We start from the raw sequence: 57,671 nt of genomic DNA, 5'->3' as shown, positions 1-57,671 counted from the left end.
GGCGTCCTCGAAGACGAGCACGTAGGGATACCCTCGGCTGTCTCCGGTGAAGGTCCAGGCCTCGTACAGCCGGCCGTGGGGGGCGAGAGACTGGGGCAGATCCTCCAGCGGGAGGATGCGGCGGGCGGTCCCCTGGAGGCGAATGGGCAGGCCGCGGTATCGGTCGGGGCGGGCGAGCAGGTCGGAGAAGACGACCTCGGTGCGGGCCTGCTCCCGGAGCCGCTCGGGGGGAGTCCGGCGGACCCGGTCGAGCAGCTCGGCGTAGGCGGCCGTCTCGGCGAATCGGACGGGGGTCTCGTCCCGGATGGCCCGAAAGGCGGGCGAGTCGTCTGGAGGGGGCAGGGGGGGCAGAGCCCCGACTCCCTCGGCGGGGGCCGGGGCGGGAGGGTGATCCTCGTGCCGACGGCCCTGCGCGGCGATCGCGACAACCAGCACCAGCAGGGTCGCCAGCGCGATCCGCCGTCCCCAGGCGACGAAGCGACGCCTCGGCCCGGGGCCCAGGTCTTCGCGACGGCCATCGAGGTCGAACGGGTCGGCGTGGCTCATTGTGAGGCCCCGGCGGTCGGCGGTCGGATCATCGGGTCTCGGTGAAGTTGACCTTGGTCAGGCCGAGCTCCGAGAAGACGTTCAACACCTCGACGAGGTGCTCCCAGTGCAGGTCCGGCTGCGACCGGATCAGGGCCTGGTCGAAGGCGTAATCCGGGTTCTGGAGCAGGTCTTCGAGTTTCGTGCGCAGGGCGGAGACGCTGTCGAACCGGAGCTCTTCCAGCTCGATGCCGGCGAGATTCCCACCCGGATCCGAGAGGAGCGTAACCTGGAACGACCGGATCGCCGGCGGTTCATCGGAGGGGCTCTCCTCGGGAGGGGGCTCGGGCTCGGGCTGCGTCTGGGGCTCGGAGGGGAGCAGGTTCAAGTCGAACTGCAACTCCAGGGGAGCCGGCTTGAACGTGAGGATGAAGAAGGTGAGCAACTGGAAGGCCACGTCGAGCATCGGCGTCAGGGGGACTTCGATGTCGCTGGGCTGGCGGCGTCGGGGCATCGGGGGCCGCTCCGGAGGGGGGGGCCGAGGGCTGTCCCGGTCGGCCGGGGTCGATCGTCGATGGCTTGCGATGGAAGGGGAAGGCGGTCGGGCGGGCGCTGTCGGCGGCCGGCCAATCAGAGGGCGGGGCCGCTGAGGGCGCGGAGGTCGAAGCGGGTGAATCCGACGTCCTGACAGGCGCGGACCAGGGCGAAGACCTCGGTGAAGGGGGTCTCGCGGTCGGCCCGGAGGATGATGGTTGTCGGCAGCGGCTCGCCGGCGGAGATCGGCACGCCGGCGGCGTCGGCATTGAGCCGGGCGAGATCGGCCTGGTAGCGGATCTCCTTGATCGCTTGCTCGGTGCCGAGTGCCTGGTTGTTGAACAGAAGCCGGCCCTCGGGGTCGATGTTCAGGACGAGTTTGTCCTCGGTCGCGTCCACGATCGGCCGGGCCGAGCCGGCCACCGGCAGCCGGACGCGCTGGTCGTACACTTCCTGGTTGAAGTTGGAAACCATGATGAAGAAGGTCATCAGCTGGAAGACGACGTCGAGCAGGGGCGTCAGGTCCGGCTGATACTTCACGTCGTGCAGGACGGGTCGGGCCATGATCGTGCGATCCTCCTCGGGCGTCGCCTGGGCCTCGCTCGGGGTGGTCGGAGATCAGGTGGCCGTTCGGGTCACGCCTTGCTGCTGCTTGGCGGCCTGCCAGAAGGCGGAGATCGTCCGGTCGGCGATCTTGGTCGTCTCGGTGGCGATGAAGATGATCCGGTTGCGGAAGAAGGCGAAGAAGAAGATGGCCGGCACGGAGACGATCAGCCCCTCGAACGTCGTCACCAGTGCCAGCGAGATGTTGCCGGCCAGCTTGGTCGGATCCACCTGCACGCCCTCGACCGTCGCCAGATCCTGGAAGGCCAGGATCATGCCGAGCACCGTGCCCAGTAGGCCGAGCATCGGGGCGATGGTGCCGATGGTCCCGAGGTAGCTGTTCTTCGACTCCATGTCGACGACGATCTCCTCGGCCGTCGCGTTCATCGCCTCCTTGGCCTCGGCCCGGCCGTTGGGCATGTTCGCCACGCCGGTCCGGACGAGCCGGGCGAGGAAGGACGTGTCGTCCCGGCAGGCGTCGTAGGCTTCCTGGAACTTCTTCTCCCGGATCGCGTTGTCCAGCAGATCGACCAGGTTCGGCGGCACCGCCTCTTTGAGCCGGAACTCCAGGAACAGGCGGATGATCATGGCCACCATCGTGATCGACAGGATGATGATCAGCCCGCCGATGATGCCCGATGACTCGATGAACCACTGCAGGCCGGACTTGGACCGCGTTGGGCCGGAAGACGTCGTCCCGGCCGGCGCCGGCTCGGCCGTCGGCTCCGGCTCGGGGGCGGGGACGGCCTCGGGGGCCGGAGCGTCCTCGGGCTCGGGGGGAGGGGGAGCGGCCTCCCCGTCCTGGGCGAGAGCCGGGGCCGGATCCAGGATACCGAGACCCAGCGCCACGACCGGCGCGGCCAGGAACGCCGCCATCAGGAATCGGGCCAGGAGACGCCCCTTGGGGATCGGGTTCGGACCGGGGATCGGGATCGGCATCGGTGGCGGTCTCCGTCGAGCGGTCGGGTCGGAGTCGACGTCGCGTTCAGGATGGGCGGGGCGGGCCGCGTCGGGGTCGGTTCGGGTCGAGTCGGCCCGCTTGAGCCGGTTGCCATGCGCCCATGAAGGGACCCTACCGGGGATTCTCGGACGCCCACCCCCTCGTGTCAACCGACCGATCGTCTCGACGCGCGCCCGCCCCGGTCGGGGGTGCCTGCGCTTCGGTCAGATCGAGTTCCCGGCCTGTTGGTCCCCCGGCCCGAGGGAAACCAACCGGCAAGGGAGGGCCGTCCCAAAGCGGTTGCCCTCCCGAGCCGGATGCTCCCGGATCGATCGCCGACGCCTACGGGGAGGCAGGCCCTTCCGTCGGAGGAGGGTTCCGAGGGGCCTCGGCTGGTCCCGACGCGCCGAGCAGGCTCAGGTCGAGCGGCTCGTCGGGTTCGAGGACGATCGTCCGACCGACCCGGGGCAGGGAAGACGTCAGCGCCTCCTGATACAGTCGGAGCACGGTCAACGACCGGGAATCGCCCAGTTCGGCCGCGAGCGACCGGAAGCGATCGGCCCGGGCTCGGGCAAGGGCGACCGAGCGATCGGCGGCGGCGTGGGCGCGGTCGAGGACCGCGGCCGACTCGGAGGAGACGGTCCCCAGGACTCGGTCGGCATGCCCCTGGGCCTCCCGGATCCGGGCCTCGGCCTCGCTCCGGGCGGCCTGGGTCGCGGCGAAGTCCGGGCGGACCTCCTCCGGCGGCTGGGCGCCGGTGAGGCTGACCCCGAGGATCGCCACGCCGAGGCCGAGCCGATCGACCGATTCCGACAGCTCCCGCTGGACCTCGTCGGCCACCGCCGACCGACCGTCGAGCATCGCCTCGTCGATCCCCCGCCGGGCCAGGGCGCTCGCCAGCGCCGATTCCCCCAGCCCGGCCAGCAGGGGCTCAACGCGATCCCCCGCCAGGGAGAAGGCGACCGGGTCGCTCGCTCGGTACTGGACCACCGCCTCGGCCCGGATCAGGTTCAGGTCCCCCGAGAGGAATTCGCCCTCCCCAGGGGCGTCCTCGGGCCCCGGCACCCCGGAGAGGCCGACGACCAGCCGGCGGACCTCGTCCGTCCGCACCCGGTCGACGCGGTCGATCCCCACTGGGAGCACCCAGTGGAGCCCCGGACCTCTCGGCCGGCCCTCGAACCGGCCCAGGCGGCGAACCACGGCCACCTCTCCCGGCTTGACGGCCACCAGGCCCGCCGACGAGAGGACGGCCCACCCCGAGACGAGCAGGACGACGACGAGGACGAAGCGTCGCATCAGTCGCCTCCCCCCGATCCAGTCGGCGATGGGCGCTCGGGGGGTTCGGCCGAGGCCGAGGCGGGAGGCGAGGCGGGCGCGAGCAACTCGGTGCTCGGTCCCTCGTGCAGGAGTCTCAGCAGCGGGCTGTCGGAGGAGAGGACGACCGTCGCCCGGCCGTCGAGCAGCGCCCGGTATGTCTCCAGGGTGCGAAGGAACTCGGCGAAGCTCGGGTCGACGGCATGCGCCTCGTTCAGGAGGCGGGTCGCCTCGGCCTCGCCGGAGGCCCGGATCCGCTCGGCCTCGGCGTCCGCCTCGGCGAGGATCGCCTCTCGCTCGCGGTCGGCCTTGCTTCGGATCGCCCGGGCCTGGGCCTCGCCGTCGGCCCGGAGCTGGGCCGCCACCTGCCGGCGCTCGCTCCGGATCACGTCGAAGACCGCCGGGCGGACCTCCAGCGGGTGGTTGAACCGGCGGAGGCGGACCACGACCACCTCGATCCCCAGCTCCTCCCGGGCGGGCTGGGCGACCGCTCCTCGGATCTCCTCCGTCACCTCGTCGAGCGCCCAGACCGAGTCGTCCGTTGAGGCCAGGCTCGCTAGCTCTCGGCGGCCGAGGGCGTCGCTCAACGCCGAGGCGATCCGTTCCTCCAGCCGTGCCTCGGCCGCCTCGGCCGAGCCGGCGGCGCGGAGGAAGGCGACCGGATCGGCCACCTTCCAGGCGACGAAGCCGGCGACCTCCAAGTTCTTCTTGTCCGCGGTGATGACCTCCCTCGGTGTCGCGTCGAAGGAGCGGAGTCGACGGTCGATCACCCAGGTTCCCTGCCAGGGCCATTTGACATGAGGGCCCGACTCGCCGGGGTCGTCGCCGTAGAGCGCGACCGGGCGGCCGAAACTGGTGACGAGCACGTAGCTGGCCTCGTCGGCCACGACGACCGATCGCGCCGCGGCCAGCAGGCCGGCCAGCGCGATCAGGACGGCGACGGCGAGGACGGTGGTTCGGCGCATCGGACGGTTCCCGAGGGCACTCGACGGGGAGGTGGTCATGGGTTGGGCACGGCGGGAGGATCGGTCGAGGGCGAGCCGGGCCCGGAGATCCTCGCGGGGGGCGGGTCGGCCAGGGGCCAATCGGGCAGGGGGGAGGCGGCGTCGGAAAGGATGAGGTGACGGCGCTGGCCGGTCCGGGGGCGGTCGAGGATGATCTTGGGCCGATCGACCACGGCGGCCTCGACGGCGTCCGCGAAGAGCCGATGGTCGGTGATCCCCGGCGAGGAGGACCGGGCGGAATGCAGGGCGAGGAAGGCCTCGGCCCGAGCCGAGGCGAGGGCGACGGCGGCTCGGCGGTCGGCCGAGGCGGCGGCGAGAGTGGCGGCGGCCGTCCCCCGGGCCTCGGCCAGCCGCTCGGCCCGGTCGGATCGGGCGGCGTTGGCGAGGGCCTCGGCGTCCCGGCCGGCCCGGGAGACGTCTCGGTAGGCGTCGACCACCGGCAGCGGGGGGTGGGCGTCTCGGAAAAAGACGCGGATGATCTCGACCCCCAGGCCGATCGCGTCGGCCCGTCGTCGCAGGGCGTCGGTCGTGGCCCGCTCGGCCTCTCCTCGGGAGGCGGTCAGCAGCTCGTCCAGCGGCCGACGGCCGACGACCTCGCGGAGGCTGGCCTCCGCCAGGGATCGGAGCGCCGGCTCCGCTTCCTCGACCCCGAAGGCGAATGCCTTGAGGTCGTCGATCGAGCGGCCAAGGCGATACTGGACCGTCGCCATCAGCTCGACGAGTCGGCCGTCGCCGGTCATCAGGAGGGCCTCCTCTCCCGAGATGGCGTCGAGCCGGTCATGACCGCTCTCCCAGCGGAAGCCGGCGGAGGGGGATCGCTCTCCCACCGGCCGGTAGCCGACCGTCACCCCCCGCACCCGATCCGGTTCCAGCAGGTCGACTCGCTCGATCGGTCGGGGCCATCGCAGGTGCAGGCCCGGCCCGAGGGCCGCCTCGAACCGGCCGAGCCGACGTACCAGGCCGACCTCCTCGGGGCCCACCGCCGTCAGCCCCGATCCCGCATATGAGATCACCCCGACCGCTGAGGCCGCCGCGATCCAGGCTCGGCGATGCGTCCAGGCCCGATCGATCGCGGCTCCCAGGTCGATCCGGTCGTCCCAGGCGTCGATCGCCCGAGCCGCCGCCCGGATCTGCCGGAACGGCGGGCCTTCGTGCCAGTCCCCGAAGGCGAGCAGCCGCATCGCGTTGAGCAGGACCAGCAGGGAGCCCGCCTGGTGCAGGATCGCCGCCGCCACCGGGCCGAGCACGCCCAGCATCGCCAGCGCGATCGCCGTCGCGTTCAGGCCGAACGCGAAGACGAGGATGTTCTGGCGAATCACCCGCACCGTGGCTCGAGAGAGCTTCACGAAGTCGGGGAGCGCGGCCAGGGGCTCTCCCATCAGCAGCACGTCGCCCGCCTCGGCCGCCAGGTCGGCCCCCGGCCCGGCGAGGGCGATTCCGACGTCGGCGGCGGCCAGGGCGGGGGCGTCGTTGATGCCGTCGCCGACCATCGCCACCCGGCGCCCCTCGGCCTGTCGCTCCCGGATCCAGGAGGCCTTGTCGGCGGGCAGCAACTCGGCCTCGACCGCCTTGATGTGCACGAGCTTGGCGACCGCCTCGGCCGCCGGCCGCCGGTCCCCGGTGAGCAGGGCGACGGCGGAAAACCCCAGGTGCTTCAGGTCGTGGACGACGTCGTGCGCCTCCCGACGAACCGAGTCGCGGGCCCCCAGCATTCCGACGACTCGGCCCTCCTCGGCCACCAGCAAGGGCGTCTCGCCGCTGGCGTCGAGCCGGGCGAGGAGCGCGTCGACCTCCTCGTCGATCGGCACGCCGCGCTCGATCATCAGGCGGCGGTTGCCGACCAGCACGGATCGGCCGTCGCCGGCCAGCCTCGCCTCGACCCCGGCCCCGGGGAGGGCGGCGGCCTCCTCAACCTCGGGGATGGTCAGGCCCCTGGCCTCGGCGGCCGTCACCACCGCCTCGGCGAGCGGGTGACGGCCGCCGCGCTCGGCGGCCGCGGCAAGGGTCAACACCTCCTCGGCGGGTCGGCCGTCGACCGCCTCGATGGTGGTCAGCTCCGGGCGGCCGAGGGTGAGCGTGCCGGTCTTGTCGAAGGCGATCGTGTCGCACCGGGACAGACGCTCCAGGGCCGCCCCTCCCTTGATGACGATTCCATGCCGGGCCAGCCAGGCCATGCTCGCCATCACGGCGGCGGGGGTCGCCAGGATCAGGGCGCACGGGCAGGCGACCACCAGCACCGCCACCGCCCGCTGCCCGGTGTCCGGCCATCCGAGCAGCAGCCCGGCCGCGACCGTTAGCCCCGCCGCGGCGAAAACGACCGGCAGGAAGGAGCGGGCCAGCCGGTCGGCCGTCCGGTGCAGCGGGGCCTTGCGCCGCTGAGCGTCGGCCACGAGTTTGAGGACCTGCCCAAACGTCGATTCGTGCCCGACCCGATCGGCCCGGACCTCGATCTGGCCGAACTGGTTGATCGTCCCGGTGAAGACGCGTTCTCCCGGGCCGCGGTCGACCGGGATCGACTCGCCGGTCAGAGCCGACTGGTCGATCGAGGTTCTCCCGGAGACGATCGCGCCGTCGACCGGGATGCGCTCCCCGGCCGAGACGACCACGACCTCCCCCCGTTGCACCTCGTGCGGCGGCACCTCGACCAACTGCCCCCCCCGCCGGACCCGGGCGACCCGAGGGGCCTGGTCGAACAGCCGACGGATCGACCGCAGGGCCCGGTCGGCCGTGACCGCTTCCAGCACCTCTCCCACCAGGGCGATGAAGACGACCTCGGCCGCCACGAACGGCTCTCGCAGCGCCAGGGCCGCCAAGGCCGCCACCGCCAGGGCGACGTCGGCGCCGACGGATCCCTTGACCATCGCCTCCAACGCCTGGTAGACGATCCGGGCCGAGCCGATCAGCGCCGCCACCCAGATCGGGCTTACCCCGAACGGCGTCCTCCAGGAGGGAGCCGAGTACCGGAGCAGCAGGTCCAGGCCGATCAGCGCGCCGAGCACCGCCGTGATCGCGTAGAGCCGGCGGTGCTCGGCGCGGTGGTGGTGGTCGTGGTCGTCGAGCGCCCCGGCCGCCTCGAAGGCGTGGGCGCGCAGGTGCTGCATGTCGTCCGGGTGGTACTCACGGTGCATGGGTCGGCCTCGCCGTTCCGCAAGTCCTTTTCCTGTAATGCGTTTGACTCATTCGTTTCTGTACCATTTTTGTACCAGTTGCCCTGTACCAGAGGGTGTACCAGATTGGTCGGCTAGATGGTCGGCTCGGCTCTCATAATCGCCCATTGGGAGGGGTGAGGGAAGGGGGTCGAGACCCTGCCCGACTAGGCGAAGATCGTCACGACCAACTTTGCCACCCTGCCGAGCACGCTGACAGGGAGAGGATCGCCGTCCGGTTGCGAAATCGGCAATCCAGTAATTCCAGGCGATCTAGGGAGTCTGGGCAGAGGGAGGGCAAAGAGTCCCGTTCCTCTCGTCCTGGATTGTTTTTGTGTAAATTCCACCTATCAGACCCTACTATACGGAGGAGGTGTTGCATGGACATGTCTAGGGACAGGTACGTGAGTATGGCAGAGGCGAGGGAGAGGCTCGGTGTCCATCGCCAGACGGTGTATGAGTGGGCGTGGCGTGGCGAATTGCCCTCGGTGAAGATCGGCGGCCGTCGGCTCGTGCCGATGGCGTGGGTGGAGAGTCAGGTGGGCCGGACTGTACGTGTTGGACGGCCACGGAAGAGTTGAAAAGAAAGCCCCTGTGAGGTCTCCACTCCTCACAGGGGCCTGATGTGATCGATGCCGCCAAGCATCAAGAGGAGCACCACAACAGCAAAGGAAAAAGTCATGGTGTCAAAACTGTCCAAGTATAATATCGTTGATGGGTCTAGAAAACTCAAGAGGTCGGCTGAAAAAGAGGTGCTGACCTGGATTCGCAAGCGGACGTACCCCTACCAGTACGGATGGTCGTGGGCGGACAAGACGGTTTTCCGCCAGATCACCAACAAGCAGGTCATCAACGCCTTCCGTGCCTGTCGTACCCGAGATCGGCGGATCGACTTCCCGAGGATTGACGACCGCATGTACGCCGAGCACATGGCAGGAGAGAGGATCTTCTACTTCTACGGCGATGGCCGGATCAAGACGCCCGAGACGCTGCTGAAGATCGATGTCGATTGTCACAAGTCGGGGTCGTTCGCCGGGGCGGTGTCCTGCGTCGAGTGGCTGACCGAGAACGGGTTCCCCGGATTGTTCTGGAGTCGATCGACCAATGGCAGGGGCGCCCACGCCTACATCGTCGTGGACAAGTTCGATGTTGGAGTACAGGCCGTCCTGGACGGTGCGAACGGGCTGGAGAAGTGGCTGAAGTACCAGCACTCGGTACACGGTTGGGACATCGAGATGATCGAGGTGAAGGGCAAGCCTCGGACCTTCCATTGGGGAGAGGCGAAGTACGACCTGCTCGACATCACGGGCGGCTCCCTGGCGAAGATCCCGGTCGAGGCGTTCGACCGTCCGCACGACCTGATGAACACCACACGCCTGAAGGTCAAAGACCTGCGTCGGCTCGGCTCCCAAGTACCGAGGGATTGGGAGTCGTCCACTCCAACTCCAACTCCAACTCCAACGTCTGCCGAATTCGGGTCGATCGACATGGAAGAGATGGGGGCGTCCTGGCGTCCGTCCCATCGGCATCGGGAATGGCCGCTTTGGGTGGAGCACGTGGCCCGTCATGGGCTCCAAGAGGGTGACGACCTGGGCGTCATCGTCGGGGAGTTGGCGGCGTGGCTCTGGTGGGTGGAGTTGTACTCGGATCGTGATGAGAAGATCATCGCCGATCTGCTCTTCGCCTGGGTGCAGGAGAGGCACAACGGCCACGTGGAACGGCTCAATGAGGGCAAGGTGGCCGATGTCGAGTCGCAGGTGAAGAGGGCGGTCAAGTCGGCGAAGAAGAAGTGTGCCGAGTCGTTGGAGGTCTTCGCCAAGATCAGGCAGAAGCGATCCAGCGGCAAGTATCGGCGTCTGATCGAGGTGGCCCAGATCATGGGGGCGGAGGTCGAAAGCACAGAGACAGAGAGAGATACTCTGTCTTCTTTATGTTTGGTACTAAGGGATGACCCTCTCCCCTCGGAGATCGAGAATCGGCTTGCCCAGATCATCGCCGACCTCGCCAGCAGGAAGGCGGAGACTCCCTCGGAGATCGCCGAGTCCATCGCCGAGTTCGTCCCCAAGACCGAGAGGAAGCCGATCAGGATGAGGAAGCGTGACGGCGAATACCCGTTCGTCCGCTTCGCCCGACGCTTCCTCAACTGCCTCTGGGATCACCACGGCCATTGTCGCATCAACACCGACGATCTGAACCTCATGGCCGGCAGCAAGGACGCTCACCAGCAGATCGAGTATAAGAAGTATCTGAGGGACGCCGGGATCATCGAGCCGTACAAGGGGAAGTACCGCAGCGGGACCGCCTCGTCCCTGTACGCCATGACGCCCGAGACGTTGGCCGAGTTCAGGAGCCACCACAGACAAGCATCCCAGACGGCTTGACGCTAAAGCCCGAGTCATCATCGGGGCCATCCAAAAGGCGCACACTAAAAGAAGACAGAGTGTTCCTTCTGTCCCCCGCACTTAACACCAAACATAAAGAGGACAGGTATCTCCTCCTTGTCTGTGCTGTGGCCGTCCTTCCCTCAGTTCAACTGAGGATGCCCCTACCGCCTCCCCAGAGCCCCAGGAGCCCGCCAGAGCCATCGGGATCGAGGGGCCGACAAAGAGAGCCAAGCGGCCCCACGACGCAACCTTGAGCGTCCTGGAGCGTCAGGAAGTGCAGACATCGAGTTACAAGCACACGACAACACAAACGCAATGATTGCATGGATGGGCCGACGCCATCAAGGGTGTGAGTTTAACTCACACCCTATCGTCAGTGCCGATGGTGGCGATCACGTCCTAGATGTTGCTTGTAACTCCACATTCGATTGAGTGGAAGTGAGAGGGGGATAAGGGTCCGAGGATGGAGTCCTGCCCTACTAGAAGGACGGGACTGCCTTTACCAATTTTATAGACGTTCCAAAACACCTAATTTACTACATACATCATGAACAAACGTGGTCCAAAGCCGAAGATCAGATCCAGAGCCAAGTCATCGCCGATCCCCGATCCGCCCGGCCATCTGAGCGACACGGAGCGTACCGAGTTCGTGCGAGTCGCCAACGTCTTGCATGACGCCGGTCTGCTGTCGGCTGCGGACGTGGACATCATCGCCTTGTATGCGAGGTGGCACGGGTCGTGGACGCAGGCGAACGAGCACGTTGCCGAGCACGGCCAGGTGATTACGACAAAGACCGGGGCGATCAAGCCGAATCCGAGCGTCAACATCAGCAATACTGCATCTAGGGAGATGCTCAAGTGTCTCAATGCGCTTGGCATGACGCCGGCCTCACGCAAGGCGGTGGAGCGTGTGGAGCGTCACGAGGATGATCCGATTGCGAAGTTGATGGCGTGGTAAAACGAAGACGCCCCAGGTACCACTAAATACTGTCGAGTGGTCTGCCGAGTGTCCATACCGATGGCGGATCGTTGGCCGGAGTCCCTTGCGTCTACACCTTGGAAGGCTGGCCCATGCTCAATGCAGACAACGGTTTTACCAAAGTGGTGAAACGATGGATGACATGAATACGCTGAGGCATCGCCTCAACGGCAAGATGGTGGAGTTGCGTCAGTATCGGGCTCGGCTTGAGACACGGGAGTTCACTCCTCAAGAGCGTGCCGAGGTCGATCGGATCAAGGCGGAGATCGAGGAGTTGAAGGCAAAGATCGTCGAGGTCGAGGGACACTTGCCCCCGGCGATGGAAGAGGAGATGCGTCAACTGGAGTTGCGGCCTCGCAAGGCCCCGGTCTTCGATGACAAGTATGCCAATCGCTTCGGTGGAGAGTTCTCGCTATTCAAGGCGGTGCGGTCGCTCGCCGAGCAGGGTCGATTGGACGACGCCTCGGAGCAGGTGACTCGGGATCTGGCCCGTAGGGACGGGCGCCAACTGAGGGGGCCGAATTCGTTCCTGCTTCCCTTGCAGACCCGTGCGGTGAATCGCACGAATGGTGCTGGGATGTTGACGGAGCAGTATGAGGACATCTTGTCCTACCTGCGGAAGTCGAGCGTCATCGGCAAGTTGGGCGTGAAGATCATGCCCGACATCGAAGGCAAACTCGTTTTGCCGAAGGTGACGGCTGGCTCCAGTGGCCAATGGGTCGCTGAGGGCGATCAGGTGACTGGTAGCAACGTGACGATCGGCTCTGTGACGCTGGCCCCGAGGGCTCTCTGTGCCTCGGTGACGTTTTCTCGGCAGTTGCTCAAGCAGAGCAGCTACGATGTCGAGGCGACGTTGATGGACGACCTGAAGGCGGCTTTGGCCGAGTCGTTGGACGCTGCGGTGATCGCCGGAAGTGGGAGTGGAGAGGAGCCGACGGGCTTCCTGCATGACTCCTCGGTGGCCGTCGTGAGCAAGGCTGGAGCGTCGATCGCCTACACCGATCTTTTGGAGTTGGAGCGTCTGGTCAAAGAGTCCAAAGCCCCTGGCGAGATGAAGTATCTGACTTCGCCGAAGGGTGGGAAGACTCTGAAGATGACTCCGAGGCTCGGGACGGAGGTTCCGTCGTTCGTGATGGAGGACGGATTCGTCAACGGTTACGAGGCGGTTGAGAGCAACTTCGTCCCGACGGACATTTCGTCGGGGTCGTCCACCAATCTGACAGCAATCTTCTTCGGCGACTTCGCCGATGCTGGGGTCGTGGCCCTTTGGGGTAGTGGCGCCGAGGTCGTTGTCGATCCCTACACAAGGGCGAGTTACAACGAGATCGTCCTGCATGCCTACCTGGACTGCGATTTCAAGGTGCGGCGTGGGTCGAGCCTGAGAAAGATGGTGTTCTGATGTGAATGTCAGATGATCTGACATTTTAGCCCTCGGCGAGTCATGCTTGCCGAGGGCCTTCTTCATTGGTGGAGTCCACTACGCCAACCATCACTTTCATCGTGATGGTAGTAGAGATTGGGGTGGAGTGGTTGTCGGAATTCCGACGATCGGGGATCATTCGGTGACGCCGTACTTCCTGCCTAGCCATGCGAGGGCTTCATCGAAGGCGATTTGGTGAGGTCGGCTATAGTGCTTGTCTTTGATGGATCGTGGGGAGTGTCCGAGGAAGAGGGTGCCGATCTTGCCCGAGGGGTCGAATTCTTCGAGCAAGGTGGACGAGGTGGCACGGAGGACGGAGAACGACCCGGACACGCCACATCGTCCGGCCAAACGCTTGTAGGCGGTCGCCACGGAGTCCTTTGCTCTGAGCCGACCATCGACGATCCGCTTGTCAACCAGGGGGCGACCGCTGGACGTGACAAGGGCTCGATTGCCCTCGGCCTTGAAGGTGGAGAGCAGGGCCAATGTCGCCGGCCAGAGTTGGTACGTGACGGTGGGCACGTCCTTCTCTTTGTGGGTCTTCGATCGTTTCCGGGTGATCGTCCCGGCCTTCAAGTCCACTTCGCTTGATTGGAGGTCGGACAAGTCCTTCTGCGTCATGCCGGTGTTCATCGCCAGCAGGAGATACAGCCGAACCCGGTCGGTTGCCATGTCGAGGAGTCGGCGGACATCCTCGGTCGTCATCACCTCGATCTCTCGGGTGGTGCGACCGATCCTGTAGGCGTCCAGGTTGCGGGGGAGGTGATCGAGCAGACGAGTCTGGTAGAGGTGTTTGACGAACGCCTTGCCGACCTTGAAGACGATGGCGGAGTAGTCTCGACTCCATCCGGCTTTGGGGTCGTTCTCCCGTTCGCCGATCTTGGAGAGCACGTAGCCGTACCATGCCGTCCACTTCGTCTCGTCGATCGAGCCGACGGGCGACTCGGTGCCGAGGAAGTCCCGGAAGTGGTGGAGGGCGATCCGGTCATTAGCGTGTCGGGCCGGGGAGATTTCGCCGGCCTTGACCTTCGTCTGCTGCAACGTCGTCCAGGTGGCGACTTGGCCACCGATGGTGAGGTCGTCTGGCAGGGGGGTGGTGGCGTCCCGTTGGAGTCGATCTCGCCAAATCGAGCCCTCGCCGAAGATCATGCGAGCAATCGAGGGGTCGAGGTCGTCAGGGATGATGATGCCGGAGGATCGGGCGATGGCGATCACCTCGCCCGGCCATTCGGGGTCGGGGTCGTCATCGGCCCGGAGTCGCCGGGTCGTCTCGATCTTCTCCGTCAGGGAGGCTGCGGTGTCCGGCTGGCCGTGTCGTCTGGCCCAATCCCTCTTGGCTTCCAGCAACGCAATCGTGTCTGCGTGGGGGTGTGGCCCTCGGTGGCCGTCGATCTCGGCCCGTTTCTCGTCCCACCATGCGTTAGCGACTCGGTAGGAGCCCTCTTTGGTGGAGGGGACGGGCTGGCCTGCCCACTTGGAGAGTTGGCGACAGGAGATGACGTAGCGTCGTCCTGCGTGCTGGACACGCCATCGATGGTTGGAGGCGTCCCAAGTCAACTCGTACTTGGCTGGCATCGGAGGTCTCTGCTGGGTGGAGATGGATCAGCCGAGACCATTTTGTACCAGATTTTGTACCATTTTGGGAGGTCAATCGGTCGGGATGGTACAGAAAACACTGGAAAAACCGGCATTATTGGCATGGTGCTGCATGTCGTCCGGGTGGTATTCGCGATGCACCGTGAGCCGCCCCCTTCGCCGATCTCGACCGGCCGCCCCGGAGGACGGCCCGCGTCCCAACGTGCCGCGATCCGGCGGCAGCGTCAAGCGAGCCGCGGACCGAGTGGGGAATCAGCGGAGCCGGTCCTCCCCTCCCCTTCCTCTTCCAGGGCCGGATCCCGTAGCATGATCGGCCTGATCCCGACCGCCTCCTCGACACGAGCATGAGCACGACCGAACCCCCCGCTCCCCGGATCCGGGCCGTCGCGTTCGACATGGACGGCCTGATCTTCGATACCGAAGCCCTCTTCCACCGCGTCGCGGTCGACCTGCTGGCGGCCCGGGGGAAGCAATTCACCCCGGAGATGATGGCGGCGATGATCGGCCGGCCGGCGGCGGTGGCGGGCCCGGCCCTGGTCAGGCTGGCCGGGCTGGAGGAGTCTCCCGAGGCGTTGCTGGCCGAGGCGAGGGAACGATTCGACGCCCTGATCGACACGGCCGTCCATCCGATGCCGGGGCTGTTCACGATCCTCGGCCTGCTGGAACGCCGGGGGATCCCCCGGGCCGTGGCGACCTCGACCCGCCGGCAGCAGGCCCTCCGGCTGCTGGGCCACCACGGGTTGCTCGCGCATTTCGCCTTTGTGCTCGGGGGAGACGAGGTGAGCCGAGGGAAGCCGGACCCGGAGATCTACCGGACGGCGGCCGGTCGGCTCGGGGTCGAGCCTGGGGCGATGCTCGTGCTGGAGGACAGCCCGGCGGGCGTCTCGGCGGCGAGAGCGGCCGGCGCCTTCGTGGTGGCGATTCCGCACGACCACAGCCCCGCCGGGGGCCTGCGCGAGGCCCATCGTCTGGCCGACCGGCTCGACGATCCGGGCCTGCTCGCCCTGCTCGGCGGGTGATCGCGGCGCGGGGGTCTTGCGGGTCGGGGAGCGTCTCGTCATAATCGCGGGATGCGCGGCCCTCGCGGGCGGCGTTTTTTCGTTTGGCGCCGGGGATCGGCGCCTCCGACGCCGGGCCTGCCCCGACGCCTCGATTCCGAACTTCGTTGGACCCAGCCAGCTCCCGATCCGGTCGCCCCCGCTTGCCCCGCCCTCAAGGCGAGGGGACAGGGCCCGGCGACGGAGGGACGGACACCCACCCATGGCCGAAGCGGTAACCATCCAGGTCGAGCCGCGCGACCCGACCAAGAACAAAGGGACCGGCAGCCGGGTCGCCCGGAAGCTGCGGGCCCAGGGGCGCGTGCCGGCGATCATCTACGGGCACAAGTTGCCTCCCGTGCCCATCTCCCTGGCGCAAGACGACGTGGCGATGATGCTCAAGAAGTCGGTCCACCTGGCCCAGCTCTCCTGGGACGGAGCGACCGAGCTGGCCGTCGTCCGAGACGTGCAGTGGGACCACCTGGGCAAGGAGATCATCCACCTCGACTTCCTCCGCGTCAGCAGCGGGGAGACCGTCGAGGCGGAGGTCGCCCTGGAGACCCACGGCGAGCCGGTCGGCCTGAGCCTCGGCGGCCGCCTGGAGCAACTGGTGCGCAGCCTGAAGATCAAGGCCAAGCCCACCGCCATTCCGAAGTCAATCACGATCGAGGTCGGCGGCCTGAACGTCGGCGACGCGATCCTGGTGCGGGATCTCAAGGGCATGCTGCCCGAAGGGGTCTCGACCGATGCCGACGAGAGCATCATGCTCGTCCACGTCGTCGAGAAGAAGGCCGGCTCCGCCGCCGCCTCGGCGGCCGAGGGCGAGGCCGCCGCCGAGGGCCAGGCCGAGGGCGAAACCTCCGCGTGACCGGACCGGGTGAAGGACTGAGGAGCGGGGCCCTCGGGGCCGACCCGGGGCCCGGGGCATCGGCCCATGAGCGAGCGAAAGCTGATCGTCGGGCTGGGCAATCCCGGCCCCAAGTACGAGGGGACGCGGCACAACGTCGGCTTCGACGTCGTCGACCGTCTCGCTCAGGGTGGCCGGCCCTCCTCCTTCTCCAAGAAGTTTGACGGCTTGCTGGCCGAGGCTGAGCTCGACTTCCACCGCGTCCTGCTGCTGAAGCCCCAGACCTTCATGAACCTCAGCGGGAGGAGCGTCCGCCAGGCCGTCCAGTTCTACAAGCTCACCCCGGCCGACGACCTGCTCGTGATCTGCGACGACATCAGCCTGCCGCTGGGCAAGCTCCGCATTCGCCCGAAGGGCTCCGACGGGGGCCAGAAGGGGTTGCGCGACATCATCGCCCAGCTCGGCACCCCGGAATTCCCCCGGCTCCGTATCGGCGTCGGCGACCCCGGCCCGGCCGACGCCGCCGACTACGTCCTCGGCCGATGGCGGAACACCGAACGCCCGGTCATCGACGACGCCCTGATCGCCGCCACCCAGGCCGTCGCCGTCTGGGTCTCCCAGGGCCTCGAAGCGGCCATGAACCGCTTCAACGCCCCCGGCGGCTGATCCCTCCCTTGCGATTGATTTCACCGTAAGTTTGTCTCAGAACAAATGTTCCGGAGGATCCGATCACCGTCTCCCCGTCGGGAGGGGAGACGGGCCGGGGCGGATCGAACCCGCCCCGGCTCCCCGGATCCCCAAGCCGAGGAGGCCGCCGTGCCGGTCAACACGTACGAGGGGATGTTCCTGCTGGACAGCGCCAAGGTCGCCACCTCCTGGGAGGAATCGGAGCGCCACGTCCACGACCTGCTGCGCAAGCACGAGGCCGAGATCGTCGCCAGCCGGCAGTGGGACGACCGCCGGCTCTCCTACCCGATCGGCCCGCACAAGAAGGGGTGCTACCTGCTGACCTACTTCCGGGTCGACGGGGCGAAGATCAAGGAACTGGTCAACGACCTCCACCTGGATGAGCTGGTCATTCGCGAGCTGATTCTCAAGGTCCACCCCAAGCTGGTCGATCACCTGGTCACGCAGGCGATGTCCTTCACCCCGTCCGACGACTCCGGCCCCCCCGACGACGACGACCGTCGCGACCGCCGGGATCGCGACCGGGGAGAACGCCGCGGCCGCGATCGGGATCGCGACCGCGACCGCGACTGACTCGCCCCTCACGCCGGGGCGAGTCATCTCGTCCCATCTTCTCGGCTTGTGTCCGGCGCCGTTCTGTGGTACGGTTCCATCAGGGTGACAACCGTTTAGTGTCGCAACCCCGTCTTCCGACCACGACCCGCCGAAACCGGCCGGCCCGGGGCCGGGGAGGATCGTACCGATGGCCGACTTGAACAAAGTGTTCCTGATCGGGCGCCTGACCCACGACCCCGAGCTGCGCTATACCCCCAACGGCACCCCGGTCAGCGACCTCCGTCTGGCCACCACCCGGACCTACAACACCCGGGACGGGGATCGCCGCGAGGAGCCGCTGTACATCGACGTGACGGTCTGGAACCGCCAGGCCGAGAACTGCTGCCAGTTCCTCAAGAAGGGGCGGCAGATCCACGTCGAAGGCTACTTGAAGATGGACTCCTGGGAGGACCGCAACACCGGGGAGAAGCGGTCGAAGATCAAGGTCGAGGCCGATCGGGTCCAGTTTCTCGACGGCCGCCGGGACGACGGCCCCGGCGGCGGGAGCGGCTACGGCGGCCCCTCGTCGGATCGAGGAGACGTCGAGTACGACGAGCCCCCCCCGGCCCGGGAGCCCCGCCGGGCTCCCCAGGGGGGAGCCTCCAACGGCTCCGGCCCCAGGCCCTACGCCCCGTCCCCCCGGCGGCCCTCCCCCGGCCCCGACGAGTCGGCCGACGAGGATATCCCGTTCTAACCCCCCCGTACGTCTGAAGACCTTCCCAGTCGAGAACACGGCCCGACCCGCCGACGGCGCGGGGCCCGCGCCGATCGTCGAGACGAGGACGCGACACCATGGCCAAGACCCCGAGCAAGACCAAGCAGGCCAAGTCGGCCGCCAAGGCCGCCCGAGCCAAGGCCCACGCCCAGTCCCAAAGCCAAGCCGCCCAGGCGATCATCGGGACCACCCGGCGCCCGGGCTGGGAGCGGCGGCATAACCACCCGACCCGGCCGAAGAACGGCTACATGAACATCCTGCTCACGGCCAAGGTCGCCAAGCTCGGCGAGCCTGGCGACCTGGTGAAGGTCAAGCCCGGCTTCGCCCGCAACTACTTGCTGCCCCAGGGACTGGCGACCTTCGCGACTCCGCACAACCTGCGGATCGTCGAGAAGCACCGCGCCCGGCTCAAGGCGCTGGAGGAGGCCAAGAAGGCCGACCTGCAGGCCCTGGCCGCCCAGCTCTCCCAGCGGTCGATCACCATCGAGGCCAACGCCAACGAGGAAGGGCACCTCTATGGCTCGGTCAACGCCCAGCAGATCGCCGCGGCCCTGACTACCGACGGCTTCCAGATCGAGGCCGAGAACGTCCGGATCGAGGGCCCGCTCAAGGAGCTGGGCTTCTACAGCATCCCGATTCACCTCGGCATGGAGATCACCGGCGAGGTGAAGCTCTGGGTCGTTCCCACCCACGTCGAGGGGGAGGAGGGGGCCTAACGACCTCCTCCCGGCCGGGGCCCTCCCCGCCTCCGGTCGTAGCGAAACCGAGCGTCGGGGGGTCGAGCCCGGCCCGCCGACGCCCGATTCGAGTCGCCCCGATGCCACCGAACGGCCGATCCTTGTGGTGGCGTAGAGAACGCGCACGGCCGGCCGCCCACGCAGCCCTGAGGACGTCCGAACGGCCACGGAATCGGCCCCGCGGCGATCGCCCGCCCCGGCCCGGTCCTCGTCGTGACGGCCCGGCCATTCGCGCCCGCGATCGGTCGGAGCTGCTCGACGATGTCCCCCTACGGCAACGGCAACGGCAACGGAAACGGTCATTCCCACGGCCATGGGAACGGGAGCGGCCGGGGTCACGGCCACCCCCGCAAGGCGGTGACTGCCCCCGCCCCCGCCGACGACCGCCTGCCTCCCCAGAACCTGGAAGCCGAACGCGGCGTCCTCGGCTCGATCCTGCTGGACAACGAGGTCCTGCACGAGGTCGTCCCGCTGCTCCAGCCCTCGGACTTCTACCGGGACGCCCACCAGGTCGTCTACACGGTCATCCGGGAGCTGTACGACCAGGGGCGTCCGGTCGATACCCTGCTCCTGGCCGAGGAGCTCCAGCGTCGGGAGCAGTACGATCGGCTCGGCGGCGATGAGCTGATCGCCTCGATCATCGACAGCGTCCCCCACGCCGCGAACGCCCTGCACTACGCGGTCATCGTCCGGGAGAAGTCCGTGCTCCGCCGGCTGATCGCCGGCGCCCACGAGATTCTCAAGGACAGCTACGACAGCCTCAAGTCCGCCGACGAGGTCCTCCAGACCGCCGAGCGCCAGATTTTCCGGATCGCCGAGGAGCAGGCCAGCGGCGAGACGGTCGATCTCCATGATGTCGTCACCGAGGCGATGGACCGCATCGCCCTCCGATCCGAATCCCGACACCCGATCACCGGCATCGCCAGCGGCCTGCTCGACCTGGACGACATCACGACCGGGTTCCAGGGCTCTCAGTTGGTCATCCTGGCCGCTCGCCCCTCCATGGGGAAGACGGCGCTGGCGCTGAATATCTGCGAGCATGTCGCCCTGTCCCAACGCAAGGCTGTGCTCTTTGTCTCTCTGGAGATGGGCAAGCTCGAGATCGCCGACCGGATCCTCGGGGCCCGGGCCCGGGTCGACGGCCACAAGCTCCGAACCGGACAGGGGCTCGGTCAGCGCGACATGACCATGCTCGGCCGCGCCTACGACGAACTCCGGGCCGGTGCCCCCGTCCTGATCGACGACACGCCGACCCGCAACATGCTCCAGATCACGGCCAACGCCCGCCGGATCAAGCTCCGCCAGGCCAAGACGAGCCAGGATCTCGGCCTGATCATCGTCGACTACATCCAGCTCATCGAGCCCGACTCGGGGGAGGGCCGAGACAGCCGGCAGGAGCAGATCGCCAAGATCTCCCGCCGACTGAAGACCCTGGCCCGCGAGCTGAACGTCCCGGTGATCGCGCTCTCCCAGCTCAACCGGGGCGTCGAGAACCGAGAGGACCGCCGCCCCCGCATGGCCGACCTCCGCGAGTCGGGCGCCATCGAGCAGGACGCTGACCTCGTCCTGCTCCTCCACCGCCCCGAGTACTACGACCCCAACGACCAGCCCGGCATCGCCGAGCTGATCGTCGCCAAGAACCGCAACGGCCGCACCGACACGGTCAAGCTGACCTTCCTCCGCAACTTCATGCGGTTCGAGAACCTCGCCGCCGTCGCCGATGGCCCCATCGACGCGGGCACCTTCTGATCCTCCCCCGGCGACCGGAGCCTGACCCGATCCGGGGTCGTCCGTCCCGGGCGACCTCGGCCCGGGATGGCAGGGTCGAGCCCGAGGACTGTGGGAGCCATCAGCATCGGGTCCGGGACCCGGCGTCTCGGTCGGTCGGCCGGGTTCGTCAATTGCCCGTGGAGAGGAACCGTCGGGACAGCCGGCTCCACGGTCGGGAACGACGACCAGAGCCTCCCCGATGGGGGCCTTCCCGCCGTCGGAGCCGGGCCTCCGCCTCCTCCAGGCGGGCCCGGAGCGCGTCTCGTTCCTGGCGAGTCTCCCAGAGCTCGTAGGAGAGCCGATCGACCGCGTGCGATGTGGCCCTCAGGTGCTCATACGACCGTTCGAGACCTGAAGGGATGCCGGGCTCCTCGTCCGGAGAGGCCGAGGGGGTCACTCGGCCGGTCACCGTCACCACCGGGCAATCGCCTCCTCCAGGGCCGGTGATCCGGTAGCGCCCGGGGCGGCCGACCGATTCGAAGCCGGCGTAGATCATCAGGTCGCGCAGGGCGCGGCGCGAGAATCGCCAGTACATGCAATTGCGCCCGGGCTCGTCGCCGTCGGCGTCGAGGCTGCCGAACCAGGCGTAGGGGCGATCCGGGAACGCCTCCTCGACCGGGTCGTGCTCCGGGTCGAACCCGCAGGCCTCGACGATCGCGAGGCCTCGGGTCACCGACCGGATGTTGATGAGTGCCTGGAGCGGGTTGAACAGGTGGACGAGTAGCGAGCCGCAATAGACGACGTCGAACGTGCCGATCGTCTCCGGCGACAGGTCGTAGACGCTCATCGTCCGGTACTCGACCCGGCTCCTCCGCATCGCGTGGGCGGTCCAGAACCGTTCGGCGCAGTAGGGCTCGGCGTCTCCCCAGGAGTCGGGCAGCGAGGCCCGGTAGCGGGGCAGGACGTCGCTCTGGCCGACCCGGCCGATGTCGACGGCGACGATCCGGTCGGCCCCTCGGCGCTCCATCTCGAAGGCCCAGAAGCCGTCGGCGGTCCCGAGGTCGAGCGCGGTCATCCCGACCATCGATTCGGGCAGGCCGACTCGGTCGACGACTGGCCTCAGGTCGTAGACCGCGTTCCGGGTCGTGATCCCGGGGGCCAGCTCGATCGTGTGGTACCAGCCGAGGAGCCGGGGGTCGTCCTCCCGGCAGGGCAGGGGGGTCATCGGGCCGGCCATCGGGCGCGCTCCTTGCGATCGGGCGACGATCCGGCGACCCTCGCCCCGGGACAGCCTCGGGAGGGGGAGTCCCCCCCGGGTGCCCTGTACCAGAAGCCTCGGCGGCGAGGAAGGCCAAACTGGCCCGATCAGCGATCAGCCTCCTCCGTAGGCGCTGTGCTTGCGTCTCCGGTTGGAGGTGAACTCCTCGACCGTGCCCCGGGTGATCACCTCGTAGAGGACCGCCTCCTTGTCCCCCCGCTTGCGGAGGATGCGGCCGAGGCGCTGAACATGCTCCCGGACCGATCCGGTGCCCGAGAGGATGATCGCCACGTTCGCCTCGGGGACGTTCACGCCTTCGTTGAGCACCCGGCTGGTGGCGACGATCGGGAAGCGGCCGTCGTTGAACCGGAGCAGGACCTCTCGGCGCTCCTTGGTCTTGGTCTGGTGTGTGATCACCGGCACGAGGAAGCGTCGGGCGATCTGGTAGACCGTCGCGTTGTCGTGCGTGAAGATGATGATGCGGTCGCCGTGATGGTGATCGAGCAGGCGGCCCAGGAGGTTGAGCTTCGCCGGGGCCGCCAGGGCGAGTTCGCGCTGCTCCCGGTAGGCCTGGTAGGCGGCTCGGCCCTCGGGAGAGCGGAAGGCAAGACGGAGGAACTGCCCCCAGGCGTCGGGGCGGCGGAAGTCGATGCCGTGGTCCCGGGTGAAGGTGCGGTAGACCTCTCGGCACGACTCGTAGCGGAACTGCTCCTCCTCGCTTAGGGTGACATACCGCGTTTCGACGCGATAGTCGGCCAGGAATTGCCCGCGGAGCTGGGTGATCTCCTTGCGGTAGACGATCGGGCCGATGAGGCGGTCAAGCTGCTCGTGGGCGTTGTCGGCTCGCTCGGGGGTGGCGGTCAGGCCCAGACGAAACGGAGCGATGGCACAGGTGGAGGCCAGGCCGTAGATCGGCCCGGGGAGGTGGTGGCACTCGTCGAAGACGAGCAAGCCGAACTTGTCCCCGATCCGACCCATGTTCATGTAGGCTGAATCATAGGTGGTGACCGTCAACGGCTTGATCTCGTTGTACCCGCCACCGAGCAGGCCGACCTCGACGTCGAAGCAGAGCGTTAGCTCGTCGTACCACTGATTCATCAGGTCGATCGTCGGCGTGACCACCAGGGTCGGCCGCTGGGCCGCCGCGATGGCCAGGTTCGCCATGTGGGTCTTGCCCGTGCCGGTCGGCAGCACGACCACCCCGCGCATTCCAGCGGCCGACCACGCTTGCAGCGCCTCGGTCTGATGCGGGAAGGCCGGCTTGTCGACCCGGATCGCCCAGGGGGTCTTGCCCTGGTAGCCCCGGGCGCGGTCATCGTAGGGGATGCCGTGATCGCGCAGGTGCTGGACGATCTCCCGGTACCAGATCGCCGGTGCCCGGTAGATCCCCCGCCTTCTCGGGTCGAACATCAGCCCGGGGATGCCCCGGGAGTCGTGCTCGGGGAGGCCCTCGACGACGATTGTCCCCTCCTCGAACCCGAGGGCGAGGCGGTCGGCGGCGGTCGCCTCCGCTGGTCCGGCGCTCATCTCGCGCCCCCCTGGGTTCTGACCGATCGCCGACACCGTCTCCGGCCCCGGCCTTCCCCCTCGGTTGGCCGATCGCCGCGGTGCTCGGCGACACCGTCCAGCTTGCCGACGACGGGCCGCCATCGAGCCTGCTGGCCGGGGCGGCGCGACCGGATCGACTGGTTCCGGGGGATCCGGGGCCTTCCGATCGCAAGGTTGAGGGCCGTCGCATCCCGAAGCTCGTCCTCGGCGTCCTGGTCCGATCTCCTGCGCGGGGAGATTACGACTCGAAGAACGGGAGGATCACTCAACGCGAGGTCGATCCCATCGGGAGCGGCGATTCGGTCGCTCCGCGGGGCGCACTCGGTCGGGGAGGAGCCGGGGCGCCGTCCGGGTGCGACGGAAGGCACGATGCTCGCGACGATGGGCTCGGGAGCCGGAGGCTGATCGATCCTGGGTCGTCCGAGGAACCGCTCGAGGGGAGGGCCGATCCGGGAGGTCGGGCTGCTTGCCATGTCGTCAGTCCTCCGCCGGGGGGATCGGTCCCCGAGATAGGATACCGCGCCAGGGGCCGACCGCTGATGCCGGACGGTGACGGAGCGAGGCTGGGCGTGGTTGGCATTGGCTCCGGGGGGGAAGGACCGGCTCCTGAAACGCCCCGCGGCCGTTCCCTCCCCGATCCCTCTGGACATTCATACCCCAAGTGTACCCGATCGCCGGCCGCCGGGGCAGGGGGGGAAGGCTGGCTCAGCCGTGGCCGTAGCCTCGGTCGAAGGCGTCGATGGAGCGGACGTGGTCGGTGAAGACCGTGCGGAAGGTGTCCTGGTCGATCGACCAGCGGGGGTCGTCCACGGTGTGGCGGTGGCAGTGCTCCTCGATCAGCCGGTGGAGGAACTTGAACAGTTGCCGGGGGGTTCGGAGGTGGCCCAGCGCGTCCTTCAGAGCGTCGTCGCCGACGGAGTCGTCGATGAACTGGCGGAGCCGGGGGCCTCCGTCCCCCTGCTGACCGTCGGAGGCGCAGGCGCGGAGGCGATCCGTCGCCAGATCGTAGAGCGACGGGCCGGTCCAGCGAAGGGGCTTGATCATGTTCAGCTTGTCAGGCCGGGCGCGGTCGTAGAAGTCCTTGTCCATCTTGTCGAGGTAATAGGCCAGCTCGATCGGGAGCAGGAGCTTGAGCCCGATCCCCGGATGGCGGAGGAACTTATGGTCGAGAAGCGGCCAGACCAGCGCCTTCATCTTGCGGGGGTCGCCCTCGATCGCCTGGGGCTCGTCCACGCGGTCGACCAGCACGATGATGCCGCCGTAGCCGAGGTCGTTGAGCACCCCCTGGAACTTCCGGAGCAGCTCGAAGCGCTCCTCGCCGTCGCCCCCCTTGGAGGCGGTGGGCATTGGCTGGCCGGCCAGCTCGGTGGGGCGGAACCAGAGCAGTTCCCAGCGGAGGGCGCTGGGATCCCGGCTGAGCACCCGGAGGGCCTTGCGGATGTCCCGGGCCCTGAGCTCGGCCCGTAGGAGCCGCCATCCCCAGTAGAGCCATCCGATCGCCACCAGGCCCACCAACCAGGGGGTGACCGACCAGTTCCTCAGGCCCTCGAAGGCCGCGAGCAAGGCGACGACGATCACCGTCATCCCGACGCCGATTTGCAGGTCTCGGCGGCTCCAGAGCGGTCGGAAGCCGGATCGGCGGCGGAGCCGGTCCCAGCGCCGGTCGATCGGCTCCCCGGTCGAGGCGTCGTAGAGGGCCGCCAGCAGGAGCAGGTCTCGGCGGCGATCAAGCGACAGCCGGGTCAGATCGGTCTTCTCCGCGGTCAGGCGGTCGACCAGCTGGGTGACGCCGAGTGAGAGGATGGCGTCCATGTGGTCGTGCAGCTTCCAGCGGCTCAGCGCCGCGGTGGTGTCCTTGGCGCGGAGGGCGGTGCGGAAGTGGTCGAGGAACGGGTTGAACTCGTCGTAGGAGATGATCAGGACGCGGGAGTTGGGGTGGTCCTTGTTGTACCCCTCCAGCTCGGCGATCGCCTGGAGGCGCATCGCGGTCTTGCCGCTTCCCTTCTCGCCGAAGACCAGGGCGGTGGAGGGCTCGGTTGGGCTGCCGAAGAACTTATCCCAGGCAGGGTGATGGATGGTCCAGAGACACCCTTGCTTGAAGACGGTGTCGGTCTGCGCGTCTTCTTCGCTGAAGGGGTTGCCGACGATCCCGTAGTGCTTGAGGAACTGGTCCGTCTTCATGCGATCGTCACGTCCTGGGCAGGATCGGTTCATCGCCGGGTATGCGATCGGCCCGGCTCAGGACTATCGTGATACCCGAACCCCGGCCGGGGACGCAATCTCAGGCGAGGGGGCCGGTCGCTGTCGCCCGTCGGGAGGCCGGCCGGTATCATGCTCCGGAAGGACGGGGCCGGTGGCCGGCCCCGCTCGATCCGATCGGCTCGAGGAGGAGGGAGGCGGCGTTGGGCATTGACCAGGAATCCCCCCGGCCGGGATCGAGCCGGCCTCGCTGCTGGCTGGCGGCGATCGCCCTGATCGTGGCGGGGTGCTCCGATGCGGAGCCGGGCGCCGGCCCCGGGCCGGTTCCGGAGCTTCGCGTCGCCGCGGCCAGCGACCTGGTCGCCGCGATGCCCGAGCTGGTCTCGGCCTTCGAGCGGCAGACGGGGGTCCGGGTCGTGCCGGTGTTCGGCTCCTCGGGGCTCTTGGCCCGGCAGATCGAGCAGGGGGCGCCCTTCGACGTCTTCCTCTCGGCGAACGAGACCTACGTGAGGCACCTGGCCGAGGCCGGCGCGATCGAGCCGGAGTCCGTCCGCACCTACGCCCTCGGCTACCTCGTCCTGGCCTTCCCGGGCGCCGGGGATGCGGAGCTCTCGGGCCTGGAGGCGCTGGCCGACCCGAGGATCCGCGGGATCGCCTTGGCCAACCCCGAGCACGCCCCCTACGGCCGGGCGGGGAGGCAGGCGCTGGAGCGCTCCGGGCTCTGGGAGGCGGTCGAGGGGAAGGTCGTCTTCGGGCAGTCGATCCAGCAGGCGACCCGCTTCGTCGAGTCGGGGCAGGTCGACGCCGGCCTGATCGCCCGCTCGCTGGTCGACTCCCCTGCCTTCCGCTGGGAGCCTGTCGACCCGGGCCTCCATGACCCGATCGCCCAGTATCTCGGCATCGTCTCCAACCGGCCGTCCCGGGAGTCGGCCGCCGCCTTCTGCGACCTGCTGCTCAGCGAGCCGGGGCAGGCGATCCTCGCCCGATTCGGCTTCCAGCGGCCCCCGGAGGAGGACGCGGGGACGCCGGGGGGATGACCCCGGATCGGCGCTGTCGGATCGCCGGGGGCGGGTGGCCCAATCCGGAGGCCGGATGGCGGGCGCGTGATCGCCGTGGCCCGAAGGACGACAGGGAACAGTCGAGGGTACGATCCGACCGCCTCGGAATCGGCCCGTCCCCTGACCCGATCCGTCATCGGGCCCGGCTTCCAGCCGGCCGCCATCAGCCATCAACCAGTTCCCGGAGGATCGAGGAGGCGGATCGTTGGCCGAGGACCTGATCGGGCAATTCGGCTACCTCGGCATCGTGCTGCTGCTGGTGCTCGGCGGGCTGGGGCTGCCGGTGCCGGAGGAGGCACCGATCATCCTGGCGGCGATCCTGTCGAAGAAGGGGGCGATGTGGCCTCCGATGGCCTTCGGGTCCTGCGTGGCGGGGGTGCTCATCGGCGACTTCGTCGTCTACGGCCTCGGCTACGTCTACGGCGAGCGCGTGCTGGGCTTCCGGCTGACGAGGACGTTCCTCACCCGGGCGCGGGAGGCCCAGATCAAGGGGTATTTCCGCAGGCATGGGCTGAAGATCCTCGTCCTCGGCCGGTTCGCCGTCGGCTTCCGAACGGCGGCCTACTTGACGGCGGGGATCCTCCGTCACCCGCCCCTGAAGCTGCTGGTCACGGACCTCTTCGCGGTGTTGCTCAGCACTCCGCTGATGTTCGCCCTTGGCTGGGCGTTCGCGCACCAGATCGAGGCCGGCATCCGGGAGGTGCAGCACTACCTGGCGGTGATCCTGGCCGCGGTGCTGGTCGGCTGGCTGGTTGTCCGTTCTCATCGGGCCCGAAGGCGAGGAGGCCGGCCGGTCGGCCCTCCGGTGCTGGAGGAGGACGAGGCTCCGCTTCCCCCCGGCGACCCCGCCCCTGGGCTCGATCCCGGCGAGGAGATGGCCGTTCCCCCGACGAGTTCCAGCCCGATCGGGCCCCCTCCCCCCTCCTCCCCGTCGCCGACTCCCGGGCCGTCGAAATCGGCGGTTCCGCTCGAGTGATCGCCGCCGGATCGGCTCTCCAGCCGGTCCGAGGGCCTTGGGAGTCGAGGGCCGGCGCCCTGGGACCGATCCGCCGGTTGTGTTGACATCCGGGCCGGATCGGAGCAGGGTAGAGCGAGTCCCCTCCCCTCGACCTCTCACCCGAGACAAGGAAACCTACCAGGGCCCACGATGCGAAGTTCGCCGCGCTATCGAATTCAGTTCCCGGTCGCCGAGGTGGAGCACCTTGACCAGGACGAAACATACTTCTACCTCATCGAATCCGGCGAGAAACAGAAAATCCGGTTCCACGATTACGAGGCCATTTACCGCAAACCGGGCCTCTACGAGCAACTCTTTTACGATCGACTCAAGTGCCAGTCTCCCGCCAAGGTCGCCAGTGTCCTCCGCTCTTCGATCGAGCAGGCCGGTGACCACCTCTCTGAGCTTCGGGTCCTCGACTTCGGTGCCGGCAACGGCATGATGGCCCAGGAGCTCTCCCGCTACGGCATCTCCCGATGCGTGGGGGTCGACATCATCGAGGCTGCCCGAGAGGCCGCCGAACGCGACCGTCCCGAGGTCTACGACGACTATCTCGTCGAGGATTTCACCGCCCTGACCGACGAGCGTCGGCGGGAGATCGCGGAGTGGTCGTTTGACTGCATGGTCACGGTCGCCGCGCTCGGCTTCGGTGACGTGCCTCCCGAGGCATTCGTCGAGGCGTTCAACCTTGTCCAGGACAACGGCTGGATCGCCTTCAACATCAAGGAAACGTTCCTCGACCGCTCCGACCGTTCGGGCTTCTCCCGGCTGATCCGGGGGTTGATCCAGACCAACTACATCGACCTGTACTTCCTGGAACGCTACCGCCACCGGTTCTCGATCGAGGGCAAGCCGCTCACCTACCTGGCCATTGGCGCGAGGAAGCGCCGGAGCCTGCCGGCCGCGCTGCTCGACGAGGTCCGGGGGTAGCCGATCGATCGACCGCCCCCCCGACGTTTCGGTCGACTCCCGCAGGGCGGTCGTCCTGAAAACCCGGTGCCGTCGTGGCGCCGATCCGGCTATCCTGGGCTCCCGGCCGATCGTGGTGCGATGCGACCCGATCGATCCTGTTCCTCTCCGGGAGTCCACCTATGCATTACTGCGCCATCGTTGCGGCCGTCGCCCTCGTCGCGACGGCCGCCTCCCCCGCGACGGCTCAGGACCGGGACGCGAAGGTCCGGGCCGATCGCGATGCGTTCGCGGCCTCGCTCGACTGGATCTACAACGACCTCGACGAGGGGATGGCCGCCGCTCGAGAGCAGGACAAGCCCCTGCTCGTGGTCGTCCGCTGCATCCCCTGCGAGGCGTGCCAGGAGTTCGACGACGACGTCGCTCGCCGCGATCCGATCATCCGGGACATCATGGACCGCTTCGTCTGCGTCCGGCTGGTCCAGGCCAATACGCTTGACCTCTCCCGCTTGCAGTACGACTTCGACCAGTCGATGGCCATTGTGTTCATGCACCCCGACGGCACCGTCTTGGGCCGGTACGGCACCCGTTCCGATCGCCACGAAACCGAGGACATCTCCCTCCACGGCCTCCGGGACGCCATGGAGGAGACGCTCCGCCTGTACGCCGACTACGAGGCGATCCGCCCTTCGCTGCTCGGCAAGCAGCCGCCGGAGCCCGACGTCCCCACCCCGCTGCAATACCCCAGCCTCGCCGGCCGATACGGCGCGGATCTCGACTACCAGGGGGCCGTCGCCAAGTCGTGCCTGCATTGCCACCAGGTCCGGGAGGCCGAGCGGCGGTTCTACCGGGACGCCGGCCGGCCGATCCCCGACGAGGTCCTCTTCCCCTACCCCGACCCCTCGACGATCGGCCTGAAGGTCAATCCCGAGGCGATGCTTGAGGTCGAGGTCGTCGCCGAGGGCTCCCCCGCCGCCCTCGCCGGTATCAAGGTGGGGGATCGCGTCGCGACACTCGAGGGCCAGCCGCTTGTTTCGACCGCCGACCTGCAGTGGGTCCTGCACCAGACCCCCTCCGGCCCGGCCGAGCTGGCCGCCGAACTGGATCGCCAGGGGGAGATCATCCCCGTCACCCTCCGGTTGCCCGACGACTGGCGCACCTCGGGGAACATCTCCTGGCGCGTCTCCTCGTGGGACCTCCGCCGCCAGGCCCTCGGCGGCATGAAGCTCTCCGACCTCGGCGACGAGGCCCGAGAGGATCGCGGTCTCTCCCAGGACGCGATGGCCCTGAACGCCGACCACGTCGGGCAGTACGGCGAGCACGCCATCGCCAAGCGGGCCGGGCTCCTCGCCGGCGACCTCATCGTCTCCTTCGATGGGCTGGATCGCCGCATGTCGGAGTCCCAGCTCTTCGCCCACGTCCTCCAGAACCGGCAGCCGGGAGACCGAATCCCCCTGGTCGTGCTGCGGGACGGCGAGCGTCGGGAATTCGAGATCACGCTCCCCTGATTGTCTGCCAGCCGGTCCCCGACGCCTCGGCGCTCGGCGGGAACCGCGGTGGCGGACTTGACCTGTTCAACCCGAAGGGGAATGGCTAAAGTCCGGGCGACCGGCCGACCGAAGGGACACCGGGACCTTCCGGTCGCGCCGATCGCCCGGGTCGGATCGGGGTGCGCTCGCTCCCGGGACGAATCCGGCTGGAGTTCGGTCACGGATCGACCGATTGAACCGAGGGTGGCTTCCTCTGGGCCCGTCGAGTCCCGGGAGGGGGCCGCCCCGGTCCTGGCCTCGGAGGGCCGACTCGTGCAAGTGCGTGCCGCGGCGATCCAGATGCGCAGCGAGCCGGGCGACGTCTCCGGCAACCTCGATCGCGCCCTGTCGCACCTCTCGCGGTGCCGGGACGACGGTGTCGAACTCGCCGTGCTCCCCGAGATGTTCAACACGGGGTACTGTGCCCGGGGGCGGTACGGCCCGCTGGCCGAGGACGGGTCGGGTCCCACGATCCGAGCCCTCCGCCACTTCAGCCGACGCTGGGGGATGGCGGTCGCCGCCGGCTTCGTCGAGCATCACGCCGGGCATCTGTACGACTCGCTCGCCGTCCTCCTGCCCGACGGCCGGCTCGACGTCTATCGCAAACGCCACCTCGTCTTCTGGGAGTGCACCCGGTTCCGCCGGGGCCGAGACCCGCTCGTCGTGTCGACCCCCTGGGGGCGAATCGGTCTGGCGATCTGCGCCGACATGATCTATCGGCGGGTCTGGCGCGATTATCGGGGGCGCATCGACCTGGCGATCGTCTCGGCCGCCTGGCCCGACTTCGCCGACCGCCGCTCCGGCCGGCCGCACTGGTTGTTCGGGAACCTTGGCCCGCTCTCCGGGGAGATCCCCAGGCTCGTGTCCCGGGACCTGGGCATCCCGGTCGTCTTCGCCAACATGTGCGGCGAGACCGAGACGACGATCCCCATGATGCCCCGGATTGTCGACCGCTTCGCCGGCCGCAGCTCGCTCTGCGACGGGGCCCGCGGCCTGCCCGTCCGAGCCGGCTCGGAAGAAGCGGTGGTCATCGCCTCGCTCTCCGTCCCGTCGTCGTCCCCCGATCGAGGAGCCTCGCCGTGCCGTTCTACGTCCCTCTCGGAGCCCGCGGGCTGGTCCTCCACGTCGGCGGCCTGATCACCCGAGGCTTCGGCGCGTTGGTATACTGGTTGGGGGCCCGCCGTCGGCCAAAGCCGACGCTGGTTCCGCTGGTGATTCCTCGCGATTCGTGACGGGCGAGCCTGCTCCCCCTTCGTCCCGACCGACCCGCCAGGCCCCTCCGGACTGGACCGGACTCGACCCCTCGGACCTGACACCCCTCGGACGGGAGGACCCCCACTCATGTGCGGAATCGCCGGCGCGCTGGACCTGCGCGGCCATCGCTCCTTTCCCGAGGCCCGGCTCCGGGCGATGACCGACGCAATCGCCCACCGCGGGCCGGACGACGAGCACGTTCACCTCGAGCCCGGCGTCGCCCTCGGCGCCCGTCGGCTGGCGATCGTGGACCTCTCCGGCGGCCGCCAGCCTCTCTGCAACGAGGACGGCACCGTCTGGGTCGCCTTCAACGGGGAGCTGTTCGAGTACCCCGAACTCTACCGAGAGATCCTCGACCGCGGCCACCGCCCCGCCACTCGATGCGACACCGAGCTGTGGGTCCATCTCTACGAGGACCTCGGCGATCGCATGTTCGAGAAGGCTCGGGGCCAGTTCGCCGTCTCGCTGTGGGACCGCAAGACCCGCACCCTGATCCTTGGCCGAGACCGCGCCGGCATCGCCCCGCTCTACTACGCGGAGCGCGACGGTTGGCTGCTCTGGGGATCGGAGGTCAAGGCCCTGCTCCGCTCCGGCTTGGTCGAGGCCCGGCCCGACCCGAAGGGCGTCGACCACCTGTTCGCCTTCTTCTCGGCCGGCACCACCCGCACGTTCTTCGAGGGGGTCAAGTCGATCCCCCCCGGCCATTACCTCCTCGTCCGAGACGGCCGGGTCGAACTGAAGAAATACTGGGACCTTGATTTCCCCGATGCTGGCGACGAGGTTCGGCTCGACGACCCGACCCCGCTGGTCGACGAGCTGGAGGCCCTGATGCGGCAGTCCGTGGAGCGTCGCCTCCGGGGCGATGTGCCGGTGGTCAGCTACATCAGCGGCGGGCTCGATTCGACCGTGGTGCTCGGCCTCAGCTCCCGACACCGGGGCCAGGCGGTGCCGTCGTTCACCATCGGCCTCGATCGCGCCGGGCCGGACGAACGGCCGCAATCGGCCGAGGCGGCCGCGGCGCTCGGCTCGCCGCTGACGACGGTGACGATGGACCGCGCCCGGATCGCCGAGGCGTACCCCGAGCTGGTCGTCGCGGCCGAGGGGCCGGTCTTCGACACCTCCTGCGCCTGCCTGATGCGGCTGGCCGCCGCCGTTCACGGCGAGGGCTACAAGGTCGTGCTCACCGGAGAGGGGGCCGACGAGGCCTTCGCCGGCTACGCCTGGTTCAAGTTCCAGCAGATGCGGGATCGCTCCTTCCGCCGCTTCGGCCGAGCCCCCATGACCCTCGGCCGCGAGCTGATGTTCCGCGTCCTCGGCGGCCGGGACGCCCGCCGCCCCGCCGCCGTCGAGGCGATGCAGGGCACCCGCCCTATCCAGCAGGACATGTTCGAGGCCATCTCCCAGGCCTCCACCCTCGTCTTCTCTCGGGACATGCGGGACCGCCTCGGCGACCACCACCCGTTCGACGACCTGGATCTGACCAATCCGAACATGAAGCGCTGGGCCCCTCTGAACCAGTCGCTCTACGTCGGCTACAAGGTCATGCTCGCCGGCCTGCTGATGATCCCCAAGGGGGACCGGATCGCGATGCACTCCTCCGTCGAGGCGCGCTACCCGTTCCTCGATGATGATGTGATCGCCTTCGCCTCGAAGATCGCCCCCGAGTACAAGCTCCGGGGCAAGACCGAGAAGTGGATCCTCCGCAAGGTTGCCGAGCGGACGCTCCCCGCCCGCATTGCCAACCGTCCGAAGACGATGTTCCGCGCCTCGTTCGCCCCCACCTTCCTCGGGCCGCACCGCCCCGGCTGGGTCGACCAGCTCCTCAGCCCCGATTCCCTCCGCGCCAGCGGCTACTTCGACCCCGAAGCCGTCTCCCGAGAGCGTTCCTTGCAGGTTCGCCTGCCCCGGATCACCCCCCGGCGGCTGATCATGCAGATCGGCCTGACCTCCGTCGTCGCCACGCAGCTCTGGCACCACCTGTACTGCGGCGGCGGGCTCTGCGACCTGCCGACCTGGGATGCCGCCGCCTTCGCCGGGAACCGCACGCCGGGGCGCTACAAGGTCCGGTCGGCATCGGACGCCGCGCTGCCGATCGCGGGCTGATCCCGATTCAAGGGCTCGCACCCGGCCCGAGGCTTCCCCGATGGACCTCGGCCGGGATCGATCGCCTCGCCCTGTCGCCGGTCGGGGGCGCCCGCCTCCCGGATCGGCCGGGGGCGAGGCGACCTGACGCCCGATTCCTCCCGATCGCCTTCGTCGGGCCCGCTCTCCAACCCCTCAGCGAGTCGGAGCGACCAGCATGCGAGCCGTCCTCCAGCGTGTCTCCCGGGCCTCGGTCGAGGTCGACGGCCAGACCGTCGGTCGGATTGATCGCGGCTGGCTCGTCCTGCTCGGCGTGGCGAAGGGGGACGCCGAGGCGGACGCCGACTGGCTGGCCAAGAAGGTCGCCGGCCTTCGCGCCTTCGAGGATGAGGCCGGGAAAATGAACCTTGCCGTCGGCGAGGTCGGCGGCGGTGTGCTCGTCGTCAGCCAGTTCACCTTGCTCGGCGACTGCCGCAAGGGCCGCCGCCCCGGCTTCGACGCCGCCGCCGACCCCGCCGAGGCCGAACGCCTGTACGGCGACTTCTGCCGTCGCCTCGCGTCCCTCGGTCTTCCAACGGCCTCGGGCGTCTTCCGAGCCACGATGCAGGTGGAACTGGTCAATGACGGCCCCGTCACGCTCCTGCTCGACAGCCGCAAGGCGTTCTGATCGCGTCGGCTTCGGATGGTGAATCTCGACGACACGATCGATGCGGAGCCGCATCGGCCAGGTGTTCAGCCCCCCTCCTCCCGGTTTTTCTCCCGTTGACCGTCGCAAAGTCGGGTCGAGGGTGCTTTCATGGGAGGGCGGATCCGGGGAAGTCGGCCATTGAGTGGCGAGTCGACCGGGCCGCCGTCCGGCCGGGAGCCGGGGGAGACAGGAACTCGTCCTGATGCTCGCGCCCCAGTCCGACGCCAACGTCCTGTACGGCCTGATGGCCCTGCAGCTCGGGATGATCTCGCAGGGTGACCTCGCCGGGGCGCTGGCGGAATGGGCATCGACCCGGGCCCGGGGCCTCGACGCGATCCTCCTGGAGCGGGGCCTGATCCCCCCCCAGACTCACGCCCTGCTCGAGCCCCTGGTGCTCGGCCGGGCCTCCTCCGGGGTCGAGGCCTTCGCCGGCTCCGAGGCGGAGCCGCCCGGCAACGGTCGGTGGCGGACGATGGCCGTCGAGACGATCGGGGGGACGGAGCCGGTCTTCGGCCCGCTGCCGACGGCGTCCCATCCTTTGTCCCGGGGCGGGCACCTCAGTGGCCGCGGCCGGTTCCGCATCCTGAGACCCCATAACGAAGGGGGCCTGGGGATCATCTCAGTCGCCCGGGACGAGGAGCTGGGGCGTCAGGTCGCGCTGAAGGAGATCAAGCTCCGGTACGCCGACGACCCCCACAGCCGGGCCCGGTTTCTGCTCGAGGCCGAGATCACCGGCAAGCTCGAGCACCCGGGGATCGTCCCGATCTACGGCATGGGCACCTCCAGCGACGGCCTGCCGTACTACGCCATGCGCCTCATCCGAGGCGACACCCTGGCCGAGGCGATCGACCGCCTGCACAAGGGGGGCAAATCCGGGTTCGACCCGGTTCGCCGCTCCTTCTCCAGCCGGCAACTGCTCGAACGCTTCCTCGTCGCCTGCGACACGATCGAATACGCCCACAGCCGGGGGGTGATCCATCGCGACATCAAGCCCGACAACATCATGCTCGGTCCCTACGGCGAGACCCTCGTCGTCGACTGGGGCCTGGCCCGCCCCCTGGGCGAGCCGCTCAGCGCCTCGGGAGCCAGTGGCGAGGCACCCGTCAAGACCGACGAGTTGCACCTGCCCGAGGAGGTCGAGGGCGCGCCGACCGGCACGCCGCGCTACATGAGCCCCGAGCAGGTCCGGGGCGAGCTCGACCGCTTCGGTGCCCCGACCGACGTCTACGGCCTCGGCGCCACCCTCTACCACCTGATCACCGGCGAGGCCCCGCTGCGCGGCGTGCACGGCACGGAGGTCTTCCGTCGTGTCGACCAGGGGAAGATCCCTCCCCCTCGGGCGGTCAACCGCCGCGTTCCCCGGGCGCTGGAGGCGATCTGCCGCAAGGCGATGGCCGCCCGCCCCGAGGACCGCTAGCCCTCCGCCCGGGCCCTGGCCGACGACCTCCGCCGCTGGCTGGCCGACGAGCCCGTCTCGGCCTGGCGGGAGTCTCCCCTGGCCCGGCTCGGGCGCTGGGGGCGCCGCAACCGCTCGGGGGTGCTGGCCGGCTTCGTGGCCCTGTCGGTCGTCGCGCTCGTCTCGATGGGCGCCGCCGCCTTCTCCCAGCTCGCCGCCCGGAGCGAGCAACTGGCCACCGAACAGGCCCGGATCGCCTTCGCCGAGGCCGATCGGCTCCGGAGGCTCGAGGCCGAGGCCCGAGCGCGGGCCGAGGCGTCGCACGCCCGGGTCGTCCGGGGAGCGGCGAGTTTCGCTGCCGAGACGATCGCGAGAGAGGTCTCGGCCATCGGCCGCGTCCTCCAGGCCGAGGCCGCCTCCCCCCTCGCCTCCGAGACGCTCGCCGCCGCGGTCGCCTCCCCCGACGATCCCCGGGCACGCAAGGCCTTGCAGGACTGGCTCGAGTCCGTCTCCCGGCTCCACGAGGCGACGGTCATCTCGTCCAACTGGTTCGTCACCGGACCGGACGGCACCCAGCTCGCCCGCGCCCCATTCGGGGGCTCCGTCGGCCAGAACTTCGCCTATCGTGACTACTTCCACGGCCTTGGCCGCGACCTCGACCCCGCCGAGGCTGCTCGCCTGGAGCAAGAGGGCCGTCTCGAGATGGTCCGAGGGCTCCACCAGACGCTCGTCTACCGGAGCGTCGCCACCGGCAACCCAATGACCACCTTCTCGATCCCGATCAGCGACCCGACCGATCCGGACGGCTCCGCTCTGGGGGTGCTCGGGCTCTCCGTCGAGATTGGCGACTTCGACGTGCTCCGCACGGGGGCCGACTCCGACCTCGTCGCCATGCTCGTCGATACCCGAGTCGACGCCACCGGCACCGCCGGCCTGATCCTCCAGCATCCGGCTCTCTCGGCCCTGGGCCCCGATCCCCTCCGACGCTATCTCTCCCCCGAACTCGTCTCCCGACTGGTGCGGCTTCGCTCGGAGGTCATGTTGCCTCTTCCCGGCAGAGACGGCCAGAACCCCGGCCTGGCCATCGACCCCAACTTCGCCGACCCCTTCGTCGGCCCCCCCGACGGACTCGGACTGGCGGCCTTCCACCCCGTCATCGCCCGGGGCCCCGACGGCCTCCGAGACACCGGCTGGGTCGTCATTGTCCAGGGGCGCCGGCTCCGTCCTGCGGAGGAGTAACCGGGGGGAGGAGGGGAGAAGACGGAGGCCAGAAGACCGGAGACGGGGTCGGGAGGGCCGATCGCCGCCGGCCGCTCCCGATCCGACTCCTGCCGGCTCGCCTCTTCCTCCGGCGATCGGGCCGCCGCCCTCAGGCCCCCGGCTCCCTGGGCGGGATGATGCTCGGCAGCTCCATCCGACGGCCGCCGCCGGGCCCCTTGAGCATCTGGTGCTGGGCCTGCGTCTTCTGGCCGAGGCCGTGGATCGTGATGAACCCGAGGGCCGCCGAGGCGTCGTACTGGTCCCCCTCCTCGTAGGTCGCCAGCTCGTGCCGATACAGGCTGTGCTCGCTCTTGCGGCCGACGATCGCCGTCGAGCCCTTGAACAGCTTGATCCGGGCCACCCCCGAGACGTACTGCTGGTTCGAGGCGACGAACGCCATCAGGTCCTGGTGCAGCGCGCTAAACCAGAGGCCGTTGTAGATCAGGTCGGCATACGTCTGGCTGACCTGCGTCTTGAACCGGAGGGCTTCCTTGGAGAGGGTCAGGAACTCGATCTCCCGGTGCGCCTCGTGCAACACCAGGGCCGCCGGCGCCTCGTAGATCTCCCGGGACTTGATCCCCACCAGCCGATTCTCGATATGGTCGATCCGCCCCACACCATGCCGGCCGGCGATCGCGTTGAGCTTCTCGATCAGCGGCACGCCGTCGGTCTCGACGCCGTTCAGCGCAACCGGCCGGCCCTGCTCGAAGGTGATCTCCACCAACTCGGGCTCGTCCGGGGCCGCCTTGGGATCGACGGTCCACTGGAACGTCTCCGGAGGCGGCTCGACCCAGGGATCCTCGAGGATGCCGGCCTCGATGGAACGGCCCCAGAGGTTCTGGTCGGTGCTGAAGATCTTCTCCTTGGTCGCCTCGACCTCGATCCCGTGCTCGGCGGCGAACTTCAGCTCCTCGGTCCGCGTCCACTTCCACTCTCGGACCGGGGCGATGATCTTCAGGTCCGGCGCCAGGGTCTGGAACGTCACGTCGAAGCGGACCTGATCGTTCCCCTTGCCCGTGCAGCCGTGGGCGACGGCCACCGCGCCGTGGTCCCGAGCGACCTGGATCATCCGCTGGGCGATCAAAGGCCGGCCCAGCGCCGTCGCCAGCGGGTACTTGCCTTCATACAGCGCCCCCGCCATCAGCGAGGGGAAGGCGAAGTAATCGACGAACAGGTTGCGCACGTCCTCGGCGATCGCCTCGACCGCCCCGGTCCGCAGCGCCTTCTCCCGAATCGCCGCGATGTCCTGCCCCTGGCCCAGGTCGCACGTGTAGGCGATCACGTCGAGACCGTAGGTCTCGTTGATCCACTTGACGGCCACCGACGTGTCGAGTCCACCGCTGTATGCCAGCACCACCTTGTCGCGTGCCACGAGCGTCGCCTCGTCCTTTCGTCTCGTCCGGCATCTCCCGTCGTCGCGGTCCCGTCCCGGAACACCCGGCGGGCCGCTCGTCCGGTCAACTGTGACCGATGGACACCCCCCGCGCCAAGCGGTCGGACGGCCGGGCCGCCAATCCCCCCCGGGAGGAGCGCCCCCTCCGATCCGATCCCGCGGAGGACCGGACATTATCCTGAATCAAGGAATTGATCCCGGATTGGCAGTTGAGCTTGATTTCCGGTGTTGACGCTTGCGTGAGGATGTCTGAAGGGATAGAGTGTGAAAAAGAAGTATTCAACACCCCTGCGGGACTGACGCCAGTTTTTCCCCGCCGACGCATCCTGGGCGTCCTCCTCCTCTCCTTCCCGCAGTCCCGACGATCTTTCATCATCCGCCGGAGGATTCCAGATGACCCGACGATCCTCGGGGAGCGTCCTGGCCCCGCTATTGATCGCCCTGGCCGGTACCGGTTGTGGTGGTGGCGGTGGTGGCGAGGTGCCGGCCTACGAGATCCATGACGCCAGTCAGTTCTCCCAGGACGACCTGAATGCACCCCTGAGCGCCGAGGCCCGGGCCAAAGGGGCCCAGGTCCCGCCTCCTCCCACACGCTGAACCGGGGTGCTCCCCGGGCGTGATGGCCTCCCCCATTCTCATTCCCCCCGGCCGATTGCCCAATCGGGGGCCGTCGGCCGGATCATCATCCACGCTCCCTGTTCGTCCTTCACCCGTTTTGAGCGTGGTCCGGGCCCCTCGGTGATCCCGAGGCCCGATCTGGCCTCCTGTGGAGACTTCCCGATGCGACGAACCTCATCCCGAGGCTTCACTCTAATCGAATTGCTGGTCGTCATCGCCATCATCGGCGTGTTGATCGCCCTGCTGCTGCCTGCCGTCCAGTCGGCCCGCGAGGCCGCCCGGCGCTCGCAGTGCACCAACAACCTCAAGCAGATGGGTCTGGCCTCGCTGAACTACGAGAGCACCTACGGGTGCCTCCCTCCGGCGATGCTGGTCCCCTCCCCGGTCGACAACTGGGGGTGGTCCCCCAGCGGCCTGCTCAGCCTGCTGCCGTTCCTGGAGCAGGGGCAGATGTGGGCGGCCTACAACGTCGGCGCCGTGCAGCCCAATAGCCAGGGCAACACGCTGTTTAACATGAACACCACCCTGTTCAACACCCAGGTCGCCACGTTGCTCTGCCCCTCCGACGGGCCCATGCGGCAGGTGACCCTGAGCAACTACGTCGGCAACTACGGCGGCCCCTTCTGCATGGGTGGCTACACCGGAACCTACATCCCGACGAAAGACTGGAACTGGGGGACCGGCTACATGAGCGGTACCCTGAAGCTTTCCAACGTCAAGGACGGCACCAGCAACACCGCCCTTTGGAGCGAGGTCCTCAGCGGCCACACCAGTCCCACCACCGTGCGCGCGGGCGACTCCAACCCGGAGAACTGGAAGCGCGTCCACTTCGAAACCGGTCTCGGCAACACCCAGAGCGGCCCGGACGCGGCCATGGCCATCGTCAATGCCTGCAAGAGCCTCGATCCCACCAAGACCGGGGTCGCCGGGGCCCGAGGCGACTGGTTCCAGGCCTATCCTTACTACGTCAACTACGGCGTTTACAACCATACCGCCTCCCCGAACACCCGAGCGTGCTCCAACGCCCCCTGGAATACCTGGGGACAGGATGTCTACGGAACCGCCCCGCCAACGAGCGGCCACCCCGGCGGCGTGAACGTCTGCCTGACCGACGGCTCGGTCCGATTCGTCAAGGACACCGTCAACCTTCAGGCTTGGTGGGCGATCGGCACCCGGGCCGGCGGCGAGGTCGTCAGCTCCGACCAGTACTGATCCGGGCTGATCAATCGCGAAGATCGCCCCGTCGCGGCCCGTTCGAGGGCCGCGGCGGGGCGGGTTCGTTCGTTCATTCCGCCCGGGAACCTGACCCGCTCGCCGCGAGCCTCGTCGGCAGGTCGAAGGCCCGGCCGAGGGCGGCGAGCCCCGCCTTGCCCGGCCCGAGGTCGGTCAGCACGTTGACCCGCACCTCGCTCGTGTTGATCAACGCGATGTTGATTCCCGCCTCGGCCAGCGCCCCGAACATCCGGGTCGCCACTCCGGTGTGGGTTCGCATGCCGATGCCGACGACCGAGAGCTTGGCCATGTTCGGCTCGACCAGCACGTGCCCCGGGTCGTCCACGGCGGCCGAGGCCGCCTCGGCCGCCCGGAGGGCGTCGGCTCTCGGCACGGTGATCGACAATCGGGTATCCCCCGAGGCGCTGCGGACATTCTGGACGATCATGTCCACGTTCACCCCGGCCTGGGCGATCGCCCGGAACACCTTGCCGGCATAGCCGGGGCGGTCGGGGACGTTCAGCAGCGTGACTCTCGCCTGTTCCTCGTCCAGTTCCACCCCAGAGACGACCAGATCCTCCATCCCTCCCAGCCCGTTGGCCAGCGGCGGCGCGTCCGGCCCGGCCAGGGGGCTCCGCTCGGCGGGGGGACGCCGATGCGGGGCGAAGTCTCGGCGATCGTCCAGGCGGGGACGTTCCAGCTCGAACGCCTGGTGGACGCAGCGCAGGGCGTCGGCCCCCGAGGCGCGGTCGACGAGCACGCTGATCTTGATCTCGCTCGTCGTGATCATCTGGATGTTCACGCCGGCCGCGCCCAGCGCCTCGAACATCGCCTGGGCCACGCCGGTATGGACCCGCATCCCCAGGCCGACGACCGAGACTTTCGCCACGCTGGCGTCGTGCGTCACCCCCTCGGCGCCGATCTCCCGGGCCGCGTGCTCGGCCACGATCAGCGTTTCGGCCAGGTCCCCGCCGGCCACGGTGAAGCTCACCTCGGTGCGGCCGTGAGTGGCGACGTTCTGCACGATCATGTCGACGACGATATTCGCCTCGCCGATCCTCCGGAACAGCGCGTGTACCACTCCCGGGCGATCCGGCACGCCGAGCACCGTCACCCTCGCCTCGTCCTTGGCCAGGGCCGCTCCGGTGACGCTGGCGCCGAGGACCCGGGCGTCCTCTTCGGCCACGATCCAGGTCCCCGTCGCGTCGGCGAAGGAGCTGCGGACGTGGATCGGCACGCCGAACTTCTTGGCGAATTCGATCGACCGCGAGTGCATCACGCCGGCCCCCAGGCTGGCCAGCTCGAGCATCTCGTCGTAGCTGATCCGGTCGATCTTCCTCGCCTCGGCCACGACCCTCGGGTCGGTCGTGTAGACGCCGTCCACGTCGGTGTAGATCTCGCAGGCGTCCGCCCCGAGCACCGCCGCCAGGGCGACCGCCGTCGTGTCGGACCCTCCCCGGCCGAGCGTGGTGATGTTGTAGTGCTCGTCCACCCCCTGGAAACCGGCGACGATGACGATCTGACCGTCGTCCAGCGCCTGCTGGATCCGCTCGGTCGAGATGTTCCGGATCCGAGCCTTGGTGTGGAAGCTGTCCGTGACGATGCCGATCTGGGCCCCGGTGAAGCTGATCGCCGGCACGCCGAGCGCCTGGATCGCCATCGCCATCAGCGCGACGCTCACCTGTTCCCCCGTGGCCAGGAGCATGTCCATCTCCCTCGCCGGGGGCCGCTCGGTGATCTCCTTGGCCAGCCCGATCAGCTCATCGGTCGTGTGCCCCCGGGCCGAGACGACCACGATCACTTGCTTCCCCTCGCGATGCGCCCGGATCGCCTTCCGGGCCGCGGCGAGGATCTTATCAGCGTCGGCGACGCTCGTACCGCCGAACTTCTGGACCACGAGGGGCAACGGAGGGGCTCCTATCGGATGATCGCTCGACTGAGGAACGGGGGCGCCTCGGCGGCGCTCGGGCGCCGGCGCCGAATGGACCAGGATGACAGAACACGGCCGGCGGATCCAGATGAGTCGATCGACGCGAGTACCCGTCGCCGGGCGGACGATCGACAATCGCCGCAAGCTCCGGGAGCGCCAGCCGCTCGGGAGGCCCTCGACTTCCCCCTCCCCGCCGCTCCGGGTCGGGGCCGCCGGGTGGGGCCGGGGGCCGGATCGGGCCGCTCAGCGCCTCAGGACGTACTCGCTCATCAGCCGCCAGCCCTGTTCGAGAACCGGACCGTTGGCCTCCAGCGCGCTGATCTCGTCGTACGGCTTGCCTGAACCGGACAGCCCCGTCCCGCACAGGGCCCAGGGCACCGGCGCCCGGTCGTGGGCCTTGGTGCGGATCAGGGTCGAGTGGTCCGGCGAGACGAGCAGCCGGTACTCGCCATACGATTCGAGGGCCTGCCGGAGGGGGCCGACGATGTCCCGGTCGATGCGTTCGAGGGCCTCGACCTTCGCGTCGGCCCGGCCCTCGTGGCTGGCCTCGTCAGGGGCCTCGATGTGCACGCAGACCAAGTCGTGGTCGCGCAGGGCGTCGATGCCGGCTCTCCCCTTGGCGGCGTAGTCCGTGTCCAGGTATCCGGTGGCGCCGGGCACATCGATCCGGGTCCAGCCGGCGAGCATGCCCGTCCCCCGCACGAGGTCGACCGCCGAGATGATCGCCCCCTTCATCCCGAACCGATCGGCGAAGCTGGGCACCTGAGGAGCCTTCCCCTGGCCCCAGAGCCAGATCGCGTTGGCCGGCCGCTTGCCCGCCGCGACCCGAGCCCGGTTCACCGGGTGATCCCGCACCACGGAAGCCCCCGCCTCCATCAGCCGACGGAGCAGGTCCGCCCCCGTCCCCTGGGGCAAATAATCGGCGGCGAGACGGTCGGGCACGTCGTGGGGCGGGGTCGTCTTCGTGTCGTCGCCGAAGGGGGCGGGGCCGCCGGGAGTGCCTCGGTAGATCATCGCGTTGCGGTAGCTGACGCCCGGGTGGAACTCGACCGTGTGGCCGTCGGTGGGGACGTTCGCCCGCAGGGCGGCGATCAGCTCGGCCCCCTCCTCGCTGGAGATGTGCCCGGCGGTGAAGTCGGTCAGGCGGCCGTCGAGGATCGTCATCAAGTTGCAGCGCACCGCCCAGTCGTCGGGACCGAGCGAGATCCCCATCGCCACCACCTCCAGCGGAGCCCGGCCGGTGTAGTACCGCTCGGGGTCGTAGCCGAAGAGGCTCAGCGTGGCCACGTCGCTGCCCGGCAAGAACCGGTCGGGCACGTTCCGGGACCGGCCCAGCACCCCGTCCCTCGCCACGCGATCCATCTCCGGGGTCCGCGCGGCCTGGAGCGGGGTGAGGTCGTCGAGCGAGTCCTGCGGCTCGTCCGCCGCGCCGTCAGGGATCACCAGGGCGATCTTCATGGCCGTCTCCTCCCGACCCCGATCGGGGTCGGGCTCCTGCTGCGAGTCCGATGCGATATCGATCACCCTACCAGCGCGGCGGCCACCCGACTACGGATCGGGGGGCCGCCCGCCGGAGGGAGGGCCTCCCAGCCGATATCGGCCCGCCGCCGATCCCGATACAATCCCACCGAGAGACGATCGACTCGAGTGGAGGGGCCGGTCCCGGCCGCCTGCCCCGATCTCGCTCGTGGCGGGGCCGGGGGGCGGGCTGCGGGGAATCGGCCCGGAGGTGGGCGAGGACAGTACCGCGATGGGCAACGACCCGCTGTTGCTGGGGCTGGACGTCGGGACGCAGAGCATCCGGGCGGCTCTGGTCGATCCTTCGGGGAGGACGCTCTCCTACGGCGTCGCCCCCCTGGAGACGACCTATCCCCGCCCCGGATGGGCCGAGCAGGAGCCGTCGCAGTGGTGGGCCTCCGCCCGGGAAGCGGTCCGCAAGGCCCTTCAGGCCGCCTCGGTCCGGCCCGGCCGGGTCGCCGGCATCGGTCTGGATAGCACCGCCTGCACCGTCGTCGCCTGCAAGGCCGATGGCGCTCCGCTCCGACCGGCCCTGCTCTGGATGGACCAGCGTTCCCACCGGGAGGCCGAGGCGATTGGCGTGACCGGCGACCCGGCCCTGAAGTACGTCTCCGGCCGCGTCTCCCCCGAGTGGATGCTCCCCAAGGCCCTCTGGCTGAAGCGACACGAGCCGCAAACCTACGCCGCTGCCGATCGCATCGTCGAGTGCACCAACTGGTTCATGTTCCGGCTCACCGGCGAGTGGACGCTTTCGCTCAACCACTGCGCCGTCAAGTGGAACTACGCCCGGCCCGAGGGGGGCTGGCCCACCGCCTTGATCCACGCCGTCGGCCTCGACGACCTGCCCGACAAGTGGCCCTCCCGCATCGAGCCCCTTGGCGCTGGCGGGGCGACCCTCTGCCGCGCCGCGGCCGAGGAACTCGGCCTCGAGCCCGGCACCCCCGTGGCCCAGGGGGGAATCGACGCCTACCTCGGCATGATTGGCATGGGGGCCACCGCCGCTGGCGACGTGGCGGTGATCGTCGGCTCCAGCACCTGCCACCTGGCGCAGTCTCGCACCGGCGTCTTCGGCTCCGGCGCCGCCGGCTGCTACCCGGACGCGACCGTCGAGGGGCTCTACACCCTTGAGGCCGGCCAGACCGCCACCGGCTCCATCCTCGACTGGTATCGCCGCCACTTCGCCGGATCGCAGCAGCGCGAGGCCGACGAGCGGGGAGAGAACGTCTACGCCGTGCTCGACGCTCAGGCCGCCGCCGTCCCCCCCGGGGCCGACGGCCTCGTCGTCCGAGACGACTGGCAGGGGAACCGCTCTCCGTACAAGGATCCCCGGGCCCGGGGCGCCATTGTCGGCCTGTCTCTGGCTCACGGCCCCGGCCACATCTTCCGGGCCCTCTACGAGGCCACCGCCTGCGGGACCAGACACATCCTGGAGGACGCCTCGACGTTCGGCCTCGACGTCGCTCGCGTCATCGTCGGCGGCGGAGGCGCGAAGTCGAACCTCTGGATGCAAATCCACGCCGACGTGCTCCAGCGCCCCATCCACCTCCCCCGAGAGACGGAATCCTGCGCCCTCGGCTCGGCCATGATCGCCGCCGTCGGCGCCGGCCTGTTCGCCGACCTCGACGCCGCCGCCCGAGAGATGGTCGCCCTGGAGCGGATTGTCGAGCCCCACCGGCAGTCTGCGGCGATCTACGACGACCTGTTCGCCCGCTACGTCCGGCTCTATGTCGCCTTGCGCGACGGGACCATCGCCCCGGGCCCCGAATGACCGGCCCTCCCCCTCCGCCGGAGGAACTCGGGCCGCTCGCCAAGACTCCGCACCAGCTTCGACTCCTGCCGATGATCCCTCACCGTTCCCGATTGCCGATCGGGCGGCAGGCGTCGCTCCTCGAATCCGGGCTCCTCGACCCCCGCCGCCGATGAGGAGAGGAGCCCGTCGAGAACCGCGAGGCGGTTGGACAGACCGGCGTTCCGATCGGCCGCGACGTCGTTCGAGCCGCGATGCCTGGAGCGGGGATCATCGAGCACGCCGCCGACCGCCATCTCGGCGACCTCCCCCTCGTGCGATCGACCCTGGAAGCAGAGGCATGATCGGGGACGACCTTGTCCGCCAGGAGGACGCGGCCCGGGAGGAGGGCGAGGGCGAGGGCGATGATCGCGGCCGATCCGATCCCGGCGGTCGGTCGTCCGACGGACCGACGACCGATCGATCCCTCCTCCGACGGGGAGTCGACCGCCCCCTCCTCGTCGTCCTCCGGAAGCCGGTACTGCGGCGAGTCCAGGAGGACCTCGATGCGGCGGACCACTTCCGGGCTCGACTCCCGGTAAGGCTCCAGCAGCACTGCGGCCCGGGAGTGGATGGCGCGGTTGGATCGCTCCCGCATCTCGTCCACTTCGAGGCCGACCAGCTCATCGAACGTCTCCGAGAAGTCGGCCTGGAACGCCGGGTCGTTGATCTGATCCGGGGGCCGGGCGGCCACCCGGGCCTTGAGCCGGTCGATCTCGGCCCGCAGCGCCTTCCCCGACGTCTCCTCCCAGCGGCGGACGACCTCTCGGAAGTGCTCCAGCTCCTCCTCCGCGTCCAAAGACGGGAGGAACCGGGGAGGCTCCCCCTCGGCCTGGTCGGTAAGGTACGGCTCGATCTGGTCGAGGATCTCCAGCAGCCCTTCGCTGTAGTTGTACTGCAGCGGGGTGTACTTGACCGTTTCCTCGTTGATGATACCGCTCAGCTCCGCCTTCAGCCGCTGGAGCAGCTCCTGGTCCTCGGCGATCAGCGGGGGACCCTCCTCGGCGGCCCCCGGGTCCGGCCCTCGGCCGCAGCCGCAGCCGGCGCCGACGCCGACGGCGGCGGCCAGCACCACCGGAAAGAGCAGGGACCGGCCGATCTCGGTCATCTCGGAGCGTCTGGTCTGCATGGGGAATGTCTCGCCGGGTCGAGGCGGGGGGACTCGGGGCGATCGGCCGCCCCCTCCGATCGGGGAAAGGGCGGCCGTCCAGAGCGTCTTCGGATCAATAGGAGTCGGCCGAGACGACCTCCCCCAACCGACGGGTGCTCAGGGCGCGGTAGGTGTCCCGATTGATCGTCTCCCGGATCGAGCTGACTCGGCCGTCGGCGAAGAGGAACTGGACGATGCCGGCGTGCTCGCTCCGGAACCCGAAGCAGGGGACCCAGTTGCCGCTGTTGTGCAGCCGGCCTGTGCCGTCGCCGTAGCCGACGTTCTCGAAGATGGTGATCTTCCAGTTGATCGGCACCGATGTGAACGCGTAATTGCCGTTCGGGTTCGGCCACGAGTACCAGTTGCACGACTCGTATAGCGACTCGCCGATGGCGAACGTGTTGCTCGTCCCGTCCCGGATGTCCCGGATGCCCCAGGTGCCTCCCTGGCGGCAGACGATCCCCGTGCAGGTCGTGCCGTTCCCGAAGGCGTTGTTCCGCACGCTGGGCAGGCTCTGGAACGGCCAGGGGCTGGTGTTGTTGCTCGGCCCGGTCGTGTTGTCGCCCGCGTTGACGAAGTAGCTCAGCTTCGGTCCCAGCGGCGCCTGGCCGTTGGAGCCCGAAGGCCCCACCCCGCTATCCCACCGGTGATACGAGGTCTGAGGAGGTCCCGGATCCGTGGGGCACTGGTACACGGCGATCTGCGTCGTCAGGGCCGTCAGGTTGATCATTCCGTTGTCGGGGCCCCGGGCGAACGGCACGTCGAAGTTGATCGCGTTGTAGATGTTGGTCTGTTCGAGATACGGCAGCAGCATCTGGAAGAAGCTGGCCCGGAACGTGTTGTTCGGCAGGTTGTTGTTGCCCGGCAGGGCCCAGAGCAACGTCGGGAAGCTCCCGATCACATCGTGATAATTGTGCATCGCGATGCCGAGCTGCTTCAGGTTGTTCGAGCATTGCGCCCGGCGAGCGGCCTCTCGGGCTGCCTGCACCGCCGGCAAGAGCAGCGCGATCAGCACACCGATGATGGCGATGACCACCAGCAGTTCGATCAGGGTGAACCCCTTCGGGCGGGGATTACCGCGCGTCCCGAATCGCGATGGAGCGTTGAGCCGCATGCCAACCTCCCTTCCGGGACCCGGAGGTCGCGATCATCCGGACCGCTCCCCGAGGCGCCCGAGCTGGCCCGGCTTGCCCACCGGGCGACGACCGATCATCATGATGACCCCAGTCGGGGGATGACCCCTATTGGGTGGTGACCCCGCATGAGGGTTTCCATATATTGCATGGGTATGTCAAACAAATCAAGAACCTCGGGAAGGGGTCGTGAATATTCCTCCCGACATGTCCACTGATCCCGGAGGCCACCGGGCCTCGGGAGCGTCGCGGCCCTCCGGCTGGGCGAGGGCGGCCGGGGTCGCAGCCGTCGCGCTGGCCCTGGTCGCCGGAGGAGGTTGGTGGTGGTGGGACGGTCGGGCCGATCGCCATCTTGAGCGCGCCCTTCGGTTCCTGGAGGACGGCCGGCCGGAGTCGGCCGCCGCCTGGCTCGCCGTGCCCGAGGCCGACCCGAGAACCGAGGACCGCGCCCTGCTCCTGAGGGCTCGAGTCGCCCTGATGAGAGGCCGTCCCGGCGATGCCATTGGCCCCCTCGACCGCATCCCCGAGGGCGGGCCGCTCGGCGCCGAGGTCGCCTTCCTCAAGGGGGAGGTCCTTCGCGCAACCGGAAACCTCCCCGACGCCATCGCCTGGTTCCGCCGCTCGCTCCGGCGCCGGCCTGACGATCCGGACTGCCTCCGATCGCTGGCCGCCGCCTCCTACGATCTCGGCGACCTGGAGACGGTCCTCCAGGCCCTCCAGGACCTGACCCGGGTCCTCCCTGGCGACTCGGCCGCCTGGCGCACCCTCGGGCTGGTTCGCATGGAACTCCCCGATGCCGGCGAGCAGGCCATGATCGAGGCCGTCTCCGCCTACCGCACCAGCCTGGGGATCGACCCTCACCAGCCAGCCGTCCGCCTCGAGTTGGCCGATCTTCTCGCCCGGCAGGGAGCCTACTCCGAGGCCCTCGACCAGCTCGACGCCTGCCGAGGCCGGGTCCCCGAGGCCGATCGCCTCGCGTTGCTCGCCCGCATCTCCTGGGAGCGGGGCGATCGGTCAGCGACCGCCTCCATCCTTGACGAGGCCCGATCCCATCGCCTGGAGCACCCCGAGCTGTTCGCCCTCGCCGGCTTGCTCGCCCAGGCCGAGGGTCGGAACGACGAGGCCGAGGGCTGGTTCGATCTCGCGGTGGCCTCCGCGCCCTTTGACTTCCGCCGCTATGTTCAGCGCGCCACCTTTCTCCGCACCCTCGGCCGCCTCGATGAAGCCGACCGCGATGCTCGACGGGCCGACGAGTTGAAGCAGGCCCTTCTCGCGATGTCCTCCCTCAACGCCGAGGCCGCCGCCCGCCCCCTCGACCCTGACGTCCGCTGCCGCCTCGGCCTCCTCTGCGAGCAACTGGGCAAGCCCCAGCTCGCCGCCTCCTGGTACCGCGCCGCCCTTTCCTGCGACCCCAACCACTCCGACGCCCGATCCCTCTTGGCCGAGCTGCGACGCTGACCCCGGCCGTTCCCGAGCCTCCCGATCCCTCGGCCGACGACCGGGGCCGAGCCGAGGGTTCGGAAGGCGAGCGGTGGAATCGATTGAACGGTGTTTAGTCCGTTAATTCGATCTCGAACGTGTTGCTCCCCTCCTTGACCGTGAACCGAAGCGGGGAGGTCTCCGTCTGGGAGTATTTCTCAGGGACGAGGTGCTTCGGCGGCTGGATGGGGAGGTTGCCCCGCGCGTCGGGGATCGGCATGCTGCCCCCCTCGATCGAGGGGTCCATTTCCACCGACTGGACGAGGACGACGTGATCTCCTACCACGGCGCCGTCCCCTGATTCGAAGGTTGTCAGGCGGAACGAGCCGTCCGAGCCGATCTCCCCCGTGGCCGGCTGGCCGGTTTGAGCCCCGGCGCCCCCTGAGGGGACGAAGGTCACGACCCCCTTGGTCACGGGGGCCCCGTTGTAGGTCACCGACCCGGACACCCGGCCGAGCTTCGGCTTGGTCGGATCTCCCCCGCAGCCCGACACTGTGGCTGCAGCCAGCGCGACCGCGATCGCGAACGCACCGGGGAGCCATCGCTTCCTGGGAGGGACGGCGGATAGTCGCGACACGATGGCCTCCTCGGCGTCACCGATCGGATGGTTCAACGGATGGGCAACACCCCTCGCACGGGACATGTTGAACATCATGGAGGCGCACGTGTCAATCCGCAAGCTTGGCGCGGGAGCTCGGCCGGGGGCTCCCCACTCGCGTCCGGTCCGCCGTCGACTCCCCGAGGCGGTCTGGTGATTCAGGAGGACTCGCAGGGCAGGTCGAGGCGGGGCCCCCACTCGTTCCAAGACCCGTCGTAGACGGCCACGTTCTCGAAGCCGAGCCGGTGCAGTTGGAAGGCCAGCACCGTGGCCGCCACCCCGCCGTTGCAGTAGGTGACGATCGGACGTTTCGGGTCGAGATTGACCGAGGCCAGGAGATCTCGCACCGAGTCGGGATCGAGGAATCCGCCCCCCTCGGCGAAGAAGAGCTCCCGAGGCAGGTTGATCGCGCCGGGGACGTGGCCGCCCCGGGGGCCTCGCCGCTTCGTCCCCGAGAACTGGGCGGCATCCCGGGCGTCGAGGATCTGGGCCGGGCTGCCGAGCATCGCCGCCAGTTCGGCGGCCGTCACCCACATCGCCTCCCTCGGGTTCGGGGAGAAGGTGACCGCTCCGGGGGGGATCCGGGCCGCCCCCTCCTCGACCGGCCGGCCCTCCTCGACCCAGCGGTGGAACCCGCCGTCGAGCACGCTCACCGCGTCATGGCCATACGACCGCAGGACCCACCAGAGCCGGGTGGCGAACTGCCCCCCCAGGTGGTCGACCGCGATCACATGGGACTCGTCTCCCACCCCTCGGGCCTCCATCGCCGCCGAGAACCGGGAAGGAGGAGCGACCTGAGCGGGAACGGGATTGTCCGGGTCGACGATGTCCCGGGTCCAGTCGACGAAGGCGGCGCCGGGGATGTGCCCGGCCTCGAATTCCTCCGGCGCCCCCCGGTAGGTCGCCTCTTCCTCCCCCGGTCCGACTGGACGAGTGCTCACGTATCCCCGGATATCCAGCACCCGGACGCGGGGGTCCTCCAGGTGCTCGGCGAGCCAATCGGTCGAGACGAGGGGCTGGTCGGTGGGCATGGGTTCGGTCTCGGGTGTCGGTCTCCGGGGCGGGCGATCGGGCGAATCCCTCCCCGATCGGCGAGGGAACGGCGGCGCCTCCCCTGCCGGCCGATGGGGATGACCCGGCCGGCGAGGGGGGCGATGGGCGAGCCGGCGGATTAGCGGGACGTGGTCATCGATTCGAGCATCGCCTTGAAGGCCGGGCGCGCCGCGGTGATGGTCGCGTCGGGTCCGACGAGCTTGAAGAAGTAGCCGACCTGCCGGGTCGGGTAGATGCCCCCCAGCAGTCGGAAGCCCGGCTCGTCCACCGGCCGGGGGATCTGGGTGACGTAGCGGCCGGCGGTCTCCACCAGGGTGATCTCGGCACCGTTGGCCTTGATCGTCTCGGTCTCAACCTCCGGGTTCCTGCCCTGCTCGTCGACGAACTGGGCGCGCCAGCGCTGCACGTTCGCCTGGACGGTGCCCGCGCCGCCGGGGAAGGCGAAGAGGACCAGCTCGCCGGGTTTGTCGTCCCCCTCGGCGGGCGGGACCTCGATCTCCACCAGCCGCATCTGGTTGGTCGGCCGGTTGACCTTCCACGACGAGGGGACCTGGAAGGTCAGACCGCCGGCCTCGACCTTCTGAGTCTCCTGCTCCGTCTTCGTCTCCTGGGCGGCGACGACCGGGGCAAGGGCCAGCGACAGGCCGATCACGGCGATCGAGCGTCGGATCGAGCGGTTCACGGTGCGTGCTCCCTGGGGGATGTCTCGGATCGGTGGGGTCGGGCCGCGCGTCCGGGTCGGCCCGCGCCGCCCGGCATTGTACGCGACCGCGCCCCCGCGCGCGAACGGCCCCGGCTACCTCCCGACCGACGCTCCCGGCCCCGCCCGTCCGGCGACGATCACCTCGTCTCCCGACAGGTGGGAGTCGGCCAGCTCTCGGGTGTGGCCCTCGGGGTGGACGTGGTAGACGGTCCGATGCGGGAACGGGATTTCGATCCCCAGCTCGTCGAAGCGGTTCTTCAGCCGTCGGAGCAGCTCCCGCTTGACGACCCACTGCTGCAGGGGCCTCGTCTTGATGAAGAATTTGATCATCACGGCCGAATCGGCGAAGGCGTCGACCCCGAGCATGGTCGGATCCTCGAGCATCAGCATCCGGAACTGGGGGTCCTTGCGCAGTTCCTTGCCGACCTCCAGGATCACGTCCATCACCCGGTCGACGTTCTCCTTGTAGGCGACGCCGATCTCAAACAGCGCCCGGGACCAGCCGTGCGTCATGTTCGTGACCGAGGTGATCTCCCCGTTGGGGATGAAGTGGACGCACCCTTCCAGGTCCCGGAGGACGGTGACTCGGAGCGTGATCGCCTCCACTTGGCCGGCGATATTACGAATTTTGATCACATCGTTGAGCTTGTACTGGTTTTCTAGCAAGATAACGAATCCATAAAAATAGTCTCGAATAAGGTTTTGTGCGCCAAATGCGATCGCCAGGCCGAAGACCGCCGCCCCGCCCAGCAGCGGACCGACCGGGACGCCGACCTCCTGGAAGACCATGAGGATGCCGCCGACGACGATCGCCACGCTCGCGGCATTGTCGAACACGCCGACCAGGGTCGAGATCCGGTGTTCTTTCTCGGCGGTCGAGCCTCGCTGGCCCCGGGCGCTGAGCAGCGTGACGATCCGCCGGCTGACCAAGCCCGAGCCCCACCGAAGGAGGAGCATGCCCAGGATGATCCCGAGAATCTTGAGGCCGTGGTCCAAGAGCCAGTTGAGAAGATTCTCTGGCGAGAACGGGTTCTCCAGTCGCTGCACGACGGACTCGGCTTCGGCCAGCCGGGCGTTGGCCTGTTCGGCTCGCCATCGGGCAAGCTGCAATTGAGCGGCCAGATCCCCGCGTTCGGACTGGAGGCGGAGGATTTCGTCTCCGTGCTCCCGGGCCTCGCCGCGCGCTTGAATCAGTCGTTTTTCATTTTCGCGAATCTTTGTTTGCAAGTCGCGGAGTTCCGCGGCGTGCTGCTCCTGCTGCTCCTCGGAGGGGGCGCCGGCGAAGAGCTTTTGTTGGAACTCTCGGGCGAGTTCGGCCCCCGTGGCCTCGGCATTGTCGATGAGGCGGCGGGCGGTGTCTCGGGCCTGTTCTTCCTGGTGGAGGAGTTTGTCGATGGTGCCCAGCCGTTCGGTGAGCTCGGCGACTTCGTTCTTGGCTCGATCGACGGCGTCGGCCAGGCTTTGGGCGGTGGCCCGGGCTTGTTTCAGCTTCGGGTCGTTTGGATCGGGGCCGAATCGGATTGGCGTGGAGGTGATCGCGCCGCTGGACGGGAGACCAGGCAGCGTTGGAATTCCGGTCGGCGCTGGAGTGGGGGAGGCCACCTCGGCCGCGGTCGGCGCTGGGGCCGGGGGGAGGGCGGCCTCATTGGTCGGCGCTTCGATTGACTCGGCTTCCTGGGCGATCGCGGCGGACGGGGGGGATTCGACTGCCCCCGGCTCCGAGGAGGGGGATGGAGGTGAAGCTGTTGATCTCTCCGGCGTCGGTGCGTCGGCGGTTGGGGCGGCAGTGGCGGCCTCGTTCCCGAGCAGCTTCTTGAGGGCTTGATCGTTTTGTCGGAGCTTCATCTCCAAGGTGGCGATCTGCTCGGTCAGGGTTTTCCAGGCGGTCGCGGCCAGCTCCCGACGTTCGGCGGCCAGGGCTCGGGTCGTGGTCAGCGACTGGAGCTCGGTCTGGAGTTCCTCGATCGGCTCTTCGGCCAAGCGCCGGCGTTCCAGTTCGGCGGTGGCCTCGCGATGCTTCGTGTCGGCCTCTTCGAAGCTGGCGTTGGCGCGATCGACCTCGTTCCGGGCGGTGTCCAGTTCGGCCTTGAGCTGTTCCAATCGGCGGGTGTCCTCGGCGATCGAGGCGGAGAGCCGGGCGATTTGCTCGGCGCTGTTGGCAGGGGACACGTCGGGGAGGGGAGCCGCGGGGGGTGCCTCGCTGCCAGGCTGATCGGGACTCGGAGCGATTGCCTGCGTTGCCGAGGCCAGGGCTGAGGGATGGATCGCCAGGGCCGTCGAGAGAATTGCCGAGATCAGCACTCGAACGCAAACCATGCGCCGGGCCTCCGTGCCGCGGGATGGGGCGATCACTGGTCAGCAACCCTCCCGACGTCGGGAGGGGGCTCGATCCTGAGACGCTCGTGGCGGAGCCCCTCGGGCTCGGGTGCCGATGTCGATGCGTCCGGCACCAGAGGAGGGCATTGGGAGTCATCTCGGGGGTGTCACATCTTCGCGTTCCCCCCGATCCCGTCAACCCAGGGTGACGACCACTCGGGCCAGTTCGTGCGGGGTCAGGTCGAGCTGGACGGCGTCTCCCTGGACCGAGAGCTCGACGATTCGCTCGTCTTGGAAGTCGGTCTGGCGGGCGGAGACGGGCTCCCGGAACAGGCGGAGCTTGCAGCGGACCGACCTGCCGGCGGTCTCCAGCAGGTGGAAGGCCAGCCCTCGGCCCTCCCCCTCGATGAGCACCGGCTCGACCCGGGTGACGGCCACCGTCTTGGCGTCGAGCAGGAAGAACCAGCCGACCGGCCCCGACCGAGGCGGCCCTCCGGCCGTGGGCACGACGACCGGGGGGGAGAGCAGGTCCAGCGCCGCCTGGAAGGGATGCTCCAGGTCCAGGGCGATGCCCAGGTGGAAGGTCCGTTCGGACTCCTTCCCGGCCAGCAGGAGGGTGTCGAGCATCCGCTGGCCGTGCCGCTGGTGGTGGGCCAGCCCGCCGAAGAGGAGAGCGGTGCGCTGGCGTCGGGCGGTGATGTCCAGCACCTCGGCCGTCTCGGGGCGATCGGCGGTGGTGGCCTCCAGGCCGAGCAGCGACGATCGGCGGAGCGTCGCGTTGGCGTCGGGCCAGGCCCAGCGGCAGGCCAGGTAGCGGGACCAGGCCGGGCCGGTAGCGATCGAGGCCAGCCACGCCTCGTCCAGCTCGTCGAGCTCGATCTCCAGCTCCAGCACCGGCCGACCGCTCCAGAGCCGGCAGCGCTGGCGGAACCGGGCGAGCGGGCGGTCCTCGATCGGGTGGAGGATCCGGCCGGTGGAGACCGCCTGGACCAGGGCCGGCCCGCCGTACTCGATCTCGAAGGAGTCGCCGATCATCCGGCTGTGGCGGGTCTGCCCCTTTTTGTCGGTCTGGCTGACCCCGGCGATGACCAGTTGCTGGGCGAGCCGGGGTTCCCCCTCGCCGGGGGCCTTCACGCTGCGGAGGCCCCCGGTGGCCGAGTCGAACTCGACCGAGATCAGCTCGTTCCGGAGCACTCGGCCGCGGGCCTGGACCGTCTCGGACGGGCCCTCCGGCGCCGGGGAGCGGCCGGCTCGGTTCCTCGGGAGCCAGGCGAAGCCGAAGCCGGCCAGGGTGACGACCGCCTCGGTGCCCCTGGCGGTGAACTGGGAGGTCCGGACCGGTCCCTCGGCGGGGATCGGCCCGTCGGCCTCGGGCAGGAGGACCGAGGTGCGTCGGGGGATCGAGAGGGGGTTGAGGACCAGGTCCCCCGGCCCGGAGCCGGAGCCGGCGCCGTTCCCCTCGGCGGCCGGGGGGACGACCCGGCGGGCGGCCTCGGCGGCCCATCGGGCTTCGATCGCGGTGATCCGGGCCTCAGCCTCGTCGAGCTTGCCGGTCTCGAGCAGGCGGTCCGCCTCGGCGAAGGCGGAGGAGCCGGCGGGGCTGGGGCCATCCTCGTTGGGAAGGGGATCCCCGACGAAGTCGAGGGCCGAGGCAAGGGACCGGAGGCCGTCGGCCCGGTCGAGCCGGGCCCGGAGCCGGGCGTGTCGGGCTCTCCGGCCGATGGGGCTCGGATCCCCCCGGCGGACGGCCTGCTCCAGGTAGGGGGGAGCGTACTGGTCGAGCTTCGGCCGGAGGACCTCGTAGGGACGGTCGGTCAGGTGGAAGTAGTCGCCAACCGTCGCCCATCGAGCCAGGACGGGGGAGTACGAGGCCACCCGGCGGAAGTCGAGGTACCAGTCGGACACCCGATCCGGCCAGTGGACCAGGCCGAGGGTGGCGACGTGGTCGTCCCGCATCGACTTCGCCAGCTCCCAGGAGAGGGTCAGGGCCGTCGCGGCCTTGTCGGCGGCGAGCGGGGGGCGCGTGAGGGACTCGAGGTTGGCCCCCTCGGGAGATTCCCACAACCGCTTGGATTCCCGGGGGATCGGGAAGGTGCCGTCGTCAAAGGCTAGGTGCAGGCCGTAGCGGAAGCCGAACCGCTTGGCGACCTGGGGACGGGCCGGGTACAGGGCGAACCGGCGGCCGGCGAGGGTCTCGACCGTGCGGTCGTCGAGGTGGCGGCGGTAGGTGGCGGCCCCCTCCCGGAACTGCCAGAGGATCGTCTCGATCGGCCGAAGGGACTCGGCCGTCTCGGCATAGGGGCCGCCGATCACGTCGGCCCACCCCTCGTCGATCGCCACGCGGAGGCGGGCGATCGCGTCGGGATCCTTCTCGGCCATCGCCTCGATCGCCTGGGCCGGAGCGAGCAGGGTGAAGGGGGCCCGGGCCGCCAGGGGGTCGGCGAGGGCGCCGGCCGGCGAGGAGGCATCGAGCAGGTGGAGGTCGACGAGGAAGGAGTCGACCGGGTAGAAGCGTTCCCTCGCCTCGGTGAGCAGCTCGAACGAGGCCCGGAGGCGGTTGACGGCGCCGGCGGCGTCGCCGGAGGCCCAGGCCCTGGCGCCGCCGATGGCCTCCCGGGTGAGGCTCTCGGCGTCGAGGACGTCGACGTGCTCCATGCCGATCGTCAGGTCCCGGAGCCACCATCGGGCGGAGCCGAGGGCGAAGAAGTCGCGGACGGTCGGGTCGTCGGCCGGGCCGAGGTCGGCGCCGGGCTCGATCGCCTCCAGGATCAGGCGGGCCAGGCCCTCGCGGTCGGCCTCGCCGGCCTCGACCATCAGCACGGGGACGCCGACCTCCGAGCCCTGGTCGCGATCGCCGTAGTTCAGGTGGCCGACCCCCCGGCCGGCGATCAGCCGGACCTCGCCGGGCTTCGGGGTGCCGGGGGCGTCGACGTCCTCGACCTCGGGAATCACGTCGAGCCGGGAGAGGATCGCCGGGTGCCAGGGGGCCGAGACGGCCGCCCAGACGATGGCGGCCTCGGCCTCGTCGATCGGCTCCTCCGGGCGACGGCCGCTGTCGGCGATCATGACCACCACCCGACGCTTCGGGCCGGTCGGCTCGTCCGGGGCCGGCTCCGGGGCCGGAGCGGGTTCGGGTCCGGTGCCGGGTTCGGGTGAGGGTTCGGGTTCGGGTGAGGGTTCGGGGTTGCTCTCGCTCGCGATCGGCTCGGCGGCGGTCGCCTCGGACGGCCCACCGGGCGGGCCGTCGGCGGCGGTCGGCTCGGGGGTCGGCTTGTCGGGGCGGTCGTCGGGGTCGTTGGCCATCGCGCGGTCGCCTTGGTCGGTCGGGGACGGTTCGGGTCGAGGTCGGGGCTCCGAAGCCTCGGATCATACCAGATCGGACGGCCTCGGTGCGCTGCGGTGCGCTCGCCGAGGAGGCGCCGGACCACCCCGGCGCGTCGCGGATAACTCATTCGGGAATTAAGGGTTCGGTCGATCGGTCCTGCTTCGCTTCCGGGGGCGAATTGGCTTCGCTCCGCTGCCGAACGCGGGCCGGTACGCGGGCCTCGGTCCCGGTCCCGAGGGCTCGAACCCGGGGGAGGAGCCGGCGGTCAGGCCGGGCGTCGATCGGGAGCGGTGCGCGGTTGGGTGCGCCTCGGTGCGCTCTGGAGAATTGACAGATCGTTTTTGTTTGTAACATCTTAGGGTAATCGTGTTGGGTTCGTTTCGGGCTCTGTCGCAAAGAGAGCCGAAATGGGGGTGGGCCCGGTTGACAGTTTCGATGGAAGGGGAGGCACCTTCGTGGTGGACTGGGTCACAGCGACAATCGCCAGCACCCCGAAGGGCCCCCCCG

Annotated in this window: 45 protein-coding genes (1 of these 45 running past the window's edge); 24 read left to right on the top strand and 21 right to left on the bottom strand. The window is 69.0% G+C overall.

The window, feature by feature from the left end:
• The 7 genes from TsocGM_RS11425 to TsocGM_RS11395 form a co-directional block, all read right to left on the bottom strand.
• Positions 1-546, bottom strand: the 5' portion of a protein-coding gene (locus tag TsocGM_RS11425) for a hypothetical protein (protein WP_126725501.1). 393 nt of this gene lie to the left of the window's left edge; only the first 546 of its 939 coding nucleotides appear in the window; it begins with the start codon at positions 544-546; its stop codon lies beyond the left edge, outside the window.
• Positions 547-574: 28 nt separating this feature from the next.
• Positions 575-1,039 carry an ExbD/TolR family protein gene (locus TsocGM_RS11420; protein ID WP_126725500.1) on the bottom strand — a complete coding sequence of 155 codons (465 nt, stop codon included), beginning with the start codon at positions 1,037-1,039 and terminating at the stop codon, positions 575-577.
• 116 nt (positions 1,040-1,155) lie between these two features.
• A complete protein-coding gene (locus TsocGM_RS11415) occupies positions 1,156-1,623 on the bottom strand; it encodes an ExbD/TolR family protein (protein ID WP_126725499.1) in 468 nt (155 codons plus the stop codon).
• Positions 1,624-1,677: 54 nt separating this feature from the next.
• A complete protein-coding gene (locus TsocGM_RS11410) occupies positions 1,678-2,601 on the bottom strand; it encodes a MotA/TolQ/ExbB proton channel family protein (RefSeq protein WP_126725498.1) in 924 nt (307 codons plus the stop codon).
• A 343-nt stretch (positions 2,602-2,944) separates the two neighbouring features.
• On the bottom strand, positions 2,945-3,898 hold the full coding sequence (gene hflK, locus TsocGM_RS11405) for a protease modulator HflK (protein ID WP_126725497.1): 954 nt from the start codon (positions 3,896-3,898) through the stop codon (positions 2,945-2,947).
• On the bottom strand, positions 3,898-4,881 hold the full coding sequence (gene hflC, locus TsocGM_RS11400; protein WP_158633502.1) for a protease modulator HflC: 984 nt from the start codon (positions 4,879-4,881) through the stop codon (positions 3,898-3,900). Before hflC ends, hflK begins: the two co-directional genes overlap by 1 nt.
• Before the next feature lie 35 nt (positions 4,882-4,916).
• Positions 4,917-8,048 (bottom strand): cation-translocating P-type ATPase family protein, encoded by a 3,132-nt coding sequence (locus tag TsocGM_RS11395; protein ID WP_126725495.1) that lies wholly within the window; start codon positions 8,046-8,048, stop codon positions 4,917-4,919.
• Positions 8,049-8,446: 398 nt separating this feature from the next.
• Between TsocGM_RS11395 and TsocGM_RS27925 the strand changes: the two genes are divergently transcribed.
• From TsocGM_RS27925 to TsocGM_RS11375, 4 genes are all read left to right on the top strand, one after another.
• Entirely contained in the window at positions 8,447-8,647 is a 201-nt protein-coding gene (locus tag TsocGM_RS27925; RefSeq protein WP_126725494.1) for a helix-turn-helix domain-containing protein, read from the top strand.
• A gap of 51 nt (positions 8,648-8,698) precedes the next feature.
• On the top strand, positions 8,699-10,447 hold the full coding sequence (locus TsocGM_RS11385; RefSeq protein ID WP_126725493.1) for a hypothetical protein: 1,749 nt from the start codon (positions 8,699-8,701) through the stop codon (positions 10,445-10,447).
• Positions 10,448-10,997: 550 nt separating this feature from the next.
• Positions 10,998-11,408, top strand: a complete 411-nt coding sequence (locus TsocGM_RS11380; RefSeq protein WP_126725492.1) for a phage terminase small subunit P27 family — start codon at positions 10,998-11,000, stop codon at positions 11,406-11,408.
• A gap of 163 nt (positions 11,409-11,571) precedes the next feature.
• Complete coding sequence (locus TsocGM_RS11375; RefSeq protein ID WP_158633500.1) at positions 11,572-12,828, top strand: phage major capsid protein; 1,257 nt, start codon at positions 11,572-11,574, stop codon at positions 12,826-12,828.
• A 156-nt stretch (positions 12,829-12,984) separates the two neighbouring features.
• Here the strand turns inward: TsocGM_RS11375 and TsocGM_RS11370 are convergent, their stop codons facing one another.
• Entirely contained in the window at positions 12,985-14,424 is a 1,440-nt protein-coding gene (locus tag TsocGM_RS11370) for a tyrosine-type recombinase/integrase (RefSeq protein WP_126725490.1), read from the bottom strand.
• A gap of 365 nt (positions 14,425-14,789) precedes the next feature.
• Here TsocGM_RS11370 and TsocGM_RS11365 point away from each other — a divergent pair, with 365 nt between their 5' ends.
• The 7 genes from TsocGM_RS11365 (at position 14,790) to dnaB (ending at position 20,811) form a co-directional block, all read left to right on the top strand.
• Positions 14,790-15,464, top strand: coding sequence for an HAD family hydrolase (locus TsocGM_RS11365; RefSeq protein WP_126725489.1), 675 nt, complete (start codon positions 14,790-14,792; stop codon positions 15,462-15,464).
• Between the two features lie 241 nt (positions 15,465-15,705).
• Positions 15,706-16,350, top strand: coding sequence for a 50S ribosomal protein L25 (locus TsocGM_RS11360; protein WP_126725488.1), 645 nt, complete (start codon positions 15,706-15,708; stop codon positions 16,348-16,350).
• Between the two features lie 66 nt (positions 16,351-16,416).
• Entirely contained in the window at positions 16,417-16,995 is a 579-nt protein-coding gene (gene pth / locus TsocGM_RS11355; protein WP_126725487.1) for an aminoacyl-tRNA hydrolase, read from the top strand.
• Between the two features lie 150 nt (positions 16,996-17,145).
• Complete coding sequence (rpsF, locus tag TsocGM_RS11350; protein WP_126725486.1) at positions 17,146-17,589, top strand: 30S ribosomal protein S6; 444 nt, start codon at positions 17,146-17,148, stop codon at positions 17,587-17,589.
• A gap of 169 nt (positions 17,590-17,758) precedes the next feature.
• On the top strand, positions 17,759-18,304 hold the full coding sequence (locus tag TsocGM_RS11345; RefSeq protein ID WP_126725485.1) for a single-stranded DNA-binding protein: 546 nt from the start codon (positions 17,759-17,761) through the stop codon (positions 18,302-18,304).
• Positions 18,305-18,402: 98 nt separating this feature from the next.
• Positions 18,403-19,041: a 50S ribosomal protein L9 gene (gene rplI / locus TsocGM_RS11340; protein WP_126725484.1), complete on the top strand. Its 639-nt coding sequence runs from the start codon at positions 18,403-18,405 to the stop codon at positions 19,039-19,041.
• Positions 19,042-19,323: 282 nt separating this feature from the next.
• Entirely contained in the window at positions 19,324-20,811 is a 1,488-nt protein-coding gene (gene dnaB, locus TsocGM_RS11335) for a replicative DNA helicase (RefSeq protein ID WP_126725483.1), read from the top strand.
• Positions 20,812-20,959: 148 nt separating this feature from the next.
• On the opposite strand, the gene TsocGM_RS11330 is transcribed toward dnaB, so the two are convergent.
• From TsocGM_RS11330 to TsocGM_RS11320, 3 genes are all read right to left on the bottom strand, one after another.
• Entirely contained in the window at positions 20,960-22,009 is a 1,050-nt protein-coding gene (locus TsocGM_RS11330; protein ID WP_126725482.1) for a class I SAM-dependent methyltransferase, read from the bottom strand.
• Between the two features lie 135 nt (positions 22,010-22,144).
• Positions 22,145-23,557: a DEAD/DEAH box helicase family protein gene (locus TsocGM_RS11325; RefSeq protein WP_126725481.1), complete on the bottom strand. Its 1,413-nt coding sequence runs from the start codon at positions 23,555-23,557 to the stop codon at positions 22,145-22,147.
• Positions 23,558-24,283: 726 nt separating this feature from the next.
• Complete coding sequence (locus TsocGM_RS11320; RefSeq protein ID WP_126725480.1) at positions 24,284-25,759, bottom strand: hypothetical protein; 1,476 nt, start codon at positions 25,757-25,759, stop codon at positions 24,284-24,286.
• 221 nt (positions 25,760-25,980) lie between these two features.
• On the opposite strand from TsocGM_RS11320, the gene modA reads away from it, so the two are divergent.
• From modA to TsocGM_RS11275, 9 genes are all read left to right on the top strand, one after another.
• Positions 25,981-26,814, top strand: coding sequence for a molybdate ABC transporter substrate-binding protein (gene modA / locus TsocGM_RS11315; protein ID WP_158633499.1), 834 nt, complete (start codon positions 25,981-25,983; stop codon positions 26,812-26,814).
• Between the two features lie 226 nt (positions 26,815-27,040).
• Positions 27,041-27,811, top strand: coding sequence for a DedA family protein (locus TsocGM_RS11310; RefSeq protein ID WP_126725478.1), 771 nt, complete (start codon positions 27,041-27,043; stop codon positions 27,809-27,811).
• 171 nt (positions 27,812-27,982) lie between these two features.
• The gene (locus TsocGM_RS11305) at positions 27,983-28,762 is read left to right on the top strand and encodes a class I SAM-dependent DNA methyltransferase (protein WP_126725477.1); all 780 of its coding nucleotides are present in this window, start codon (positions 27,983-27,985) and stop codon (positions 28,760-28,762) included.
• 161 nt (positions 28,763-28,923) lie between these two features.
• Positions 28,924-30,249: a Trx7/PDZ domain-containing (seleno)protein gene (locus TsocGM_RS11300; protein WP_126725476.1), complete on the top strand. Its 1,326-nt coding sequence runs from the start codon at positions 28,924-28,926 to the stop codon at positions 30,247-30,249.
• 294 nt (positions 30,250-30,543) lie between these two features.
• Positions 30,544-31,407: a carbon-nitrogen hydrolase family protein gene (locus tag TsocGM_RS11295; RefSeq protein WP_158633498.1), complete on the top strand. Its 864-nt coding sequence runs from the start codon at positions 30,544-30,546 to the stop codon at positions 31,405-31,407.
• A 204-nt stretch (positions 31,408-31,611) separates the two neighbouring features.
• Positions 31,612-33,627, top strand: a complete 2,016-nt coding sequence (asnB, locus tag TsocGM_RS11290; protein ID WP_126725474.1) for an asparagine synthase (glutamine-hydrolyzing) — start codon at positions 31,612-31,614, stop codon at positions 33,625-33,627.
• A gap of 196 nt (positions 33,628-33,823) precedes the next feature.
• Positions 33,824-34,273 (top strand): D-aminoacyl-tRNA deacylase, encoded by a 450-nt coding sequence (gene dtd, locus TsocGM_RS11285; RefSeq protein WP_126725473.1) that lies wholly within the window; start codon positions 33,824-33,826, stop codon positions 34,271-34,273.
• Positions 34,274-34,496: 223 nt separating this feature from the next.
• Complete coding sequence (locus TsocGM_RS11280; protein ID WP_126725472.1) at positions 34,497-35,711, top strand: serine/threonine-protein kinase; 1,215 nt, start codon at positions 34,497-34,499, stop codon at positions 35,709-35,711.
• A 120-nt stretch (positions 35,712-35,831) separates the two neighbouring features.
• Positions 35,832-36,929 (top strand): PDC sensor domain-containing protein, encoded by a 1,098-nt coding sequence (locus tag TsocGM_RS11275; RefSeq protein ID WP_126725471.1) that lies wholly within the window; start codon positions 35,832-35,834, stop codon positions 36,927-36,929.
• Positions 36,930-37,059: 130 nt separating this feature from the next.
• On the opposite strand, the gene TsocGM_RS11270 is transcribed toward TsocGM_RS11275, so the two are convergent.
• Positions 37,060-38,322: an argininosuccinate synthase gene (locus TsocGM_RS11270; RefSeq protein ID WP_126725470.1), complete on the bottom strand. Its 1,263-nt coding sequence runs from the start codon at positions 38,320-38,322 to the stop codon at positions 37,060-37,062.
• Between the two features lie 414 nt (positions 38,323-38,736).
• Between TsocGM_RS11270 and TsocGM_RS11265 the strand changes: the two genes are divergently transcribed.
• Together TsocGM_RS11265 and TsocGM_RS11260 are read left to right on the top strand one after the other, a co-directional pair.
• Positions 38,737-38,940 (top strand): hypothetical protein, encoded by a 204-nt coding sequence (locus tag TsocGM_RS11265; protein WP_126725469.1) that lies wholly within the window; start codon positions 38,737-38,739, stop codon positions 38,938-38,940.
• Between the two features lie 183 nt (positions 38,941-39,123).
• A complete protein-coding gene (locus TsocGM_RS11260; RefSeq protein WP_126725468.1) occupies positions 39,124-40,173 on the top strand; it encodes a DUF1559 family PulG-like putative transporter in 1,050 nt (349 codons plus the stop codon).
• A 73-nt stretch (positions 40,174-40,246) separates the two neighbouring features.
• Here the strand turns inward: TsocGM_RS11260 and TsocGM_RS11255 are convergent, their stop codons facing one another.
• Together TsocGM_RS11255 and TsocGM_RS11250 are read right to left on the bottom strand one after the other, a co-directional pair.
• Positions 40,247-42,079 (bottom strand): aspartate kinase, encoded by a 1,833-nt coding sequence (locus tag TsocGM_RS11255; RefSeq protein WP_126725467.1) that lies wholly within the window; start codon positions 42,077-42,079, stop codon positions 40,247-40,249.
• Between the two features lie 267 nt (positions 42,080-42,346).
• Positions 42,347-43,561, bottom strand: coding sequence for a cofactor-independent phosphoglycerate mutase (locus tag TsocGM_RS11250; RefSeq protein WP_126725466.1), 1,215 nt, complete (start codon positions 43,559-43,561; stop codon positions 42,347-42,349).
• Positions 43,562-43,853: 292 nt separating this feature from the next.
• Between TsocGM_RS11250 and TsocGM_RS11245 the strand changes: the two genes are divergently transcribed.
• The gene (locus tag TsocGM_RS11245) at positions 43,854-45,389 is read left to right on the top strand and encodes an FGGY-family carbohydrate kinase (RefSeq protein ID WP_158633497.1); all 1,536 of its coding nucleotides are present in this window, start codon (positions 43,854-43,856) and stop codon (positions 45,387-45,389) included.
• A 79-nt stretch (positions 45,390-45,468) separates the two neighbouring features.
• On the opposite strand, the gene TsocGM_RS11240 is transcribed toward TsocGM_RS11245, so the two are convergent.
• Both TsocGM_RS11240 and TsocGM_RS11235 read right to left on the bottom strand, forming a co-directional pair.
• Complete coding sequence (locus TsocGM_RS11240; RefSeq protein ID WP_126725464.1) at positions 45,469-46,536, bottom strand: hypothetical protein; 1,068 nt, start codon at positions 46,534-46,536, stop codon at positions 45,469-45,471.
• A 94-nt stretch (positions 46,537-46,630) separates the two neighbouring features.
• Positions 46,631-47,671: a DUF1559 domain-containing protein gene (locus tag TsocGM_RS11235; RefSeq protein WP_126725543.1), complete on the bottom strand. Its 1,041-nt coding sequence runs from the start codon at positions 47,669-47,671 to the stop codon at positions 46,631-46,633.
• Between the two features lie 226 nt (positions 47,672-47,897).
• Between TsocGM_RS11235 and TsocGM_RS11230 the strand changes: the two genes are divergently transcribed.
• Positions 47,898-49,148 (top strand): tetratricopeptide repeat protein, encoded by a 1,251-nt coding sequence (locus TsocGM_RS11230; protein ID WP_126725463.1) that lies wholly within the window; start codon positions 47,898-47,900, stop codon positions 49,146-49,148.
• Between the two features lie 94 nt (positions 49,149-49,242).
• Here TsocGM_RS11230 and TsocGM_RS11225 read toward each other — a convergent pair whose 3' ends face one another.
• The 5 genes from TsocGM_RS11225 to TsocGM_RS27625 all read right to left on the bottom strand — a co-directional run bounded on the left by TsocGM_RS11225 (position 49,243) and on the right by TsocGM_RS27625 (position 57,142).
• Positions 49,243-49,746, bottom strand: a complete 504-nt coding sequence (locus tag TsocGM_RS11225) for a hypothetical protein (RefSeq protein WP_126725462.1) — start codon at positions 49,744-49,746, stop codon at positions 49,243-49,245.
• Between the two features lie 179 nt (positions 49,747-49,925).
• Positions 49,926-50,798, bottom strand: coding sequence for a sulfurtransferase (locus tag TsocGM_RS11220; RefSeq protein ID WP_126725461.1), 873 nt, complete (start codon positions 50,796-50,798; stop codon positions 49,926-49,928).
• 140 nt (positions 50,799-50,938) lie between these two features.
• Positions 50,939-51,502 carry a hypothetical protein gene (locus TsocGM_RS11215; protein WP_126725460.1) on the bottom strand — a complete coding sequence of 188 codons (564 nt, stop codon included), beginning with the start codon at positions 51,500-51,502 and terminating at the stop codon, positions 50,939-50,941.
• 114 nt (positions 51,503-51,616) lie between these two features.
• Positions 51,617-53,839 (bottom strand): mechanosensitive ion channel domain-containing protein, encoded by a 2,223-nt coding sequence (locus TsocGM_RS11210; RefSeq protein WP_126725459.1) that lies wholly within the window; start codon positions 53,837-53,839, stop codon positions 51,617-51,619.
• Positions 53,840-54,034: 195 nt separating this feature from the next.
• Positions 54,035-57,142: a glycosyl hydrolase family 38 gene (locus tag TsocGM_RS27625; RefSeq protein WP_126725458.1), complete on the bottom strand. Its 3,108-nt coding sequence runs from the start codon at positions 57,140-57,142 to the stop codon at positions 54,035-54,037.
• Positions 57,143-57,671: the final 529 nt, after the last annotated feature.

This window comes from Tautonia sociabilis, from assembly GCF_003977685.1.
GTDB classification, from domain to species: Bacteria; Planctomycetota; Planctomycetia; order Isosphaerales; family Isosphaeraceae; genus Tautonia; species Tautonia sociabilis.
Note: the sequence above shows the minus strand (reverse complement) of the source record. Positions and strands in the feature narration are given on the sequence as shown.

Coding starts and splice junctions, on each gene's coding strand:
- TsocGM_RS11370 (WP_126725490.1), bottom strand. CDS start 14,424: ATGCCAGCCAAGTACGAGTTGACTTGGGACGCCTCCAACCATCGATGG.
- asnB (WP_126725474.1), top strand. CDS start 31,612: ATGTGCGGAATCGCCGGCGCGCTGGACCTGCGCGGCCATCGCTCCTTT.
- TsocGM_RS11375 (WP_158633500.1), top strand. CDS start 11,572: ATGAATACGCTGAGGCATCGCCTCAACGGCAAGATGGTGGAGTTGCGT.
- hflK (WP_126725497.1), bottom strand. CDS start 3,898: ATGCGACGCTTCGTCCTCGTCGTCGTCCTGCTCGTCTCGGGGTGGGCC.
- TsocGM_RS11415 (WP_126725499.1), bottom strand. CDS start 1,623: ATGGCCCGACCCGTCCTGCACGACGTGAAGTATCAGCCGGACCTGACG.
- TsocGM_RS11330 (WP_126725482.1), bottom strand. CDS start 22,009: ATGGCCGGCCCGATGACCCCCCTGCCCTGCCGGGAGGACGACCCCCGG.
- TsocGM_RS27625 (WP_126725458.1), bottom strand. CDS start 57,142: ATGGCCAACGACCCCGACGACCGCCCCGACAAGCCGACCCCCGAGCCG.
- rplI (WP_126725484.1), top strand. CDS start 18,403: ATGGCCAAGACCCCGAGCAAGACCAAGCAGGCCAAGTCGGCCGCCAAG.
- TsocGM_RS11230 (WP_126725463.1), top strand. CDS start 47,898: ATGTCCACTGATCCCGGAGGCCACCGGGCCTCGGGAGCGTCGCGGCCC.
- TsocGM_RS11235 (WP_126725543.1), bottom strand. CDS start 47,671: ATGCGGCTCAACGCTCCATCGCGATTCGGGACGCGCGGTAATCCCCGC.
- TsocGM_RS11380 (WP_126725492.1), top strand. CDS start 10,998: ATGAACAAACGTGGTCCAAAGCCGAAGATCAGATCCAGAGCCAAGTCA.
- pth (WP_126725487.1), top strand. CDS start 16,417: ATGAGCGAGCGAAAGCTGATCGTCGGGCTGGGCAATCCCGGCCCCAAG.
- TsocGM_RS11240 (WP_126725464.1), bottom strand. CDS start 46,536: ATGCAGACCAGACGCTCCGAGATGACCGAGATCGGCCGGTCCCTGCTC.
- TsocGM_RS11260 (WP_126725468.1), top strand. CDS start 39,124: ATGCGACGAACCTCATCCCGAGGCTTCACTCTAATCGAATTGCTGGTC.
- TsocGM_RS11305 (WP_126725477.1), top strand. CDS start 27,983: ATGCGAAGTTCGCCGCGCTATCGAATTCAGTTCCCGGTCGCCGAGGTG.
- TsocGM_RS11365 (WP_126725489.1), top strand. CDS start 14,790: ATGAGCACGACCGAACCCCCCGCTCCCCGGATCCGGGCCGTCGCGTTC.
- TsocGM_RS11220 (WP_126725461.1), bottom strand. CDS start 50,798: ATGCCCACCGACCAGCCCCTCGTCTCGACCGATTGGCTCGCCGAGCAC.
- TsocGM_RS11250 (WP_126725466.1), bottom strand. CDS start 43,561: ATGAAGATCGCCCTGGTGATCCCTGACGGCGCGGCGGACGAGCCGCAG.
- TsocGM_RS11395 (WP_126725495.1), bottom strand. CDS start 8,048: ATGCACCGTGAGTACCACCCGGACGACATGCAGCACCTGCGCGCCCAC.
- dtd (WP_126725473.1), top strand. CDS start 33,824: ATGCGAGCCGTCCTCCAGCGTGTCTCCCGGGCCTCGGTCGAGGTCGAC.
- TsocGM_RS11245 (WP_158633497.1), top strand. CDS start 43,854: ATGGGCAACGACCCGCTGTTGCTGGGGCTGGACGTCGGGACGCAGAGC.
- TsocGM_RS11325 (WP_126725481.1), bottom strand. CDS start 23,557: ATGAGCGCCGGACCAGCGGAGGCGACCGCCGCCGACCGCCTCGCCCTC.
- TsocGM_RS11360 (WP_126725488.1), top strand. CDS start 15,706: ATGGCCGAAGCGGTAACCATCCAGGTCGAGCCGCGCGACCCGACCAAG.
- TsocGM_RS11280 (WP_126725472.1), top strand. CDS start 34,497: ATGCTCGCGCCCCAGTCCGACGCCAACGTCCTGTACGGCCTGATGGCC.
- TsocGM_RS11265 (WP_126725469.1), top strand. CDS start 38,737: ATGACCCGACGATCCTCGGGGAGCGTCCTGGCCCCGCTATTGATCGCC.
- TsocGM_RS11210 (WP_126725459.1), bottom strand. CDS start 53,839: ATGGTTTGCGTTCGAGTGCTGATCTCGGCAATTCTCTCGACGGCCCTG.
- TsocGM_RS27925 (WP_126725494.1), top strand. CDS start 8,447: ATGGACATGTCTAGGGACAGGTACGTGAGTATGGCAGAGGCGAGGGAG.
- TsocGM_RS11385 (WP_126725493.1), top strand. CDS start 8,699: ATGCCGCCAAGCATCAAGAGGAGCACCACAACAGCAAAGGAAAAAGTC.
- TsocGM_RS11320 (WP_126725480.1), bottom strand. CDS start 25,759: ATGAAGACGGACCAGTTCCTCAAGCACTACGGGATCGTCGGCAACCCC.
- TsocGM_RS11300 (WP_126725476.1), top strand. CDS start 28,924: ATGCATTACTGCGCCATCGTTGCGGCCGTCGCCCTCGTCGCGACGGCC.
- TsocGM_RS11345 (WP_126725485.1), top strand. CDS start 17,759: ATGGCCGACTTGAACAAAGTGTTCCTGATCGGGCGCCTGACCCACGAC.
- TsocGM_RS11420 (WP_126725500.1), bottom strand. CDS start 1,039: ATGCCCCGACGCCGCCAGCCCAGCGACATCGAAGTCCCCCTGACGCCG.
- TsocGM_RS11410 (WP_126725498.1), bottom strand. CDS start 2,601: ATGCCGATCCCGATCCCCGGTCCGAACCCGATCCCCAAGGGGCGTCTC.
- hflC (WP_158633502.1), bottom strand. CDS start 4,881: ATGCGCCGAACCACCGTCCTCGCCGTCGCCGTCCTGATCGCGCTGGCC.
- dnaB (WP_126725483.1), top strand. CDS start 19,324: ATGTCCCCCTACGGCAACGGCAACGGCAACGGAAACGGTCATTCCCAC.